The organism is Enterobacter sp. HK169, assembly GCF_001719105.1.
GTDB lineage: Bacteria > Pseudomonadota > Gammaproteobacteria > Enterobacterales > Enterobacteriaceae > Enterobacter > Enterobacter asburiae_B.
The window spans coordinates 3,071,304-3,128,678 of the sequence record NZ_CP017087.1 but is presented as its reverse complement, the minus strand read 5'-3'; the positions used below and the strand labels follow the sequence as shown (position 1 = coordinate 3,128,678).

Genomic DNA, 57,375 nt, shown 5'->3' with positions numbered 1-57,375 from the left:
CTGCTCACGCTTGCCAAAAATACCCTGAACGCGCGCGCCCTGCCCGTGCTGAGTCTTATCTCGCGGCACTCTCTCGGGATTTACGGTTTTCACGCGCTGGTGATCCACTCGCTGCGCACGAGAGGCGTTGAGCTAAAAAGCTGGCCGGTGCTGGATATCGTCTGGATTTTTGCCGCCACGCTGGCGATCAGCCTGCTGCTGTCGATGCTGCTGCAAAAAATAGACGCTCGCCGCTTCGTCAGCTAATGCTTCGCTGCCGGGCGCGATGGTACTGCCGCGGGGAGGAAAACCCCGCCGCCAGTGAAGCCTGCTCCACGCCGCGCCCCTGTAATAGCCACTGCTCCGCCACCGCCAGACGCAGCTGTTCCAGATAATCGCGAACGCTAATCCCTAAATGTGACTGGAAAAGCCGGGTGAGATGACGTGGGCTGACGTGCGCCTGTGCGGCAATGTCAGGCAAGCTCCACGTTTTTTGCGGCTCGGCGGTGAGCGCATCCTGCGCCCGATGAATCGCCGGGTGAAGATGATTGCGATAGCGTAGCCACGGAGAGAGCTGGGGATCGTCACCGGAACGGCGGAACCAGACCACCATTTCACGCGCTACGGTCAGCGCCTTTTCGGGGCCGCACAGGCGGTTAATCATGTGCAGCGCCAGATCGATGCCTGACGTGATCCCCGCGCTGGTCCAGATATTCTCATCCTGCACAAAGATGCGGTTTTCTTTAATCGTCGCCGTGGGGGCCGCGGTGCGTAAACGGCTAATAACGTCATGATGGGTCGTGCACTGTCGGTTGTTCAGCAGGCCCGATTTCGCCGCCAGTAAGGCCCCTGAGCAGACGCACATCACGGTGATTTCCTGGCGCTGGATCTGCGGCTGCAGACGCATCAGCCAGTGCTGGATCTGCTGCGCCTGTGGCGTTGAGAACTGACTGCGGGAGTCGCTCACACCCGGCAGCACCAGCAGACTACCTTCCGGCAGACGCTCCGGCAGCGGCTGAATGCCGCTCATCGTCAGGCCAATCGACGTCTGAACGTCAGGCTGCGGGCCAATGTAATGCAGGCGAAACGCGTCGCCTGCCAGCACAAAGGTTTCTGCCGGGCCGGTCATGTCTAATGACAGCACCCCGGGCAACATCACGAACCAGACGTCGATGCGCATTACAGTGACTCCAGCGTCTCCGCTACCGTTTTAATCTCGGCAAAACGCCCGGAAAGTACCGTCTCGGTACGATGGCGAATTTCCGCTGCGCTAAGGGTTATCCCCTTGTACGTCATGGGAAACGTCAGCGTTGCCTCACTAACAAAGGTCACAGCATAACCTAGATCGGATGCCACCCGGGCGGTGGTTTCACAGCATTGTTCAGTGCGAATGCCGCAGATAATCAGCTGGTTGATATCACGCTCGCGCAGCCAGCGGTCAAGCCCGGTATCCGTAAAGGCATTATGGACGTGTTTCTGGAAAACCACATCCGGCTGATGACGTAAAAAGGCCATCGGTTTGACATAGCCGCTTTCGAGGGTGAAAGGACCGTCTTCATCCACGTGAAAAATATCAACGACCGGAATATTGCGCGCCTGGCAGCCTTCGATCAGCCCCAGCATCGCCTGCTGAAAGGCAGGAATTTCGTCCTCCTGCCAGTAATTGCGGTGATGGAAGGACTGCTGAGTATCGATGTTGATTAATGCAATGCGTGACATGATAAATCTCCTCGCCAGTGGGTGTAACACCATACTGGCAAGGAAATGAAGGCACGCACAGACCAAAAAAGGACATCCTCGTGCCTCTCCCGGACAAGCGGTTTTAAGACATCAGCGGCAGCAGCTGCTGGTAGATTTTGCGGAACACGTCGCGCCTCTCCGCGTACCGCGCATGGCGCGCCGCGTCAGGCAAATGCGCCTGTTCAAGCGTAAGCTGCGGCAACAATTGCGAAAGCGGTTGTTCCGGATGAATGGCTATCTGCGCCAGACGCGCGGCACCGAGCGCGGGCCCGACGTCCCCCCCGGTGCGGAAATCCAGCTGCAACCCGCTGATATCAGACAGCATCTGTCGCCAGTAAGGGCTTCGCGCACCGCCGCCAATCAGGGTGACGCTCGTCGGTTTCAGGCCGCAGTCGTGCACCACGTCCATCCCGTCGGCCAGCGCATAGCCCACGCCTTCCAGAACCGCACGCGCCAGTTCTGCCGGGCCATGTTGATGGGTTAAGCCAAAGAACACCCCTTTCGCTTCCGGGTTGTTGTGCGGCGTACGCTCGCCGGAAAGATACGGTAAAAACCAGACGGTACCCGCAGCGTCATCCGCCTGCTGGGCTGCGGAAATGAGCGCCGGAACGTCGGCCATGCCGGTGAGTTTTGCCGCCCAGTCCAGGCAGGATGCCGCGCTGAGCATCACCGACATCAAATGCCATTTCCCGGGAAGGGCATGACAGAAACTGTGCACTGCGCTTTCTGGATTACTGCGATACCCGTCGCTGACGGCAAAATAGACGCCGGACGTTCCCAGCGACAGCATCGCCTGCCCCGCCTCAACCATGCCGACACCGACAGCGCCCGCCGCGTTATCGCCGCCCCCGGCCACCACCGGTACGGCAGGCATATTCCAGCGTTCAGCAACGGCTGGCAGCAGCGCGCCTGTCACCTCACAGCCTTCGTACAGCGCTGGCATATGTTCCCGGGTCAGATAGCATGCATCCAGCATCGCCTCGCTCCAGTCGCGCTTCGCCACGTCGAGCCACATGGTGCCGGCGGCATCGGACATGTCGCTGGCGAAATCGCCCGTTATGCGAAAACGCAGATAGTCTTTCGGCAGCAGGACTTTCGCCACCTGACGGAAAATCTCCGGTTCGTGGCGCTGCACCCACAGCAATTTGGGCGCAGTAAAGCCGGGCATCATCAGGTTGCCGGTAATCTCCCGGGAATTGGGCACGCGTTCCTCAAGAAGCGCGCACTCTTCCGCACAGCGGCCATCGTTCCAGAGGATCGCTGGACGCAGCACGCGATGCTGGCTGTCGAGCAGCGTAGCGCCGTGCATTTGTCCGGCAATTCCCAGCGCTTTCACGTCACGAAGGCTGTGCTGCTCACCTAAGGCTTTAATTGCGCGATCCGTCGCCTGCCACCACTGCTCCGGATCCTGTTCTGACCACAGCGGATGCGGACGTGAAACCCGCAGCGTTTCCGTCTGCGTTGCTAACACGTCGCCCTGCTCGCTCAACAGGATGGCTTTCACACCCGATGTGCCAAGATCGATCCCGATATACATTACGGTGACTCCTTTAACAGAAATGCCCGGTGGCGCTAACGCTTACCGGGCCTACGTGCATCTTCAGCTCAATCACTTATCAAACAGATAGTGGTTTACGAGATTTTCCAGCAGTTCCTGGTGCCCGCTCTGGTGCTGCGGCGCCAGCTGCTGTTGTTCAGCGTACTTCGCAATTTCCGCCAGCGATAACTGACCTTTCAAGATTTGCTGGCCCAGCTCACTGTTCCAGCCGCTGTAACGCTTCGCTACGCGTTTATCCAGCTCGCCGTCTTCAATCATACGAGCCGCCACTTTCAGCGCCAGCGCCATGGTGTCCATCGCGCCAATGTGGCCGTAGAACAGATCGTATTTGTCGGTGCTCTGACGACGCACCTTGGCGTCAAAGTTCAGGCCGCCGGTGGTGAAACCGCCCGCTTTGACGATCTCGTACATCACCAGGGCATTCTCTTCCACGCTGTTCGGGAACTGATCGGTGTCCCAGCCCAGCTGTGCATCGCCACGGTTCGCATCGACAGAGCCGAAAATGCCCAGCGCAATGGCAGACGCGATCTCGTGATGGAAAGAGTGGCCCGCCAGCGTGGCGTGGTTGGCCTCAATGTTCACTTTGATCTCTTTTTCCAGACCGAACTGCGTCAGGAAGCCATACACCGTCGCCACGTCGTAGTCATACTGATGCTTGGTCGGTTCCTGCGGTTTCGGCTCGATCAGCAGCGTGCCGCGGAAGCCGATTTTGTGCTTATGGTCGACAACCATCTGCATAAAGCGGCCAATCTGCTCGCGCTCCTGACGCAGGTCGGTGTTCAGCAGCGTTTCATAACCTTCACGGCCACCCCACAGGACATAGTTCTCGCCACCCAGCTGATGCGTAGCGTTCATTGCCGTCACCACCTGCGTGGCTGCCCAGCTAAACACTTCCGGATCCGGATTGGTTGCCGCGCCCGCACCGTAGCGTGGGTTGGTGAAGCAGTTTGCCGTGCCCCAGAGCAGCTTCACGCCGCTTTGCTGCTGTTTCGCCGCCAGTACATCCACCATCTGCGCAAAATTGTTCAGATACTCTTTCAGCGACGCCCCTTCCGGCGACACGTCCACGTCATGGAAGCAGTAGTACGGCACGTTTAGCTTGTGGAAGAACTCAAATGCCACATCGGCTTTGCGCTTTGCCAGCTCAATGGCCTCACCCGGCTGCTGCCACGGGCGGTCAAAGGAACCCACGCCGAACATATCGGCGCCGTTCCAGCAGAAGGTATGCCAGTAACAGGCGGCAAAGCGCAGATGATCTTCCATGCGCTTACCCAGCACCAGCTCATCCGGGTTGTAGTGACGAAATGCTAAAGGATTGGTCGTTTTTGGGCCTTCGTAACGAACACGATCGAGTTGGTCGAAATAAGCTTGCATATTGAGCTCCATAATCAGGGTATGCGGCGAGTCGTTGATACAGGAGTAATAGTGAATAGACATTTTGGGTTGCTCAATTACGTTATTTCACACTGCTATTGAGAGAATGCACAACTGTGCGCTGGCTCGCAAAATAATGCGCAGACAAACTATTTTTCGGCGCGTATTCCAGAATCAAATGTAATTAAGACGTTACGTATTTTAAAATCCGATCGCGGTCATAAATTCAGAAATAAACCAAATATCATAATGAGAAGATAAAAATCTGTAATTGCCAGCCCGCCTTTCCGCGTTAAAAATTTGCTGCGTCTCAGTAGTGAATGTTTCTTTTATCTCAGCAACACATACCCCTACAAAAAGGCCTAATAATTATGAAGATAAAGAACCTGACTCTAACGCTCTGCACTACGCTCCTCCTTGCAAGCTTTGCAGGACATGCCAAAGAGGTCAAAATTGGCATGGCGATTGACGACCTGCGCCTGGAACGCTGGCAAAAAGATCGCGATATTTTTGTGAAGAAAGCAGAATCTCTCGGCGCAAGCGTGTTTGTTCAGTCGGCTAACGGCAACGAAGAAACACAAATGTCGCAGATCGAGAATATGATCAACCGTGGCGTCGATGTTCTGGTCATTATCCCCTATAACGGCCAGGTATTAAGTAACGTGGTGAAAGAAGCCAAACAGGAAGGCATAAAAGTCCTGGCCTATGACCGCATGATTAATAATGCGGATATTGATTATTATATTTCGTTCGACAATGAAAAAGTCGGGGAATTACAGGCGCAAAGCCTGATCGACAAAGTGCCTCAGGGCAATTATTTCCTGATGGGCGGCTCTCCGGTAGATAACAACGCCAAACTGTTCCGCGAAGGGCAAATGAAAGTCCTTAAACCGTACATCGACAACGGTAAAATTAAAGTGGTTGGCGATCAGTGGGCCGACGGCTGGCTGCCAGAAAACGCGCTGAAAATTATGGAAAACGCGCTGACGGCCAACAACAACAAAATTGATGCGGTTGTGGCCTCCAACGATGCTACTGCAGGCGGCGCTATCCAGGCCCTGAGCGCACAGGGGCTGGCCGGAAAAGTCGCCATTTCAGGACAGGATGCCGATCTGGCTGGCGTAAAACGCATTATCGCAGGCACCCAAACCATGACGGTCTACAAACCGATTACCCAGCTGGCCAATACGGCGGCGGAAATCGCCGTGGAGCTGGGCAATGGCAAACAACCTAAAGCAGACGCAACGCTGAATAACGGCCTGAAAGACGTTCCGGCTCGCCTGCTCACGCCGATTGAAGTCAACAAAGAGAACATTGACGCCACCGTGGTTAAAGACGGTTTCCACAAGAAGAGCGAACTGTAATCCGGCGCGGCCCCTGCTCTGCGGGGGCGCATCACGTTGTACTGTTCTTCCCTCGGGTTATGTGGAGCGGTTATGCCCTATTTACTTGAAATGAAAAGCATCACCAAACGCTTCGGCACGGTGAAAGCCATCGACAACGTCAGCCTCCGGTTGAACCCCGGCGAAGTGGTTTCACTGTGCGGCGAGAACGGCTCGGGCAAGTCGACGCTGATGAAAGTGCTGTGCGGGATCTACCCACACGGCAGCTACGAAGGCGAAATCGTCTTTGCCGGTGAAGTGATTCAGGCGACACACATCCGCGATACCGAACGCAAAGGCATCGCCATCATCCACCAGGAGCTGGCGCTGGTGAAGCATCTCACCGTGCTGGAGAACATCTTCCTCGGGGCCGAAATTTCCCACCGCGGCGTGCTGGATTACGACACCATGACGCTCCGCTGCGAAAAGCTGCTGGCGCAGGTGAGCCTCAACATTTCACCGGATACCCGCGTGGGGGATCTGGGCCTGGGTCAACAGCAGCTGGTCGAAATAGCGAAGGCGCTAAATAAACAGGTCAGGCTGCTGATCCTTGATGAGCCAACGGCCTCGCTCACCGAACAGGAAACCGCGGTTCTGCTCAACATCATCCGCGATCTGCAAAACCACGGCATCGCCTGTATCTATATTTCGCACAAGCTGAACGAGGTCAAAGCCATTTCGGACACCATCTGCGTGATCCGCGACGGGCAGCACATCGGCACGCGTGAAGCCGCCGGCATGAGTGAAGATGACATCATCACCATGATGGTGGGCCGCGAGCTGACGGCGCTCTACCCGAATGAGCCTCACGCTAAGGGCGATGAAGTGCTGCGCGTGGAAAACCTGACCGCGTGGCACCCCGTTAACCGCCACATCAAGCGCGTCAATAACGTCTCGTTTTCTCTTCACAGCGGTGAAATTCTTGGGATTGCCGGCCTCGTCGGTGCCGGGCGCACCGAAGCCGTACAGTGCCTGTTTGGCGTGTGGCCGGGGCGCTGGGAGGGCACGGTTTATATCGACGGCCAGCCGGTGAAAATCGACAACTGCCAGCAGGCGATTGCCCACGGCATTGCCATGGTGCCGGAAGATCGTAAGAAAGACGGCATCGTACCGGTGATGGCGGTGGGTAAAAACATTACGCTTGCGGCACTCGATCGGTTCTCCGGCGCGCTGAGCAGCCTGGACGCCGCCGCCGAGCAGCAGTGCATCCTCCAGTCGCTTGCCCGGCTGAAGGTCAAAACCTCCTCGCCGGAACTGGCTATTGGCCGTCTGAGCGGGGGAAACCAGCAGAAGGCGATTCTGGCGCGCTGCCTGCTTCTCAATCCACGCATATTAATTCTTGATGAGCCAACGCGCGGGATTGATATCGGTGCCAAATATGAAATCTACAAACTGATTAATCAGCTTGTACAGCAAGGGATTGCCGTCATTGTCATTTCGTCTGAATTACCCGAAGTGCTCGGACTGAGCGACCGCGTGCTGGTCATGCATGAGGGAAAACTGAAAGCCAACCTGATTAACCAGAACCTGACGCAGGAGCAGGTGATGGAAGCCGCTTTAAGGAGCGAACGTCATGTCGAAAAGCAATCCGTCTGATATCAAAGTCGCTGTTCCGACGCCCGGTGCGTTCGCGGGGCTAAAAGCGCTTAACCTGCAGGTTTTCGTGATGATCGCGGCCATTATCGTCATCATGCTGTTCTTTACCTGGATGACCGATGGCTCGTACTTAAGCGCACGTAACGTCTCTAACCTGCTCCGCCAGACCGCCATCACCGGCATTCTGGCCGTGGGCATGGTGTTCGTGATTATCTCCGCGGAGATCGACCTGTCGGTCGGGTCGATGATGGGCCTACTCGGCGGCGTGGCGGCGATTTTTGACGTCTGGCTCGGCTGGCCACTGCCGCTGACCGTGGCGGTCACGCTGGTGCTGGGTCTGGTACTGGGAGCCTGGAACGGCTGGTGGGTTGCCTACCGTAAGGTGCCATCGTTCATTGTCACCCTGGCGGGGATGCTGGCCTTTCGCGGGATCTTAATCGGCATCACCAACGGCACCACCGTCTCCCCGACCAGTGCAGCCATGTCGCAGATTGGCCAGAGTTACCTCTCGGATAGCGTGGGCTTTACCCTCGGTGTGGTGGGGTTGCTGGGGTTTGTCGCGTGGCAGTGGCGTGGACGCATGCGCCGTCAGGCGCTGGGGCTGGCTTCTCCAGCGTCAACGTCGGTGGTGGGGCGTCAGGCGCTCACGGCGGTCATTGTGCTGGGCGCCATCTGGCTTTTAAACGACTATCGCGGTGTCCCGACACCCGTCCTGCTGCTGGCGCTTTTACTGCTGGCAGGTATGTTTATGGCGACGCGCACCGCGTTTGGCCGCCGTATTTATGCCATTGGCGGCAACCTTGAAGCTGCCCGTCTCTCGGGTATCAATGTCGAACGTACCAAGCTGGCGGTTTTCGCCATTAACGGCCTGATGGTCGCTATCGCCGGGTTGATCCTTAGCTCGCGTCTGGGCGCCGGCTCGCCCTCCGCCGGTAACATCGCCGAGCTGGATGCTATCGCCGCCTGCGTCATTGGCGGCACCAGCCTCGCAGGGGGTATCGGGAGCGTGGCGGGCGCGGTCATGGGGGCATTTATCATGGCGTCGTTGGATAACGGGATGAGTATGATGGACGTCCCGACGTTTTGGCAGTATATCGTCAAGGGGGCCATTCTTTTACTCGCAGTCTGGATGGACTCGGCCACCAAGCGACGGGCCTGATAACCGTATTGTGACTTAATTGGGAAGTGAGCCATGTTTGAAAAGCGTCACCGCATTACGTTGTTATTCAATGCCAATAAGGCCTACGACCGTCAGGTGGTGGAAGGTGTTGGTGAATATTTGCAGGCGTCGCAATCCGAATGGGATATTTTTATTGAAGAAGATTTTCGCACCCGTCTGGAGAACATCAAAGACTGGCTGGGCGATGGCGTCATCGCCGACTATGACGATCCCGTCATCGAACAGCTGCTGACCGACGTCGACGTCCCGATTGTGGGCGTCGGCGGCTCCTACCATTCGCCTGAATACTATCCGCCGGTCCATTATATTGCCACCGATAACCATGCCCTGGTCGAGGCCGCCTTTCTCCATTTAAAAGAGAAAGGCGTCCATCGCTTCGCGTTTTATGGGTTACCGGCCACCAGCGGCAAGCGCTGGGCCGTCGAACGCGAACACGCGTTTTGCCAGCTGGTCGCGCAGGAGAAATACCGTGGCGTGGTCTATCAGGGGCTGGAGACCGCGCCGGAAAACTGGCAGCACGCGCAAAACCGCCTGGCGGACTGGCTGCAAACGCTGCCGCCGCAAACCGGTATTATCGCCGTGACGGACGCCCGCGCGCGGCACGTGCTGCAGGTCTGCGAACATTTACACATTCCGGTGCCCGAAAAGCTGTGCGTGATTGGCATTGATAACGAAGAACTGACCCGCTATCTGTCTCGCGTGGCGCTCTCCTCCGTTGCTCAGGGCACGCGTCAGATGGGCTATCAGGCGGCGAAGCTGCTGCATCGTCTGCTCGATAAAGAATCTCTGCCGCTTCAGCGTTTGCTCGTGCCTCCTGTCCGCGTCGTGGAACGTCGCTCAACCGATTATCGCTCCTTAAGCGACCCGGCCGTCATTCAGGCCATGCACTACATTCGCAACCACGCCTGCAAAGGGATAAAGGTCGATCAGGTGCTGGATTCGGTGGGCATTTCGCGTTCGAATCTGGAGAAGCGTTTTAAAGAAGAGGTGGGCGAAACCATTCATGCCGTCATCCATGCTGAAAAGCTGGAGAAAGCACGCAGCCTGCTCATTTCCACGTCGCTGTCGATCAACGAAATATCGCAGATGTGCGGTTACCCGTCTCTGCAATATTTCTATTCCGTGTTTCGCAAGGAGTATGACACCACGCCGAAGGAGTATCGGGATCGCCACAGCGAGGTGTTGATATAGAAAAGAAAACGCCTTCCAGTGGAAGGCGTTTTTTCGAGATTACATATGGGCGGCGATTAAGCGCTGGTTATCCTGGTACATGGCGAACAGATAGTTGTTATAGCTCTGTCCCTTTGTCGAATAACCTTTCAGCTTGTGGATCATCGTACTGGCCGTCACTTCCTGGTCCGCTTTACGCAGCTGAGCGCGTGATTTACGGAACGATGAGTAGGCCGGGTGCGTGTTCAGATTCACCACGTAGGCGCTGACGGAATCTTTCACAGATTCAAACTGCGAATAGCCTTTCACCTTGCCAGGGGCATTATTACAACGACCTTTCACACATTTCATGCCGAAAAGGTTGTTGTTGCTACGCGCAAGCTTAGAAGTACCCCAGCCGCTTTCGGCAGCAGCCATGGTCGCAACCATGCTGCCCGGGATGATATCTACACGCTCAAGGAGAGCATTCCACGGCACACGACGCGTGTTACCGTTCCAGCTCAACTTGTAGCGCTTCGTGATATCTTTCAGACGCGCGCGCTCTGACGGCGACCAGCGGCTATCGTACTGCTTGGAAATCAGCCAGTTACGATCCGCAGTAATCGCGGCATTTTGACTCGTGATGTAAGGCATTACCGTCCGGAGAAACGCTTTTTTCCTTGGTGTTCCGGAAGGGTATTTTCGCAAATCAGGAAGTGAACTACTCTTTGCACTATTGCGAGAATACTCTTGTTTACTGCTAACCTTACTACTTGTCGTCTTTATTACGTGGGCTTTCTTACTCGTTGTATCCGTGTGCGTCTTCGCAAGCACCTCACCCGAAAATGCCGTGGTGAGTAACATGAGTATCGCAGCCCCATATCGTCGAATGGGAGTCGATATCATTAGGTCTCCTGGTCGGATGTAATCATCCCAACACCTTATTTTTTTCACAAATTTGAGAGCGGAATCTCAAATCATATCAAAAATAGACTTCAAGAGCACGTATAGAAATAGTCCAATTCCGAAACTATGTCACCTGAAACTTGCTCATAAAAACATCATCCCACAAAAACTGTGTGCGCTATCGCAGATAACTGCCTAATTTTGCGCGAGATCACTCATCCTCACGCTTCCTCCCGGCAGAAAGCGACAGGGGATGAGTTTTTGCCCCTCGCCTGATGGCACACTGGTCAAAAATGCCGCGACAGGAAAAAGGAATGAAACGTACCGCATTAGCCTTTCTGATGTTACCCGCACTGGCGCATGCCGACTGGTCATCGCCTGGGTTTAGCGCATTTAGCGCCGAAGGCACCGGGGTCTTCACAAGCCAGGCAAAGCTTGCGAAGGGTACGCGTCCTCTGACGCTGAGTTTTGACAAGACGTGCTGGCAGCCTGCGGACGCGATAAAACTCAATGAGATGCTGTCGCTCAAGCCCTGTGACGGCACGCCGCCGCAGTGGCGCCTTTTTCGCGACGGTGACTACCAGATGCGGATTGATACCCGCTCCGGCACGCCCACCCTGCTGCTGACGATTCAGAGTGCCGCAGAACAGCCGGTTGCAAACGTCATCCGCCAGTGTCCGAAGTGGGACGGTAAACCGCTGTCGCTGGACGTCGGCGATACCTTCCCGGAAGGCTCCGTCGTGCGCGACTACTACAGTAAACAGACGGCGACGGTGCAGAATGGAAAAATCACCCTGCAGCCAGCCGCCCACGGTAACGGCCTGCTGCTGCTTGAGCGCGCCGAAACCGACAAGCCTGCGCCGTTTAGCTGGCAAAACGCCACCGTCTATTTTGTGCTGACCGACCGTTATGTGAATGGTGACCCGGGCAACGACAACAGCTACGGTCGTCATAAAGACGGTATGCAGGAGATTGGCACCTTCCACGGCGGGGATCTCAAAGGACTTGCCGGCAAGCTCGATTATTTACAGCAGCTGGGGGTGAACGCGCTCTGGATAAGCTCTCCGCTTGAGCAGATCCACGGCTGGGTAGGCGGTGGCACAAAAGGAGATTTCCCGCATTACGCCTATCACGGCTACTACACCCAGGACTGGACGAAGCTCGACGCCAACATGGGAACCGAAGATGATTTACGCCATCTTGTCGACGAAGCGCACAAGCGCGGGATCCGCGTTCTGTTTGATATCGTCATGAACCACGTTGGCTATGCCACGCTGGCAGACATGCAGGAATTTCAGTTTGGTGCCCTGTACCTTCAGGGTGATGAGCTGAAAAAGACGCTGGGAGAACGCTGGACGGACTGGAAGCCGGGCGCGGGCCAAAGCTGGCACAGCTTTAACGACTACATCAACTTCAGCGACAAAGCCGCATGGGAGAAATGGTGGGGCAAAAAATGGATCCGCACGGACATCGGCGATTACGACAACCCCGGCTTCGACGATTTGACCATGTCGCTGGCATTTCTGCCGGATCTGAAAACGGAATCCACGACGCCTTCCGGATTGCCTAACTTTTACCAACACAAGCCCGACACCCACGCGAAGGCCATCCCCGTATATACCCCGCGCGATTATCTGACCCACTGGCTCAGCCAGTGGGTACGTGACTACGGCATCGACGGTTTCCGGGTGGATACGGCGAAACACGTTGAGCTTGCGGCCTGGCAACAGCTGAAAGACCAGGCAAGCCAGGCGCTGGCCGCCTGGAAAGGGGCGAACCCGGACAAAAAGCTCGACAACGCACCGTTCTGGATGACCGGGGAGTCCTGGGGCCACGGGGTGATGCAAAGCGATTATTACCGCCACGGTTTTGATGCGATGATCAACTTTGACTATCAGGAGCAGGCGGCAAAAGCGGTGGATTGCCTGGCCGATATGGATCTCACCTGGCAGCAGATGGCGGAAAAGCTGCAAAGCTTCAACGTGCTGAGCTATCTCTCATCACACGATACGCGTCTGTTCCGCGAAGGGGGTCAGCGCGCGGCGGAGCTGCTTCTGCTGGCTCCGGGCAGCGTACAAATCTATTACGGTGATGAATCCGAGCGTCCGTTCGGTCCGACGGGTTCTGATCCATTACAGGGCACCCGGTCAGATATGAACTGGCAGGACGTCACGGGCAAGCAGGCCCTAACTGTCGCCCACTGGCAAACGCTGGGCCAGTTCCGCGCCCGCCACCCGGCGATTGGTGAAGGCAAACAAACCACGCTGTCGCTGAACGAGGGGTATGGATTCGTGCGCGAGCATAATGGCGATAAGGTAATGGTGGTATGGGCAGGTAATCAATAATTCACCCCCTCACCCTAACCCTCTCCCCGCAGGGGAGAGGGAACCGCACGGCGCCGTCTTTTCCCCCTCTCCCTTTTGGGAGAGGGTCGGGGTGAGGGGAAACCCACCAGAACTATTCACTACACAAATACACTTCCGCCATATAAAACAACAAATCCGACCACATCACCCGATTTGCACCAGCACGGTGCTAGCGTTATGGTTACCCACTTTCAAAATAAGCTCGACAGATCACCTGCTATGACGTTTTCACTTTTCGGCGACAAATTTACCCGCCATTCAGGCATTACTCGCCTGATGGAGGATCTCAACGACGGGCTGCGCACACCGGGCGCAATCATGCTCGGCGGCGGAAACCCGGCTCAAATCCCGGAGATGAATACCTATTTCCAGACGCTGCTCGCTCAGATGCTGGAAAGCGGCAAAGCAACCGATGCGCTTTGCAATTACGACGGCCCGCAGGGTAAAACCGAACTGCTGGCACTCCTCGCCGAAATGCTGCGTGACGAGCTGGGTTGGGATATCGAACCACAGAATATTGCACTGACAAACGGCAGTCAGAGCGCGTTTTTCTACTTGTTTAACCTGTTCGCAGGGCGTCGCGCCGACGGCACCACCAAAAAAGTGCTGTTCCCGCTGGCACCAGAGTATATCGGCTACGCTGATTCCGGCCTGGAAGAGGATCTGTTCGTCTCCGCGCGCCCGAACATCGAGCTGCTGCCGGAAGGCCAGTTCAAATATCACGTCGATTTTGAACACCTGCATATTGGTGAAGAGACGGGCATGATCTGCGTATCGCGCCCGACTAACCCAACGGGCAACGTGATCACCGACGACGAACTGATGAAGCTGGATGCGCTGGCGAATCAGCACGGCATTCCGCTGGTGATCGATAACGCCTACGGCGTGCCGTTCCCGGGCATTATCTTCAGCGAAGCACGTCCGCTGTGGAACCCGAACATTGTCCTGTGCATGAGCCTCTCTAAGCTGGGTCTGCCGGGCAGCCGCTGCGGCATCATCATCGCCAACGAGAAAATCATCACCGCCATTACCAATATGAACGGCATTATCAGCCTTTCACCGGGCGGCATTGGCCCGGCGATGATGTGTGAAATGATTAAGCGCAACGACCTGCTGCGTCTGTCGAATGACGTGATCAAGCCATTCTATTACCAGCGCGTTCAGGAGACGATTGCGATACTTCGCCGCTATTTGCCGGAAGAACGCTGCCTGATCCACAAACCTGAAGGAGCAATTTTCCTGTGGCTGTGGTTTAAGGATTTGCCTGTCACCACCGAACTGCTCTACCAGCGCCTGAAAAAGCGCGGCGTTCTGATGGTACCGGGCGATTATTTCTTCCCGGGACTGGATAAGCCGTGGCCGCATACGCACCAGTGCATGCGCATGAACTACGTACCCGATCCGGAAAAAATCGAAGCGGGTGTTAAAATTCTCGCCGAAGAAATTGAAAAAGCCTGGCGCGAAGGCAATTGTTAAATATTAAGGCTCTTCGGATGAAGAGCCTTATTTTTATCGTGATCTATATATTTTATAAAGGATATATCCTTCAGCTTTATTTCCCTATTATTTAAAGGGATTATTTAGGATAATTCCTGTTGTTTTAATGGCTCTATAGTAATTCAAAAATAATTAAGGAGACGTTAAATAATAACTTAATCAACTCATTGTTATATAAGATTTAAAACAAACAACGCTGGTAAAAAAATATCCTCGAAGCGAGTCTGTGTGCATTTTTAAAATAGTGCATATACTCACTAATACGCCGCTCGGCGTTCTATTGCGTGGAGTATTTTTATGCTACCTAATAATGCTAGTCGCATCAGCGTAATTGCTGCTGCGGTACTGCTCGCGTTCTCTCTTTCTGCCTGCAGTGGAAGCGGTGGCGGATCTCACTCAACAGCCAAAAATAACCCCGCAACCGGAAGTAATACCGGCTCGGGTGATGGAAGTGGCACAACAGCTAATAATGGTGGTTCAGGCAGTAACGGATCTGGCTCAGGCTCAGGTTCAGGTTCAGGTTCAGGTTCAGGGACAGGCTCGGGCTCAGGCTCAGGAACGGGAACCGGAGGTAACGGCAGCGGAGGGACCGGAACGGGCAGTGGCGGCACAACCACTGCAGGCGTGAATACTGTGCTGGGTGATGCCGGTAAAACGGTGACCAGCGTCGGCTCTACGGTGGACAGCCTGGGAAGCCAGATCCCGACAAATAATCCTGTCACATCAACCGTTTCAACCACCGTCAGCGGTGTTGGCAGCGCCGTTTCTACCGTGGGGACGGGCGTCACCTCCGGCATTGGCGATCCGGGTAACGCGAACGGTGTTGGTACGACGGTTCAGGGCGTGACCACGTCGGTCACCTCCTTGGGCAATACCGTCTCTACGGTAGGCACGGGCCTGGCAAGTTCGACATCGGGAACACCGGTTAGCGGCGTAACAGGCCTGACGGGCAGCGTGGTAAACAGTACCGGGCAGTTAGTCAGTAACACCGGCACAGGTTTAACCAACACGGTCAGTAGCCCTGCGGTAGCTCAGGTAACAACCGATACGACGACTGTGGTGAACAAGACGCTGGGCGGAGTACAAGGCGTGACGCAAAGCGTGGGCACCACAACAGGTCTGGGTACTCCGGTCAACGGCCTGCTGACGCAGGTAGGAAACACCGTGAGCGGCGTAGGCACCAACGTTAGCAGCAGTAATAGCGGGCTTAGCGGCGTAGGTCAGGTCGTTCAAAACGTCGGCCAGACGGTGACAGATACCGGTACGCTAGTGAAACCCGCCACCTCGACGACCGGAGGAGGATCAGGCTCTCTCACAGCTAATGCAAATGTGGCGGCCACGAACAACAGCCTGGGTGCGACGGTCAATACAACCCTCAATACCCTGACGTCGGGCGTTACCGCCAGCACAACAACACGTTAACCACCGGTCTACTGACGCCAAAACAGTAAAACGGTTATTGCCTTTCTGCGCCCCTGCTTCAGGGGCGCTTCGTACAGCGACACTCCCCCTAACCGGGAATGATGAACAGGGATAGCGCGATGAAAAACCATTTCCTTTTTTCGCTGACGGGGCTGGTTGTGTTGAGCATGGCCCGCGCCGATACACTGCCCTCTATTATTAACCCTGATAACCCGGCGCAAGTTTCTCGTAACGTTGCCCCAGAACAGACTGAGACCGTCCCACAGCCGAAAGTCAAAATAGAAAAACCGCAGTCAACACTGACGCCTGAAACGCCCATTACCATTCATCACATTCAGTTTATTGGCGGCACGCGTTATCCCTTGCAGGAATTACTTAAACCCTTCAGGCCTTACGCCGGAAAAACCGTGCCGCTAAAAACGCTTACGGGGCTGGTAAATGATATTACGGCGCGCTACAAGGCCGACGGTTTTCCGCTCTCTTATGCCTGGCTGCCCGATAATAATTTCCAGCAGGGAAATATTAAAATTGTCCTGGTCGAAGGGTACGTGGCGCACAGCGACATAACCAGTAACAACCCCAATATCGCCGCGCGCCTTAAACGCTTGTCAGAAAAAATCATGGCGGAAAAACCGCTGTCTCAGGATACGTTCGATCGATATAGCCAGCTGATGACCCGCACCCCGAACGTTCCGGTCACGGCCAACGCGCAGCTGCCAACCAATATCTATGGCGCGGCGGCGATGCAGATAACCGGTAATGAGGAGCGGAGCTGGAATATCGCCTCCACGATCGACACCCGTAAAGGGCAAGATGTAATGATGCTGAACGGAACGCTCAGCAACCTGACAAGCTATGGCGATCAGCTTGGCGTGGCTACGCTTATACCGTTAGATAGCAACACGCGAAAAAACTATGTGGGTCTGAACTGGCAGCAGTTTTTAAACGATGAAGGGCTGACGATGCAGATCAAAGGCAGCTATTACCGTGAAAATCCGCGGGATTTTTCCCCCCTGCTCACTTTGCCCAATAATATTCAGGTCGATTCGAAGCAAAAAACCACGCAATACAACGGCGGCGTGACGTTTGGCTATCCATTGCTGCTGACGCAAAAATCACAAATTAATCTGACCAGCGGTTTTGATTATACCGACCGCCGGGATGACTATGCCCTGCAGGCCAGACTGCAGGGCAAAACCTACAGTCTGGACTCCGTCAACCAACACGCGCGTTATCCGGCGCTGGAAGTGGGTATCAATGGTGCACATCAATTCACAACCGCCAGCATCAGCGGCAGACTCAACGTACGACAGGGTATTGATGCGATGGGTGCCGATATCGTCTCAGCGCCTAAACCCGATATTAATTTTACGCTCACAAAAAGCTATTTAGACGCAGCCTGGCTGTTTGCCGACAAATGGCGGCTATCAACATCCTGGGAGGGAGACTGGTCAAATAACACGTTGCCAGAGCCCGAACGCGTTAGCTTCGGTGCCCAGCGCTTTGGCCGTGGATATCAGGACAGTGAAGCAAGCGGTGATTACGGCTATGGCGGGCAGGTAGAACTGCGCTATATCAAGATGCGAAAAGAGAGCACCTGGCTTGCCACCATCCAACCCTATATCCTGGCCGATACCGCGCAAACCTGGTTTAACACGTCCGGTTTGCCTCATCAGCGGCTCGGGTCAGTGGCTGCCGGGGTGATGATAGGCGATACGCGCCACTATAGCGTCACGGTTGAGGCGGCACGACCCGTCGGGGATGTTCCGACAGACAGTCGCAACAGGGACTGGCGCTACAGTCTGACGTTTACGTGGAATTTCAATAAAATGCAGTAAGCTTTTCAGCCCGAATCCTGGCAGGGTCAACGCAGCGCAACGCGTGGGTTGGACAGGCCTCCACGCAGGCCGGTCCGCCTTCGCGATGCAGGCATAAATCACATTTCAGCGCCTGCGCCTTATTTCCCTCCAGGCGCACCTGCATCGCCCCAAACGGACATGCCACCACACAGCTTTTGCACCCAATGCAGCGCGTCTGTTCAACGAGCCAGGCTCCCGCCGTACGGCTAATGGCATGGGTTGGACAGACGTTAGCACACGGCGCGTCCTCGCACTGATGGCAACCCACTGCCGTAGTGTATGAACTTCCCTTAACCACCCGAAGGTGGGGCAAAAAGGCATCAGCGGAGACGGCGTCCTGATGCGACACCGCGCAGGCCACTTCGCAGGTGCGGCACCCAATGCATTTTTCCGCATCCGCCATGATAAATCGGTTCATGTGTTACGCCTCGCGCACGTTAAAATCCGGTTCTTTTAAGATAGCCGCTGGCGCTACCGTCGAAGTCAGAATGAATGTAAGCCGGATAAAACATAACGACTTCTGATATCCGTGCTTAATTCCCGCCTTTCGCCAAATCCGGGCGAGAGTGCCCGGTTTGATTTTCTTTAAGAATGATACACATGATGCACACCTTTATTGATGGCGCAGATCGCATTAGCGTATCAGGAATATTAATGAGGAAGCCATGACGGGAAGGGAAAACGGGAGATCGGTACTCTCAAATATGCCCTGCGGCTCTTCGCTTGCACGGGCCTACGTAAAACTGCGATGGCAGTCCATGTAGGCCGGGTAAGGCGAAGCTGCCACCCGGCTTTAGCGCATCAGAAACGCCAGGTCAGACCGGTCATCAGCGCGAAACTGTCGTCGCGGTCGATCATCGGGCTGTTCTTCACGTCGTCAGGCAATACGGTGTAGACCGCGCTGGCGTTAAGATACAGCTTCTGGGTTAACTGATATTTGGCCGCCAGGCCAACGTATGGCGTCCAGCTGTCACCGGCGGTGTATTCATCCAGACCTGAGCGGCGAGACTCGCTGCCGGATACGCCATAGTAGTAGTCGTTATAGCTTTCGTCGCTGTAGAAAATACCGACAGAGGGCGTCAGGGTCAGGCGTTCCATCCTGATTGGACGGAAGTAAGAAACCTCGCCGATCATACCGCCGCTTTCATCCGTGGCATCGCCCGAGACCGCCACTTTCAGCGAACCCCAGCTTTCGTGGCGGTAGTACGCGCCGCCGAGGAAGGCAGAGGCTTTACGCTCATCAAGCTTTTTCATCTGATGGTCGTCGTTGTCATCAGGATCGAAATGCAGCGGCATCCACGATGCGGTCAGGCTGAGTTCATTTTTTGCGTCTTTCCACAGGATCCATCCGCCCGTGGTCTGGCGAACATAAAAGCTCTCGCCTTCGTAGCTAATTAACGGTACTGCGGTAGTATTTTCGTTATAGCCTTTGTAAGGAGACTCATTAAATACAGCCCCCGCTCCTAGTGAAAAGTCACCGGCCATTGCTGAGGATGTTGCAAATAACGTGGCAGCGATGAGTAAATTGTATTTAATAGTCATTACATGTAATCCATTAAAATGCCAAACAAGCGAGGCGCATAATAATGGTTACAAATTTGCCAATGCAACGCTGCGGTTTATATAATATTATATACAAAATCATATAGATGGGTGTGCATGATGAATAAATTACAGCTAAAGCCGCGCGAGTTAAAAATTATATCCGTCATCGCAGCCACCCACAGCATTGGTGATGCCGCCGCCCTGCTGGGCATGGCGCAGGCCAACGTCAGTAAATATCTGTCTGATTTTGAAACGCGGGTTGGACTCAAGGTTTTTGAGCGCACCACGCGCCAGCTGGCCCTGACCCAGTTTGGGGAAGCGTTACTCCCGTACATTGATGCCACGCTGGATAAGAACCGCCAACTCGTTAATTTTATTGCTGATTATAAGCATGAAAAGCGCGGAAAGGTCACGATCTATGCCCCTACAGGTATCGTAACCTATCTCGCGCGCCACGTGATCCATCAGATAGAAGATATCGGTGACATCCGCATCTCCCTGAAAACCTATAACCTGGATCGGAATGAATTTTCAGAAGGCGTTTCTTTTCCGGATGACTGCGACATTTTAATTACCTATGCGCCGCCGAAAGACGAAAGTCTGGTTGCCAGCGTGTTAACAAAATATTCTGTTACGGCATTCGCTACCCTGGAATATTTAAATAAACACCCCTTAACGGGACCTGAAGGTTTAATTAATCACTCCTGTATTCTCATTGATTCCATGCTGATCGATGATGCAAACATCTGGCGTTTCCGCGTGCACGGCAGTGATAGCGTGCATGACTACCGGGTGACCGGTAATTATATTTGCGACAATACGCAGACGGCCCTGGAGCTGGCAAGAAATAATCTTGGGATTGTTTTTGCGCCAAAAGAGAGTCTGAAAAAAGAATTAACGCAAGGGATGCTGGTTCCCTGCTTCCCGCATCAGGAAGAGTGGTGGCTCGATCTGACGGCCATTTTCCGCAAACGCGAATACCAGCCCTGGCGCGTGCAATACGTTCTGGATGGCGTTCTGAACTGCCTGCGCCAGCAAATTGCTCAGGCCGCCCATGGACGGCCTGAGCTGGGCGATTAGAACAGCCCCAGCGGTTTATCGGAGTAGCTGACCAGCAAACATTTCGTCTGCTGATAATGTTCCAGCATCATCTTGTGGGTTTCACGCCCGATGCCCGATTGCTTATAACCGCCAAATGCCGCGTGCGCAGGATAGGCGTGGTAGCAGTTGGTCCAGACGCGCCCGGCCTGAATGCCTCTGCCCATTTTATAGGCCAGGTTACCGTTGCGGCTCCAGACGCCGGCTCCCAGGCCATACGGCGTGTCGTTGGCAATCTCCAGCGCCTCCTCCATCGTTTTGAAGGTGGTTACGGCCAGCACCGGTCCGAAAATTTCCTCCTGGAAGACGCGCATGTTGTTCTGACCGAACAGGATCGTTGGCTCCAGGTAATACCCTTCCTGCAGATCCCCGCCGAGCACCTTACGGCGACCGCCGGTCAGAATATCCGCCCCCTCTTTCTTGCCGATATCGATGTAGTTGAGGATGGTTTCCAGCTGTCCGTGCGAGACCTGCGCCCCCATCTGCGTGACGTTATCGAGCGGGTTACCGCTGCGGATAGACTCGACGCGGCGAATGGCCCGCTCCATAAAGCGCTCATAGATGGACTCCTGCACCAGCGCGCGGCTTGGGCAGGTGCAGACTTCGCCCTGGTTAAACGCAAACAGCGCAAACCCTTCCAGGGCTTTATCGAAGAAAGCATCCTCTTCCTCCATCACGTCCGCGAAGAAGATGTTCGGGGATTTCCCGCCCAGCTCCAGGGTCACGGGAATGATGTTCTGCGTGGCGTACTGCATAATCTGCTGGCCCACTTCCGTCGACCCGGTAAACGCCACTTTAGCGATCCGTTTCGAGGTAGCCAGATATTCCCCTATCTCACCGCCCGCACCGTTGACCACGTTAATCACGCCAGGCGGCAGAAGATCGCCAACGATTTCCATCAGCAGCAGCACCGAGAGCGGGGTCAGACGCGCCGGTTTAAGCACAATGCAGTTCCCGGCCGCCAGCGCGGGCGCCATTTTCCAGCTCGCCATCAGCAGCGGGAAGTTCCATGGAATGATTTGCCCGACGACGCCCAGCGGCTCGTGGAAGTGATACGCCACGGTGTCGCTGTCAACCTCGCTTATTCCGCCCTCCTGAGCGCGAATGCAGGAGGCAAAATAGCGGAAGTGGTCGATGGCAAGCGGCACGTCTGCCGCCATCGTTTCCCGGATAGGCTTGCCGTTATCCCAGGTTTCCGCCGTCGCCAGCAGCTCCAGATTCTGCTCCATCCGGTCGGCGATTTTGAACAAAATAGCCGCGCGGTCCTGAACGGAGGTGTGGCCCCATTTATCTTTCGCTTTGTGCGCCGCATCCAGCGCCAGATCGATATCGCGCTTGCCGGAGCTGGCTATTTCGCACAGCGGCTGGCCGGTTACGGGGGTCAGGTTGGAATAGTATTCGCCGTCGACGGGAGCTACCCAGTCGCCGCCAATAAAGTTGTCATAACGAGGCTTCAGCTTGAGGGGAAAACCATACTCGCCGGGCTGGATACGCGATGAGGGAGGATTGTTTGTCATGACCGTCTCCTTGCTGTTGGTGTACATCAAGGGTAGTTCCGGCTGGCGATTTTCTCGCCAACCGGTAACGGCTTTACGACGGGGGTCACGGAGTTTCAGGAAATAATAACGAATCGCGCAATAAATGATCGTTACCGCGACGGCGGGTAAAGCCGATGCGGTTGAAATACTCCAGGATCTGAATCGCCAGCTTGCGGCCCACGTTCAGCCGGTCGCGGAAATCGGCTGCGCAGGTAGAGCCCCGCTCCTGATCCAGCTCGCGGATCAGGTTCGCAAACGCCACAATGCGATCGTTACGGTAATAACGATCTTTCACGATCGCGACTATCAGCCCCTGCTGCGCCGCATGGCGCAATACCTGACGCATCACCTGCTCGTCGGTATTCGTTTCGCGGGCCAGATCGCGAACCCACCACGGCTCATCGCCAAACAGCGAGGCCACTTTTTGCCATACTGCCTCTTGCTCAGCGGTGAACCCGGCCTTGTGATCCGGCAGATGCAGCCAGCCGTGGTGGCTTTTGATCGCCCCGCTTTCGCGCATGTTTTCAATCAGCAGCAGCACCAGTGCATCGTCTTCCATCGGCAGCGCCATGCGCCGCAGACGCTCACGGCCCGGGCCAGGCTCATCCTGATGCTGTTCATGGTACGTTGCGAGCGTGTTCAGTATCTTACGCTGCCAGTTCGCAGCAACCGGGGCGTTTAGCAGACTGTTTCCAGCCTGAATAAAGCCCGGCTGCTGGGCCAGCAGGCGTAACCCTTCCTCGCTCAGCTGGCGTGCCCATGCAAAATCACGCAGGCTCACCGCACCGCGCTCAAGATGCACCCACAGCGCGGCGTTATCATCGCTGGCCTGCGCCAGCGCTGCCAGCCACTGCAGATATTCAGGCTTACGCTTGCCGCGTCGCGGCGGATTCAGCGCGACCACCCGTGCCCCGGCCAGCGTTTCCCGCGCGGAAATATCACGCAGAACCAGACGATCGTTGTCTGCAAGCCATAGCGGTGAATCGAATACCAGTTCGGCAAGATCGTTTTCCAGCAGCGACACGCGCCCGGTGATATGGCTGGCCGCGTGGTGAATATGCAGCGGCTGCCATTGGGTCAGGGGCACGTTTGTCTGCAGGGAGACAATGACGCGTTCAGACGGCTCAGGCGGGGCATCGGCCAGCAGCCAGTCGCCGCGGTTAAGCTGCTCTTTTTCCGCATCCCCGGCAATGTTCAGCGCGATCCGCTGCCCGGCATGAGCACGCTCCGCGGGCTGGTTTTGCGCATGCAGGCCGCGCACGCGCATCGGTTTGTTAACGCCCGTCAGCCAGAGCGTATCACCTACGTTCACTTCACCGCTCAGCGCCGTCCCGGTCACCACCAGCCCCGCGCCTTTGACGGTAAACGCCCGGTCAATTGCCAGACGGAAGCGGTGATGGCTGGCGTGGTCACGCGACGAAAGCTGCTGTAAGTGGTGGCGAAGTTCATCGATACCGCGCCCTTCTGTCGCCACGGTGACAAAAAGGGGTGCATCGGCAAAACCATACTCCTGCAAGGTCGCCTGTACCGTTTCGCGCACCTCGCTGACGCGAGCGTCATCCACGCGATCGGCTTTGGTCAGCACCACGGTCAGCTGCGGGTTGCCGGTCAGCTGCAGGATCGCCAGGTGCTCACGGGTTTGCGCCATGACGCCATCATCGCAGGCCACCACCAGCAGGGCATGATCGATACCCCCCACGCCCGCCAGCATGTTGGACAGAAACTTTTCATGCCCCGGAACATCAATAAAACCCAGCACGCGACCATCAGGCTGGGGCCAGTAGGCATAGCCCAGATCGATGGTCATGCCGCGCTTTTTCTCTTCCGGCAGGCGGTCGGCGTTTATGCCGGTAATCGCCTGCAGCAACGTGGTTTTTCCGTGGTCGACATGACCGGCGGTGGCAATAATCATTTCAACAACATCTCCAGAAATCGCTCTTCATCTTCAAGGCAGCGCAGATCCAGCCACATTCGGCCATCGTAAATCCGCCCGATAACCGGCGCGGGCAGGCCACGCCAGCGCGACGACAGGGCTTCAAGGTGGCTGCCGCGCCCGTCACGCGGGGTGAACGTGAGCGCTTCACTCGGCAGCCTGTCCACCGGCAGCGAACCGCTGCCAATCTGCGACTGGCAGGGTTCAATGCGAACGTCAAAATCGGGGTAGTGCGGGGCAATGCGCGGCAGCAGTAATTCGGCCTGGGCGCGAATCGAGGCGGCATCACGGGTTAACAGACGCAGCGTGGGCAGGCGGTCGGCCAGTTTCTCCGGATGGAGATAGAGCCGCAGCGTCGCCTCCAGTGCGGCAAGCGTCATTTTATCGGCTCGCAGGGCGCGCTTGAGCGGATGCTGCTGCAGCTTCGCAATCAGATCGCGCTTGCCGACGATAATCCCGGCCTGCGGCCCGCCCAGCAGCTTGTCGCCGGAAAAGCTGACCAGGCTAACGCCCGCCGCAATCATCTCTTGCGGCATCGGCTCTCTCGGTAGCCCGTAAAGGCTCAGATCCACCAGCGAGCCGCTGCCGAGATCGGCAATCACCGGTATATTCAGTTCGCGACCAATCGCCGCCAGCTCGCCCTCTTCAACCGTTTTGGTGAAGCCTTCAATATGGTAATTGCTGGTGTGGACCTTCATCAGCAGGGCGGTATTTTCATTCACCGCCGCGCGATAATCTTTCGCATGGGTACGGTTAGTGGTGCCCACTTCATGTAGCGTGCAGCCCGCCTGGCGCATCACGTCCGGAATACGAAACGCCCCGCCAATCTCCACCAGCTCGCCGCGGGAAACCACCACCTCTTTGCCGCTGGCAGTCGCCGCCAGCATCAGCAGTACCGCTGCGGCGTTGTTATTCACAATGCAGGCATCTTCCGCGCCGGTCAGCTGGCACAGCAGGTCCGCCAGCGCCCGGTCACGATGCCCGCGACCGGCGCCGTCCAGATCGTACTCCAGCGTCACGGGCGCCCGCATGGCCTGCACAACCGCAGCCACCGCCTCTTCCGCCTGCTGCGCGCGTCCCAGGTTGGTATGGAGCACGGTACCGGTCAGGTTAATCACCGGGCGTAACGCGCTTTGCGCTTTCTCATCCAGCCGGTGCTCAACTTCCTGCTCCCACGCCGCGCACCAGTCGGGCAAGGCGTTTTCTGACTGAATAGCGCATCGGGCTTCGTCCTGAAGCAGGCGTAACATCTCCACCGTTGCGGTATGGCCAAAACGCTCAACGGCAGCATGAATGCGGGGCTCGCGAAGGAGACGGTCGGTAGCGGGGATCTGGCTGTACAGCGAATGATGAGTAGTCATGAAAGCGCCTGGCGAGTAAATATCTTCCCCCCTCCCGACGGGAGAGGGAGTTAACATGTGGAGGGATTGTACCGCCTCCGACGCCGAAGTGTTATATACCCTAAATAATTCAAGTTGCATGAAGGCGGCGACGCAGTGAATCCCCAGGAGCGTACATGAGTACGTGACTGGGGTGAACGAGGAAAGCCAACGCACATGCAGCTTGAAGTATGACGGGTATAACCCGCGTCAAGCCTTTGGCGGTTCTGTCCGGGCAAAGCTCTCGCGGCTAAAAAGCGTGTCTGCCAGTTTCACCAGCAGCGGACGGTCGACGCACCAGCCAGGGGAAACCCGGCGGAAGTTGAGATAGCCGATGGCGCAGGCGATAGCGATAGTTGCCAGGTTCAGGCTGTCGGTTTGAATCTTTCCCTCCCGGATAAGCTGTTCGCACCTGTCCAGGCTGCGGCTGATTTTTTCCCGCTGGCGTAACAGTTCCGTTTCCGACTGCTGGGCGACGGGCCTGGTCTGCTCACGCACGGAGGTTAACGCCGCATCCATAATGCCATCGGCCAGGGCTTCAATTTGCTTCAGCGCCAGCGCCGCTTTTGGGTCAGCCGGCAGCATTGCCGGGGCAACGCCCAGCAGCTCGATATACTCTGCAATAATCGGGGAATCGAACCAGTATTCGCCCTCGTCCGTCACCAGCGCCGGGACTTTCCCCAGCGGGTTGTACTGCGCGACGCCGTTTTCAGCGTTGTAGGGCTGTTCATTGATGAATTCAAATTCAATCCCTTTCTCCAGCAGGAGAATCGAGATTTTTCGCACGAAGGGACTGGTGTAGCTACCGATGAGTTTCATTGCCTGATCCTTGATGCCGGAAAAAAGTCAGTATGGATCAAGCGATGAAAAAAGGGCAGGTATGCGTGTCGCATTCCTGCCCTGGAAGGATTAGTGATCGAGATAGAGGTAGTGCATCCAGCTGGTCATACGCAGCAATACTTTACGCATCACCGAGACGTGGGCGAAATGGTCCGAGTAGACCGCCACCTGGGCATAGATACCGTCTGGCAGCGCATCGACTTCCGCATTCGGATCCAGCTCAATCGTACCCAACACGCCGTCCGTTCCCGGCACCACCGTCAGCGACTGCAGCGCGCCCTGCGCCTGATAGGAGCCTCCCGGCACCACCGGCAGAATACTGGTGAGTTTACCGGTAAACACCTGGCCCGGCAGCGCGTTAAACACCACCTCCGCTTCATCGCCCGGCTTCAGACGCAACAACGAGTTCTGACGGAACTGGGCCACGATCTGACGCTTCTGTTCAGGAATAAAGACCATCACCGGACGCAGCGGCAGCGCGGCGGCGTACGTCCCCGGACGGATCAGCACCTGGGTGATGTAGCCATCGCTTGGCGCACGGACCACGGTCTGATCCAGGTTGTATTTCGCTTCAGCAAGCTGCGCGCGTAAGGAGGCAATCTGCGACTGCTCGCCGTTCACCATGCTGTCCAGCTGGCTTTGAATCTGCGTCTGTTCGGCAACGGAGCCTTTCACCATCGCATCCTGTGCGAGATAATTTTGCCGCGCGTTGTCGATATCGCTTTCAGAAAACGGATTCACCTTTGCCTGGCTGCCTTTCAGGTAGCGCTGATAATCTTTAAACAGACGATCGCGTTCAGCCGACACGCGGGTGGTATTGGCGACCGCTTCCGAAAGCTGCGCTTTCAGATTGTCGATATTGTGCGTTGCGGTCACCAGGTCGGCCTGGAGTCTGTCGACGCGCGCCTGGTAGCGGCCCGGATCCAGTTTAAATAACACTTCGCCTTTTTTAATTAGCTGGTTATTTTTATCGGTCACTTCACTGACCACCCCGGTAACCTGCGGCGTAATTGGAATAGAAATAACCGCCTTTTGCGCCGTAAAGGTGTACGGATGGTTATAGTTCATTAACAGAATAAGTCCGGCAACAATAAACACCCCGCCTAATGTCGCGGTGGCAAGCGTCCACTGGTTTACCGGAATACGGAATATTTTAAAAATCACCCAGGCAAATGCCACATAGGTCAAAATAATTAACAGATCCATGATTAGCGCTCCAGCGTGTTTTTATCAGCGGCGGGCTGTACCGCGGCCATCTTTTGTTCTAATTCGGCCACGCGTTTGGCCAGCGCATCCATGCCCGGAACCTCATCAGGCTTGGTGATGTGGTTTTGCATCCCCCAGCCGCGATCTTCACGGTACAGCGTGGCCCATATCCACAGGAACGGCCAGATGGCATGGAGCGTAAACAGGCTAATCCAGCCTGCCGTGTGAATCGCATCGGCATGCGGATGGTTTCGCTTTTTGGCCATATTATAAGGAATGTCATGGATGGCGATGATTCCATAAAAGAGAACCAGAAATACAAAAATCAATACGCCCAGCGCAAAATAGTTGAGAAACATATTCTCCTCACTTAAACAACGTCAACTCATTGGAATTAATAAAACAGTACGCAACCTAATTAATTTATTTTGAAATACAGAAGGTATACTGGTTATTTCAGAGCCGGGGAGTATCGTTTTTTATAATATCTCCGTGCAAGTTTATAAGCGTGTCAAAATATATCCTGAATAATAATATACTTAACCTTACAATATGAGCGTAATCCACGTTTTAACTTTTCGCCATACCACACATCAAAAGTGGTTTTTTAGCTTAACGTGTCGCGCTATGCCATCCTGACGCCGAATCGCTAAGCAGAGTTTGCCGCCGATCGCAGCCGGAGAAATCTGCATAAAAATATTTTGTGAAATCAGTCACAATCCAGAAACAAACACACAAAACCAAATCGTGACAACCGTCACAGAAAAGGGTGGTTTTTGCCGTATTTCTCGCCATCGTATTTTTTTTGCCCACCTTTTTTGTGACCAGGATCACCTCATTGACATCCACACCCCCTACCTTTACGTGACATGCATCACACAAATTTTCGCTGTCTGGACAGTTGAACGATTCAGTGCCAGATTTCACAGCATCAGAACAGGGCCCGGCTACCTCTGCCGCCTCATTAACAATAAACCTCGGGCCGCAAGCCTAAGCGTAAACAGAAGAAGGGGTGTTTTATGTCATCCGATTTCAAGATCAAAGTTCAAAGCTTTGGTCGTTTCCTCAGCAACATGGTGATGCCAAATATCGGCGCGTTTATCGCGTGGGGTATCATCACTGCATTGTTCATTCCGACAGGGTGGTTGCCTAACGAAACGCTGGCGAAACTTGTTGGCCCAATGATTACCTATCTCCTGCCGCTGCTCATCGGTTTCACCGGTGGTCGTCTGGTGGGCGGTGACCGTGGTGGCGTAGTGGGTGCCATCACGACCATGGGTGTTATCGTCGGTGCGGATATGCCGATGTTCCTCGGTGCAATGATTGCCGGTCCTCTGGGCGGCTGGGCGATTAAGAAATTCGACGTCTGGGTTGATGGTAAGATCAAATCCGGCTTCGAAATGCTGGTGAACAACTTCTCTGCGGGCATCATCGGGATGATCCTCGCGATTCTGGCGTTCCTCGGCATTGGCCCAGCGGTTGAAGTGCTGTCTAAAATTCTGGCGGCAGGCGTTAACTTTATGGTGGCGCACGACATGCTGCCGCTGGCGTCTATCTTCGTTGAACCGGCGAAAATCCTGTTCCTGAACAACGCCATCAACCACGGCATTTTCTCGCCGCTGGGTATTCAGCAGTCTCACGATCTCGGCAAGTCCATCTTCTTCCTGATTGAAGCGAACCCGGGTCCGGGCATGGGCGTTCTGCTGGCGTACATGTTCTTTGGTCGCGGCAGCGCTAAGCAGTCTGCTGGCGGTGCGGCAATCATTCACTTCCTGGGCGGTATCCACGAAATTTACTTCCCGTACGTGCTGATGAACCCACGCCTGATCCTGGCCGTTATCCTTGGCGGTATGACCGGCGTGTTCACCCTGAGCGTGCTGGGCGGCGGTCTGGTGTCTCCAGCTTCTCCGGGGTCTATCCTGGCGGTGCTGGCGATGACGCCAAAAGGAGCGTATTTCGCTAACATCGCGGCCATCTGTGCGGCCATGGCCGTCTCCTTCGTGGTCTCTTCTATCCTGCTGAAAACCAGCAAAGTGAAAGAAGACGACGATATTGAAGCGGCGACCCGTCGTATGCACGACATGAAAGCCGAATCCAAAGGCGCAACCCCGCTGGCGGCTGGCGATGTGTCTAACGACCTGAGCCACGTGCGTAAAATCATCGTTGCCTGTGATGCCGGTATGGGTTCCAGCGCAATGGGTGCAGGCGTGCTGCGTAAGAAAGTGCAGGATGCGGGTCTGACCAACATCTCCGTCACCAACAGCGCCATTAACAGCCTGCCGCCGGACGTTGACCTGGTCATCACGCACCGCGACCTGACCGAACGCGCCATGCGCCAGGTGCCGCAGGCACAGCACATCTCGCTGACCAACTTCCTCGACAGCGGCCTGTACACCAGCCTGACCGAACGTCTGGTTGCGGCGCAGCGTCACGAAGACAACGAAGTGAAAGTGCGCTCAAGCCTGCAGGACAGCTTTGACGAAAGCAACGCCCACCTGTTCAAACTGGGTGCGGAAAACATCTTCCTCGGTCGCACAGCGGCAACCAAAGAAGAAGCGATTCGCTTTGCCGGCGAGCAGCTGGTGAAAGGCGGCTACGTTCAGCCTGAATATGTCGACGCAATGCTGGAACGCGAAAAACTGACGCCAACCTACCTGGGCGAATCCATCGCGGTGCCGCACGGTACGGTTGAAGCGAAAGATCGCGTCCTGAAAACCGGCGTCGTATTCTGTCAGTATCCGCAGGGCGTGCGCTTCGGTGAAGAAGAAGACGACATCGCCCGTCTGGTGATTGGTATCGCCGCTCGCAACAACGAGCACATTCAGGTGATTACCAGCCTGACCAACGCGCTGGACGATGAGTCTGTCATTGCGCGTCTGGCGAGCACCACCAGCGTGGAAGAAGTCCTGACACTTCTTAACAAATAAGTCCTCTTCCCTCTCCCCTCTGGGGAGAGGGCTAGGGTGAGGGGAAAAGTTCCTCACCCCAGCCCTCTCGGGTAAAAACATTGATGAAGGTTAACACTATGAAAGCATTACATTTTGGCGCAGGTAATATCGGTCGTGGTTTTATCGGTAAACTGCTGGCAGACGCGGGCATTACGCTGACATTCGCCGATGTGAATCAGGTGGTCCTGGATGCCCTGAATGCGCGTCATAGCTATCAGGTCCATGTAGTCGGTGAAAACGAGCAGGTTGAGACGGTGTCCGGCGTCAACGCGGTCAGCAGCATCGGGGAAGACGTTATCGACCTGATCGCCAGCGTCGATCTGGTCACCACGGCCGTGGGTCCGGTCGTCCTTGAGCGCATCGCCCCTGCGGTTGCGAAAGGCCTGGCAAAACGTAAAGCGCAGGGCATCGACGCTCCGCTGAACATCATCGCCTGTGAAAACATGGTGCGCGGCACCACGCAACTGAAAGGCCACGTGCTCAACGCTGTAGCAGATGAAGACAAAGCCTGGGTTGAAGCGCACGTCGGGTTTGTGGATTCCGCCGTGGATCGCATCGTTCCGCCGTCTGAATCCGCCACCAACGACCCGCTGGAAGTGACCGTGGAAACCTTCAGCGAGTGGATCGTTGATAAAACCCAGTTTAAAGGCGCCCTGCCGACCATTCCGGGAATGGAATTAACCGATAACCTGATGGCATTTGTCGAACGCAAACTCTTCACGCTGAACACCGGGCATGCTATAACCGCGTACCTCGGAAAATTGGCCGGTCATCAGACCATTCGTGACGCGATCCTCGATGAGAAGATCCGCGCGGTGGTGAAAGGGGCAATGGAAGAGAGCGGCGCGGTGCTGATCAAACGCTACGGTTTTGATGCTGATAAACACGCAGCATACATCCAGAAAATCCTCGGTCGCTTTGAAAATCCGTATTTGAAAGATGACGTTGAGCGCGTGGGCCGTCAGCCTCTGCGCAAACTGAGCGCGGGCGACCGTCTGATTAAGCCGCTGCTGGGCACGCTGGAATACGGCCTGCCGCACGCCAACCTGGTGAAAGGGATTGCCGCCGCGATGCACTACCGCAGCGAGCAGGACCCACAGGCGCAGGAACTGGCTCAGCTGATTGATGACAAAGGCGCGCAGGCTGCGCTGGCGCAGATTTCCGGTCTGGACGCCAACAGCGACGTGGTTGTGGAGGCGGTTAACGCATACAACGCAACCAAATGATGCACAGTGAGGCGCAGGTTAACCTGCGCCCAGATAATAGATTGTCAGATATGCAGGCAATAATGGAACAAACCCAGGCCTTTGAAAATCGTGTGCTTGAGCGTCTGAATGCTGGCAAAACCGTACGAAGCTTCCTGATCGCCGCCGTCGAGCTGTTAACCGAGGCGGTGAATATCCTGGTGCTTCAGGTGTTTCGCAAAGACGACTACGCGGTAAAGTATGCTGTAGAACCGTTACTGGACGGAGACGGACCGCTGGGCGATTTATCCGTGCGTCTGAAGCTGATTTATGGTCTTGGCGTGCTCAACCGACAAGAGTATGAAGATGCGGAGCTGTTAATGGCGCTGCGCGAAGAGCTCAATCATGACGGTAACGAGTACACCTTTACCGATGATGAGATCCTGGGGCCCTTCGGCGAACTGCACTGCGTCAGCGCGCTCCCCCCTGCTCCGCATTTTGACAACAGCGACCCTGAGCTCTACGCGATGCAAAAGCTGCGTTATCAACAGGTTGTCCGTTCCACGATGGTGCTCTCCCTGACTGAGCTGATTTCCCGGATCAGCTTAAAAAAAGCGTTTCAGAAGTAAGCCTGCTCACATTGGTGTATCCTTCCCTGTAAATTCCCCGTTTTCAGAGTTATTTGTCATGAAAGAAGTCGAAAAGAACGAAATTAAACGCCTGAGCGACCGCCTGGATCTGATCCGCCACCAGATGGCTGGCCTGTCACTGGTCGAATCCGCCGAGAAGTACGCCGAGCTGGAAAAAGAAGCCGCCACGCTGGAAACAGAAATCGAGCGCCTGCGCGAAGTGAAGGGCCAGAAGCTGAGCAAAGAAGCGCAGAAGCTGATGAACATGCCGCACCGCCGCGCGATCACCAAAAAAGAACAGGCCGACATGGGCAAGCTGAAGAAAAGCGTCCGTGGTCTGGTGGTGGTACACCCTATGACCGAGCTTGGTCGCGAAATGGGCCTGAAAGAGATGACGGGCTTTTGTAAGACCGCGTTCTGATACTTCCCTCTCTCCCTGTGGGAGAGGGCCGGGGTGAGGGCATCAGGCCCCACCCTGCTTCAAATTGGCCCAACCAATCCCCCTTTTCTTTCTTCCCCGGTTCACAATTCCATTATTTCCGCTCACAAACTCATTGCCTGACCATAACATTTGGTTAACCATTCATTGTCATTAACCCTACAACACAACATTGGCAGGACCACTTTTACACAACCTGTGACGCAGAGTTGAGCGGAGACTCACCCGCAGCGCAGGCTGTCTGGTCCCCAGGAGACCTGCATGAGCCTCTGGCAACAAAACTACGACCCGGCCGGAAATATCTGGCTGTCGAGCCTGATCGCATCGCTTCCGATCCTGTTCTTCTTCTTTGCGCTGATTAAGCTCAAGCTGAAGGGCTACCTCGCCGCGACGTATACCGTTGCCATCGCTCTGATGGTGGCGCTGTTCTTCTACAAAATGCCGGTCGATCGCGCGCTGGCCTCCGTCGTCTACGGTTTCTTCTACGGCCTGTGGCCAATTGCGTGGATCATCATCGCGGCGGTGTTTGTCTATAAAATCTCGGTGAAAACCGGGCAGTTCGACATAATCCGCTCGTCGATTCTTTCCATCACGCCGGACCAGCGCCTGCAGATGCTGATTGTCGGCTTCTCCTTCGGGGCGTTTCTGGAAGGTGCGGCAGGCTTTGGCGCACCGGTGGCGATCACCGCCGCGCTGCTGGTCGGTCTGGGCTTTAACCCGCTCTATGCCGCCGGTCTGTGCCTGATTGTGAACACCGCGCCGGTTGCGTTTGGCGCGATGGGTATTCCGATACTGGTGGCCGGACAGGTCACCGGGCTGGACAGCTTCGAGATCGGCCAGATGGTCGGCCGCCAGCTGCCCTTCCTGACCATTATCGTCCTGTTCTGGATCATGGCGATTATGGACGGCTGGCGCGGCGTGAAGGAGACCTGGCCTGCGGTGATGGTGGCGGGCGGTTCGTTCGCTATCGCCCAGTACCTCAGCTCCAACTTCCTCGGCCCGGAACTGCCGGACATCATCTCTTCGCTGGTGTCGCTGGTCTGTCTGACGCTGTTCCTGAAACGCTGGCAGCCGGTACGTATTTTCCGCTTCGCCGACATGGGCGCCTCGCAGGTCGATCAAACCCTGGCGCGCACGGGCTATACGGCAGGACAGGTGATCCGCGCCTGGTCACCGTTCCTGTTCCTGACCGCCACGGTCACCCTGTGGAGCATCCCGCCGTTTAAAGCCCTGTTCGCGCCGGGCGGGGCGCTGTACGACATGGTGATTAATATTTCCGTACCGTTCCTCGACAAAATGGTCGCCCGTATGCCGCCGGTGGTGCACGCCGCCACGCCGTATGCCGCAGTCTATAAATTCGACTGGTTCTCCGCTACCGGTACCGCCATCCTGTTTGCCGCTATCCTTTCCGTGGTGTGGCTGCGCATGAAGCCTGCGGCTGCGGTGCAGACCTTTGCGGCGACCATTAAAGAGCTGATGCTGCCGATTTACTCCATCGGCATGGTGCTGGCGTTCGCGTTTATCTCGAACTACTCCGGCCTGTCATCAACGCTGGCACTGGCGCTGGCCCATACCAGCCACGCCTTCACCTTCTTCTCGCCGTTCCTCGGCTGGCTGGGGGTGTTCCTGACCGGTTCCGATACCTCGTCTAACGCCCTGTTTGCCGCGCTGCAGGCAACGGCAGCCCAACAGATTGGCGTATCGGACGTCCTGCTGGTGGCCGCGAATACCACCGGCGGCGTGACCGGGAAAATGATCTCGCCACAATCCATCGCCATTGCCTGTGCCGCGGTGGGACTGGTTGGTAAAGAGTCGGATCTGTTCCGCTTTACCGTGAAACACAGCCTGATATTCACCTGCATGGTGGGGGTGATCACCACCCTGCAGGCCTATGTCTTAACCTGGATGATCCCATGATAGTGATGCCCAGACGCCTGTCCGACGAGATTGCCTCTCGCGTGCGGGCGCTGATTGAAGAACAACAGCTGGAAGCGGGCATGAAGCTGCCCGCCGAACGCCAGCTCGCCGCCCAGCTTGGCGTGTCGCGCAATTCACTGCGCGAGGCGCTGGCGACGCTGGTCAGCGAAGGGGTGCTGCTGAGCCGTCGCGGCGGCGGCACCTTTGTGCGCTGGCAGCATGACGACTGGTCCGAGCAAAACATCGTTCAGCCGCTGAAGACGCTGATGGAGAACGACCCGGACTACAGCTTCGACATTCTTGAAGCGCGTCACGCCATCGAAACCAGTACCGCCTGGCACGCGGCCATGCGGGCAACCGACGCCGACAAAGAGAAACTCATCGCCTGCTTTGAGGCCACGCAAAGCAGCGATCCGGATATCGCCTCCCAGGCGGACGTGCGTTTTCACCTGGCGATTGCCGAGGCGTCGCACAACGTGGTGCTGCTCCAGACCATGCGCGGATTCTTCGACCTGCTGCAATCCTCCGTTAAACAGAGCCGCCAGCGCATGTATCTGGTTCCGCCGGTGTTTGCCCAGTTGACCGAACAGCACGAGGCGGTGCTTAACGCCATTCTGGCCGGTGATGCCGAGGCCGCGCGCAAAGCGATGATGGCGCATCTCGGTTTCGTGCACACCACCATTAAACGATTCGATGAAGACCAGGCCCGACAGGCGCGTATTACCCGTCTGCCTGGCGACAGTGATATTTCCAGGGAGAATAAAGCATGATTATTTCAGCAGCCAGTGACTATCGCGCCGCGGCGCAGCGCATTTTGCCCCCGTTCCTGTTCCACTATATCGACGGCGGGGCGTATGCCGAATACACCCTGCGCCGCAACGTGGAAGACCTGTCGGAAGTGGCCCTGCGCCAGCGCGTGCTGAAGAATATGTCTGACCTGAGCCTTGAGACGAAGCTGTTCAACGAAACGCTCTCCATGCCGGTGGCGCTCGCGCCTGTAGGCTTATGCGGGATGTATGCCCGCCGTGGCGAAGTGCAGGCCGCCGCTGCGGCAGATGCCAAAGGCATTCCGTTTACCCTCTCCACCGTGTCCGTCTGCCCGATTGAAGAGGTCGCCCCGACCATCAAGCGCCCGATGTGGTTCCAGCTGTACGTCCTGCGGGATCGCGGGTTTATGCGTAACGCGCTCGAGCGCGCCAAAGCGGCGGGCTGCTCGACGCTGGTCTTTACCGTCGATATGCCGACCCCCGGCGCGCGCTATCGTGATGCCCACTCCGGCATGAGCGGCCCGAATGCCGCCCTGCGCCGCTACTGGCAGGCCGTGACCCACCCGCAGTGGGCGTGGGATGTCGGCCTGAACGGTCGTCCGCACGATCTCGGGAATATCTCGGCTTATCTCGGTAAACCGACCGGGCTGGAGGATTACATCGGCTGGCTGGCGAACAACTTCGATCCGTCGATCTCGTGGAAAGACCTGGAGTGGATCCGCGAGTTCTGGGACGGCCCGATGGTGATCAAAGGGATCCTCGATCCGGAAGATGCCCGCGACGCGGTACGCTTTGGCGCAGACGGAATTGTGGTCTCTAACCACGGCGGACGCCAGCTCGACGGGGTGCTCTCTTCCGCACGCGCCCTGCCGGCCATTGCCGATGCGGTGAAAGGCGATATTGCCATCCTGGCCGACAGCGGCATCCGCAACGGGCTGGACGTGGTGCGTATGATTGCGCTGGGCGCCGACAGCGTACTGCTGGGGCGTGCATATCTGTATGCGCTGGCGACGGCGGGCCAGGCAGGCGTAGCGAATCTGCTCAACCTGATCGAAAAAGAGATGAAGGTGGCAATGACGCTGACCGGTGCAAGAACGATTAGCGAAATCAGCAAAGATTCCCTGGTGCAGGAGTTAAGCAAATTACCGGCGGCGCTGGCTCCCCTTGCTCAGGGAAACGCGGCCTGACCTTCTCCGGTTACCCCCCCTTTCTCATGCGCCCGATTTCCCCCTCGGGCGCTTTTTTACGCCAAAAATAACATCTAGATAACATATTAGATAAGAAAATTTGACATCCACCCGCCGTCCGCAATTGTATAGACAAGCAAATACAAGAACACAAAAACAACATCAGATCGGAGTGGAGCGTATGGCGTATTCAGGTAAGGTGGATATTCAGCAGGTGATCGATGAGAGTCCTTTTTCAGGGTTTCACTGGCTGCTCATTGTGCTGGGCTTTCTGGTTCTGGCGATCGATGGTTTTGATACGGCAGCGATGGGTTACATCGCGCCTACGCTGTCGGCAGAATGGGGGATACACAAACAGGATCTGGGGCCGGTGCTGAGCGCCGCGCTGCTGGGGCTGTCGCTGGGCGCGCTGATTGCCGGTCCGGTATCTGACCGGATGGGGCGCAAGCGGGTGCTGGTCTTTTCGTGCCTGTTCTTCGGCCTTGCGAGCCTGGGGACGGCCTGGGCGCAAAGTCTGAATACCCTGACGCTGTGGCGCTTTCTGACGGGCCTGGGCCTCGGTGCCGCAATGCCTAACGCCATCACGCTGATCTCCGAGTTTGCCCCCCAGCGCTGTCGCGCCATGGCGATTAATACCATGTACTGCGGCTTCCCTCTGGGTGCGGCGGGCGGCGGCGCGATCTCTTCCTGGCTTATCCCCCACCACGGCTGGCGAAGCGTGCTGCTGACCGGGGCGATTGCTCCGCTGATTTTAACGCTGCTGCTGGCGCTGTTTTTACCGGAGTCCGTGAAGTTTCTGGTGCAACGCGGGAAGGACATCATGCAGGTCCGCCGCATCGCCAGCCGGTTCGCCCGCAGCACGCTGGATAGCGTCACGGGCTTTTTCCTGGCAGAGGAGAAAGTCGCGTCTAAAAAAGGGAGCGTGTCGCAACTGTTTTCCATGCCCTGGCTGCCAGGCACCCTGATGCTGTGGGTGACCTATTTTATGGGCCTGGTCATTTACTACGTCCTGCTGAGCTGGATGCCAACGCTGATGCAGGGGATGGGCTATGCGCTGGCGGAATCCGCCTGGCTCACCTCGCTGTTCACCTTCGGCGGCACCGCAGGCATTCTGCTCGCGGGCTGGATGATGGACCGCTGGGAAGCGCACAGGGTGGTAGCGTGCGGTTTCGTGCTGACAATGGGCCTTATTCTTTTGCTTGGCATTGAGCATAACCATATCGCCCTGTTTGGCGGGCTGATCTTCCTGATGGGGATCGCGATGAACGGCGCGCAGTCGGGTATGCAAACCCTGGCCGCCACCTTTTACCCTACCGAGTGCCGCGCGACGGGCATCGCATGGATGCAGGGGATCGGCCGCTTTGGCGGCGTGGCGGGAACCATGACCAGCGCCCAGCTTCTCTCTATGCAGTGGCAGGCAGACAGTATTTTAATGATCCTCAGCGTGCCCGCCCTGGTGGCCGCTGCGGCAACCGTCTACAAAATGCTGTACAGCCGCTCGCAGGAACCCGGCGTCGCGTAGTTCCTCTCTTTTCTGCTATTCTGCCCCCGCAATTAAGGGGGCAGCATGCTTAACATCGTTTTATTCGAACCAGAAATTCCGCCGAATACCGGCAATATTATCCGCCTGTGTGCGAACACCGGTTTTCGTCTGCATATCATTGAGCCGATGGGCTTTACGTGGGACGACAAACGTCTGCGTCGCGCAGGGCTGGATTATCATGAATTTACCGCCGTCGTTCGCCATCACGATTACGCCGCGTTTCTGGAAGCCGAAAAGCCGCAGCGCATGTTCGCCCTGACCACCAAAGGCACGCCAGCGCACAGCGCCGTGAGCTATCAGGCAGGTGACTATCTGATGTTTGGCCCGGAAACCCGCGGCCTGCCGGCCACGATCCTGGATGCCCTGCCCGCTGAGCAGAAAATCCGTATTCCGATGATGCCGGACAGCCGCAGCATGAACCTGTCGAACGCGGTGTCGGTGGTGGTGTATGAAGCCTGGCGCCAGCTGGGTTACCCGGGCGCCATTCTCAGAAGTTAAATGCCGTCACCATACTCGAAGGTATGGTGAATACCGTTGAAGTGCTGATCCATGTCCATGGACGGCTTGTCGCTGTCTGGTTTACCGACGATGCGCGCCGGTACGCCAGCGGCAGTAGTATGCGGTGGCACGGGCTGGAGCACCACGGAGCCTGCGCCGATCTTCGCGCCGCGCCCGACTTCAATATTGCCGAGGATTTTGGCACCCGCGCCAATCATCACCCCTTCACGAATTTTCGGATGGCGATCGCCGCTGGTTTTACCGGTACCGCCCAGGGTAACCGACTGCAGGATCGAGACGTCATCTTCAATCACCGCCGTTTCCCCGACGACAATCCCGGTGGCGTGGTCGAGCATGATCCCGCGGCCAATCTTTGCCGCCGGGTGAATATCGACCTGGAACGTCACGGAAACCTGGTTTTGCAGGAAGATCGCCAGCGCGCGGCGGCCTTCATTCCACAGCCAGTGGCCGATGCGATAGGCCTGTAGGGCGTGGAAGCCTTTCAGGTACAGCAGCGGCGTAGAATATTTATCGACCGCCGGGTCACGCGTGCGCACGGCCTGGATATCGCAGGCGGCAGAGGCGATCATTTCCGGGTCTGCGGCATAAGCCTCTTCCACCACTTCACGGATGGCGATAGCGGGCATGATCGAGGAAGCCAGCTTGTTAGCGAGCATATAGCTCAGCGCGCTGCCAAGATTTTCGTGCTTGAGTAGCGTCGCGTGGTAGAAACTGGCCAGCATTGGCTCGCAGTCGGCCAGCGCCCGGGCTTCGGCTTTAATATTGTTCCAGACGATATCCAGTTCTTCACACGGCATTGCTTACTCCAGACGATAGTTAATGACCAGCCAGTTCTGCGCTGGCTGGGTCATTCAGGTGACAACGGTTCCGACTAGTTACTGCTGCGCTCGTCCTTGCGCGCACGACCTAATAAGGTCAATGCTGCCTCGCGCGCATTTTTTCCGCAATACAATACCTGATAAATTTCCTCGGTTATTGGCATTTCGACACCGAAACGGTGCGCCAACTCGCGGACTTCTTTGGTATTGCGGTAGCCTTCAACCACCTGACCAATCTTCTCCTGCGCGCCTTTTACATCGCTGCCCTGTCCGAGCATCATGCCAAAGCGGCGGTTACGAGACTGGTTGTCGGTGCAGGTCAGCACCAGGTCACCCAGGCCAGCCATCCCCATAAAGGTGGCCGGATCGGCACCCAGCGCTTCGCCCAGGCGGGACATTTCGGTCAGCCCTCGGGTGATTAGCGCCGTACGCGCATTGGCACCAAAACCAATGCCGTCTGACATCCCGGCGCCAATCGCAATCACGTTCTTCACCGCACCGCCCAGCTGCACGCCGATAAAATCGGGGTTGCTGTAGACGCGGAAGCTCTTGCCACAGTGCAGCAGCTGTTGAAGATCGTCGGAGAAGGCCTGATCGGTGGAGGCCAGCGAAATCGCCGTCGGCAGGCCAGCGGCCAGCTCTTTGGCAAAGGTCGGGCCGGAGATGACCGCCAGCGGGATCTCATCACCCAGCGCTTCGCGGGCAACGTCCTGCAGCAGGCGTCCGGTTTCGGCTTCCAGTCCTTTTGTCGCCCAGACAATGCGCGCATCCGGGCGCATCAGCGGCTTAATCTGACGGAGCACGTCGCCAAATACATGGCTCGGGACCACAATCAGAATGTTACGGCTGGCCGCCAGCGCGGTCGCAAGGTCGCTTTCAAGGTGCAGGGAGTCAGGGAACGGAACGTCCGGAAGAAACGCCACGTTACAACGGTCGCGTTGCAGCGTTGCGATATGTTTTGGGTCGTGGCCCCAGAGAACCACTTCGTGACCATTTCTTGCCAGCGTGATGGCAAGAGCGGTGCCGTATGAGCCGGCACCGATCACAGTCATTGACGCATTAACAGTGCTCATCAGGCATCCTGATGTTGTTCAGCACCTTCGCCAGCTTGCTGCTGCAGATAGTTCATGAACAGCGCATCAAAGTTAACTGGCGCAAGGTTCAGTTGCGGGAATGTACCGCGAGAAACCAGGCTGGTGATGCATTCACGCGCATACGGGAACAGAATGTTCGGGCAGTACGCACCCAGGCAATGCGCCATCTGGTTGCCTTCGATACCGCCGATAGAGAAGATGCCGCCCTGCTGTACTTCACACAGGAATGCAGTTTCTTCACCCAGAGATGCGGTAACGGTCACACGCAGCACGACTTCATACACGTCATCTGCCAGTTGGGTAGATGCGGTATCCAGATCAAGTTTAACCTCTGGCTGCCAATCTTTCTGGAAAACATGTGGCGCATTTGGCGCTTCGAAAGAGACGTCCTTGGTGTAGATACGCTGGATCTGGAAAGTCATTTCGGTGTTGTTTTGTTCTGACATGGAAATACCCTTTTTAATTGTCCTAAAGTCTCTTAGCTCAGCAGCGGATCGAGTCCACCACGGGCGTCGAGCGCATACAAGTCATCACAGCCGCCAATGTGCTGCGCATCAATAAAAATCTGCGGAACCGTCGTACGACCACTACGTTTGATCATCTCTTCACGTTTAATCGCGTCACCGTCAATCGGCAGTTCCTGGAACGTGACGCCTTTGCTGTTCAGCAGCGCTTTCGCACGATGACAGAACGGGCACGTCGCTTTGGTATAGATCTCAATATTGGCCATGACTGAACTCCTTATTTACCGCGAACCAAAGGAAGATTTTCCCCGCTCCAGCCGGAAATACCTTCTTTCAGCACCGTTACGTTTTCGAAGCCTGCTTTATGAAGCGCGCTGGCAGATTCCTGTGCCTGCATGCCGGTCGCATCGACAACGATAATCGGCTGGGCTTTGTGTTTCTCAAGCTCACCGACGTTGTTCGCTTTGATTTCAGCTGGCAACAGGTTGATTGCGCCCGCAATGTGACCTTTACGGAAATCGTCACGCTGACGCAGATCGACCACGACGGCATCTTCTTTGTTAATCAGACGCGTCGCTTCACCACGGGTGATAACCTTAATTTTAGACGTCAGGCTCTTAAATGTGGTGAACAGCACAGCAGCCAGCAGGCCAATCCACGCGATGCTCAGAACCGGATGGCGGCTAACGAATTGCATAATTTCTTGCATGGAGGGTAACTACTCCCGACTAAGTGATAAAAAAAACCAGGACAGGAGTATACCTGTGCGTTCTGGCAAATACAGCCAGCGACCCTAACCTAATCCATTTTCTGCGGCATGCCACCTAAAAAAATGCCTCAAAATGGTCTGGTCAGCACCTTGCCCCTGCGCTTTCTTTGATCTTCTGCGGCTATTTGATCGATTCAGCTGTAGTAAAATTACGCAAATTTTGACTCTTGAGTATGAGGTTGTCGCAATGTCGGTTTCTAAAAAACCTATGGTACTGGTAATTCTGGATGGCTATGGCTACCGTGAAGACAGTCAGGATAACGCTATTTTCAACGCCAAAACCCCGGTCATGGATGCGCTGTGGGCAAAACGTCCACATACGCTGATTGACGCGTCTGGCCTGGAAGTAGGTCTGCCGGACCGCCAGATGGGCAACTCCGAAGTCGGTCACGTAAACCTGGGCGCCGGGCGTATTGTGTATCAGGATCTGACGCGTCTGGACGTTGAAATCAAAGAACGCACCTTCTTCTCCAACCCAACGCTGTCTGGCGCAGTCGATAAAGCCGTTGCCGCTGGCAAGGCCGTACACATCATGGGCCTGCTCTCTGCGGGCGGCGTTCACAGCCACGAAGATCACATCATGGCGATGGTTGAACTGGCCGCTGAGCGCGGTGCGGAAAAAATCTATCTGCACGCCTTCCTGGACGGTCGCGATACGCCACCACGCAGCGCAAAGGGCTCTCTGCAAGCCTTCGAAGAGAAATTCGCCGCGCTGGGTAAAGGCCGCGTTGCCTCCATCATTGGCCGTTACTACGCCATGGACCGCGACAACCGCTGGGATCGCGTTGAACAGGCCTATGACCTGATGACTCTGGCCAAAGGTGAGTTCCAGTTCGCGACCGCCGTTGAAGCGCTGGAAGCGGCCTACGCACGTGATGAAAACGACGAATTCGTGAAAGCGTCCGTGATTCGCGCTGAAGGCCAGGCTGACGCCGCCATGGAAGATGGCGACGCGCTGATCTTCATGAACTTCCGCGCTGACCGCGCGCGCGAAATCACCCGTGCGTTCGTCAACAGCGACTTCGACGGTTTTGCCCGCAAGAAAGTGGTCAACCTCGATTTCATCCAGCTGACTGAATACGCGGCAGACATCAAAGCGCCCTGCGCGTATCCACCCGCCTCGCTGGCCAATACCTTCGGGGAGTGGATGGCGAAGAACGACAAAACGCAGCTGCGTATTTCCGAAACTGAAAAATACGCGCACGTGACCTTCTTCTTTAACGGCGGCGTTGAAGAGCCGTTCAAAGGCGAAGACCGCATTCTGATTAACTCGCCGAAAGTCGCCACCTACGATCTGCAGCCAGAAATGAGCTCTGCCGAGCTGACTGAAAAACTGGTTGCGGCCATCGAGAGTGGCAAATACGACACCATCATCTGTAACTACCCGAACGGCGACATGGTGGGGCATACCGGGGTGATGGAAGCGGCAGTGAAAGCGGTTGAAGCGCTGGATCGCTGCGTTGAGCAGGTAGCAAAAGCGGTTGAATCCGTTGGCGGCCATCTGCTCATCACCGCTGACCACGGTAACGCTGAACAGATGCGCGACCCGGCGACCGGCCAGGCGCACACGGCCCATACCAACCTGCCTGTTCCGCTGATTTATGTGGGTGATAAATCAGTGAAAGCAGTGGAAGGCGGCAAGCTTTCTGACATCGCGCCAACCATGTTGACGCTGATGGGGATGCCGATCCCTGAAGAGATGACTGGTAAGCCGCTGTTCATCGTGGAATAATCGCTCCCCATGAGGGGAAAGGCGATTTTTTCAATCACATGGGTCGTGAAGCCGCTTAGGTTATCAGTCAGACCTCTGTTTTACGCCAGCGCACTCAGCGCTGGCGTATTGCTGTGCGCCGCATCCGCCCACGCGGATGACCGCGACCAGCTGAAATCCATTCAGGCCGATATCGCCGCCAAGGAGCGTGCGGTACGCCAGCAGCAGCAGCAGCGCTCCGCCCTGCTCGCCCAGCTTAAGCAGCAGGAAGAGGCGATCTCCGTCGCCACGCGTAAACTCCGTGAAACGCAAAACACCCTCGCCCAGTTGAATAAACAGATCGACGAGATGAACGCGTCTATTGCCAGGCTGGAGCGCCAGCGTGATGCCCAGGAGCGCAATCTTGCCGCACAGCTTGATGCCGCATTCCGCCAGGGCGAGCATACCGGGCTCCAGCTGATCCTCAGCGGCGAAGAGAGCCAGCGCGGTCAGCGCCTGCAGGCCTACTTTGGCTATCTCAACCAGGCGCGTCAGGAGACGATCGCGCAGCTGAAGCAGACGCGCGAAGAGGTCTCCACGCAAAAAGCCGAGCTGGAAGAGAAGCAGAGCCAGCAGCAGACGCTGCTCTACGATCAGCAGGCCCAGCAGGCGAAGCTTGAGCAGGCTCGCAACGAGCGTAAGAAAACCCTTTCCGGCCTTGAATCCTCCATTCAGGAAGGTCAGAGCCAGCTGAGCGAAATGCGCGCCAACGAATCAAAACTGCGTAACAGCATCGCCCGTGCCGAAGCGGCGGCGAAAGCGCGCGCCGAAAAAGAGGCTCGCGAGGCGCAGGCCGTTCGCGACAAGCAGCAGGAAGCGTCCCGCAAAGGGACAACCTACAAGCCAAGCGAGAGCGAACGTTCTCTGATGTCGCGTACCGGCGGTTTGGGCTCTCCTCGCGGTCAGGCTTTCTGGCCCGTTCGCGGTTCAATTCTGCATCGCTATGGCGAACAGCTGCAGGGTGAGCTACGTTGGAAAGGGATCGTTATCGGTGCGTCTGAAGGTAGCGAAGTGAAAGCCATTGCCGATGGCCGCGTGATTCTGGCCGACTGGCTGCAGGGTTACGGACTGGTGGTGGTGGTCGAACACGGTAAAGGTGATATGAGCCTTTACGGCTACAACCAGAGCGCGCTGGTCAGCGTCGGCACGCAGGTGCGCGCCGGCCAACCCATCGCCCTTGTGGGCAGCAGTGGCGGTCAGGGCCGCCCGTCACTCTATTTCGAAATTCGTCGCCAGGGTCAGGCGGTCAATCCACAGCCGTGGTTGGGAAGATAAGTTTTGCTCCAATTTCGTCGAATGGTTTTCTCCGTCGTCAGCGCGCTGGCGCTGGCTGCACCGGTATATGCAGGTAAACTCGCTATCGTGATTGATGACTTCGGTTATCGTCCGCACTATGAAAATCAGGTGCTGGCGATGCCGTCGGCCATCTCTGTCGCCGTCCTTCCGAATGCCCCCCACGCGCGCGAGATGGCGACCAAAGCCCACAGCAGCGGTCATCAGGTGCTGATCCACCTGCCAATGGCACCGCTCAGCAAGCAGCCGCTGGAAAAAGATACCCTGCGCCCGGATATGAGCAGCGAGGAGATCGAGCGCATCATCCGCGACGCCTACAACAAAGTGCCGTATGCCGTAGGGCTGAACAACCATATGGGCAGCGCGATGACGTCAAGCCTGTACGGGATGCTCAAAGTGATGCAGGCGCTGGAACGCTACAACCTCTACTTCCTCGATAGCATGACCATCGGCAACAGCCAGGCGATGCGTGCCTCTCAGGGAACGGGCGTCAAGGTGATTAAGCGTAAGGTGTTCCTGGATGATACCCAGAACGAAGCTGATATCCGCATGCAGTTTAATCGCGCGGTACAGTTGGCCCGCCGCAATGGCTCAGCCATTGCCATCGGTCACCCGCACCCGTCTACCGTTCGCGTCCTGCAGCAAATGCTGCCGACCTTGCCTGCCGATATCACGCTGGTACGTCCGAGCGATCTGCTGAACGAGCCGCAGGTGGATACCTCTACACCGAATTCTGCGCAGCCCGTCCCGACCGCGCCGCGTAATCCGTTCCGCGGCGTGAAGCGCTGTGTACCGAAGCAACCGCCTGAACCGGTCTATGCGACCCGCTTCTTCTCCGTCATCGGAGACAGCATCAGTAACAGTACGCTGGTGAAATACGTCCAGCAGCAGTGGCAGGGATGGGGTAAGAAAGCCTGACCCTTATTTCGCAATCTGAGAGTCCGTCTGCTCGTTAGTAACGGACTCTTTTTTCTCCTGATGCTGATACCAGGATTTGAAATACTTCAAAAAGCTATAGGCTGTGGCATACAGTCCTGTCGCCACCCCCACTTTGCCCTGACGCCAGGCGCCGCTAAACAGATACCATTTGAAAAAAGCGCCGATGGCGCTGATCACGCCGCGCCCGATAGAGGGCCGTATTTTTTGATGTTGAACCAGGCGGGTTGTATAACAATTTAATTTGTTAAAAAGCTCATGCAGTGTGGGAAACGTATCATGTTTTACATAACCCGGAATACGTTCACAACGGAGAAAACCTTCGACCTGATCGTCTACCGGCCTGTTATTAAACCGGGACTGGTTACGGTTAAAAAGACGCACAGGATAATCAGGGGATGAAACTGGATAAATCGTCCGGACTTCTTCACCCAGAACAAACCAGTGGCGACATATTCGCCATGCCATTCCGGGGTCTGGCTCATCGCCTGCTTTTAACGTTAAAACGGCATTAACCGTTTCCTGGTCAAGAATTTCGTCGCTGTCGATGCACAGGACCCAGTCATTGCTGGCTAAGGATATAGCATGGTTCATCTGCTCGCCATGCCAGCTAAATTTTTTATAGACAGGTAGCAGTCCAAAACTTTCACAAATATATCGTGTTTTGTCCGTACTGCCAGAATCGACCACGACAATTTCATCCGCTATTTTCAAAAGAGGCGGGATAACATCGTGCAATAATCTTTCAGAATTAAACGTTAATAAGCAGACCGTTATTTTAAACATTTTCCCACTCTCAATAGCAGCCTAAATTAATATTATTAATACTATATAAATGAGTAGAGACGATTAAAGTCCTGAATCACACTTTTCAAATAAGCACGCTTGAAATTTTGTCTAATTCTCAAGAGCAATAAAATAGAAAAATCTATTTTATTTCAACAGATTCTTTATAATGCAGTCAGATGAAGGGTAGCACACGGATTCAGACATGCCGCACAAAAGTAAAATTCTCCTCCTGGATACGGGTAAAGAATGGGGGGGAGGCACCAACAGTATGCTTGAGCTCCTGAAGCGAATTAATCGCGATAAATTCGATATTACCTGTTGTTTTTACAGTGATTATAGTCGTGCTGAAGGTGAGACAATTGGCCAGGTGCTCAACGGCATCGGCATCCCGCTCATCGTGATCCCTCAACGTCCGCAGCCGGTCTGGGCCAAATTGTTGAAGGAAGCGGGACGTAGCCTGCTGTTTTTCTCACGCAGCGCCCGCAAGGCATTGACGCGTCACGTGGATATCATGTGGCGCATCAGGCCTAACGTCAGCAAAATCGAAACACTTTTCACGCAGGGCGGTTTCGATACGCTCTATATGAATAACCAGCCGGGCTCAAACGAGGAAGGCTATCTGGCGGCGGCGAACCTGCAGGCGCGGTTGATCCAGCACTGCCGCATTGAGCCCGTTTTGACCCCGCCGCTGGTAAAGCTGGTTAATGCCCATGCCACAAAAATCATCGCGGTCTCGCACGGCGTTGAACGCGTGTTGCTTCAGCATGGCGTCCGGCCCGAACTGTGTACGACGGTCAATAATGCCATCGACATCCACCAGCCTTTACCTGACCGATGCGCGATGCGCCAGCGCCTGAACATTGATGACGACACGTTTGTGTTCGGCAGTATCGGGTCGTTAATCCCTCGCAAAGCCAACCACCACACGCTGGAGGCGCTGGCACAGTTCAGCCAGAAGCATCCCCAGGCGAAATGGAAAATGGTGCTGGTCGGAGAAGGTGCCGAACGCCGCGCTTTAACAGAACAGGCCCGAGCGCTGGGAATTGAATCCCGCGTCATCTTCACCGGTTTTCAGAATACCCCCTTTGATTACCTCGCTACGTTTGACGCCTTTATTCTCGCCTCAAAAAGTGAAGGGCTGCCGCGCGTGGTGCTGGAAGCGATGCTTCTCAATATCCCTGTGATTGGCTCTCAGGTGACCGGCACGGCAGAGTTGATTGATCATGATTCGACAGGGCTGCTCTTCCCCTGGAGCGATGTTTCACAGCTTGCACAGCATCTGGACAATATCTGGGCAGATGAGGACCTGCGGGCTCGACTGGCTGCGGCTGCATACCAGAACGTCTGTCATACCTATGCCATCGAAAACTATGTCAGCGGTGTCGAAGCCGTGCTTGGCGCGCACTAACCAAACGAGATAACTATGTTTAAATTTCTTAATGCTCGCTATCGTCATATCACCGGGCGACACAACATTCCTTACAGCTCTCTGCCCGTGACGGGCGCGCTTGCTGCGGTGGATTCTATTGTGATTCCGTGTACCGGCGCAGATTTCGTCGAAGAAGCATTACTCTCTGCCACCTTCGCGGAACGTTATGCCACCGGGGTAAGCGAAATCGTCATCGTCAGCGACCAGCCTGAATCCGCCTTTGGGGTACTGCCGCCTAAAACCCGCGTAGTGACGCTAAATCTTCCCGTTCGTGAGGAAAGCTACCGCTATAAGCAGATCTACCTCAGCCGTCTGGTGAAGCTTAACGCCCCGCTGCAGGCTCGCGGTGAAGGGGTATTGATGATCGATTCCGATCTCAACCTGCTCAAGATGCCCGAGATCAACATGGCCGATATGCACATTTACTCCAGCTTCCGTCAGGGCAAAATGATTGCCAAGCTGGACGGTGCGCCAGAGGAAAAAGTGCCGGCGTATTACAAGGAGACGGTGCGCCCGTATCTGGTCGATCACGTTAACGGCGCGTTTCTTGCGGCAACCAAAAAAACCTGGCGCCGTATCTGTCCGCTATGGCTGACGCTGTTCCAGGATACCTGGGAGCTGATGGATGATACGCAGCCGCCGACCGATCAGCTGCCGCTCGCCGCGCTGCTGGACATGCTGGATTTAAAAACGGTTAACCTGGGTGACTGGATGAACTGGCCGGTCTCGAAGAAAATCGGCGGTCAGGAAGCCGTTGTACCGAAAGAGGTGATTGGCGCGCACGGCGGCTTCCCTCTCTCTGAATGGCAGAAGTACCTTGAATCGCCGGATAACAAACTGCTGTTCAAAGGTCAGGACTACACCCGCAAGGTGCGTTACCTGACGGACGAAGAGAAAAAGAAGCAATAAAATAAGGGGCCTGAGGCCCCTTTTTGATTACTTATCCCAGCTCAGGATCACTTTTCCTGACTGGCCGGAACGCATCGCGTCGAAGCCCTGCTGGAACTCATCGATGGAGAAACGGTGAGTAATAATTGGGGACAGATCCAGACCGGACTGGATCAGCGCCGCCATCTTGTACCAGGTCTCGAACATCTCGCGGCCATAGATGCCCTTGATGAACAGCCCCTTGAAGATGACTTTGTTCCAGTCGATAGACATGTCTGACGGCGGAATACCCAGCATCGCGATACGGCCACCGTGGTTCATGGTGTCGAGCATGGTGCGGAACGCCGGTGGCGCACCGGACATCTCCAGACCCACGTCAAAGCCTTCGGTCATGCCCAGCTCTTCCATCACGTCGGTCAGGCTCTCTTTCGAGACATCTACCGCACGGGTGACGCCCATTTTGCGCGCCAGCGACAGACGGTATTCGTTCACGTCGGTGATCACAACGTTGCGCGCACCTACGTGCTTCGCCACGGCAGCCGCCATAATGCCGATTGGGCCCGCGCCGGAGACCAGCACGTCTTCACCGACCAGGTCGAAGGAGAGCGCCGTGTGCACCGCGTTGCCGAACGGGTCGAAGATGGAGGCCAGATCGTCAGAGATATTGTCCGGGATTTTGAACGCGTTAAACGCCGGTATCACCAGGTATTCCGCGAAGCAGCCCGGGCGGTTTACGCCCACGCCAATGGTATTACGGCACAGGTGCGTACGCCCGCCGCGACAGTTACGGCAGTGGCCGCAGGTAATATGGCCTTCACCGGAGACGCGGTCGCCAATTTGGAAGCCTTTCACTTCCTGGCCGATACCCACCACTTCGCCGAAATATTCGTGACCGACAACCATCGGTACCGGAATGGTTTTCTGCGACCACTGGTCCCAGTTGTAGATGTGAACGTCAGTACCGCAGATGGCGGTTTTACGAATTTTGATCAGCAGATCGTTATGACCGACTTCCGGCTCCGGCACGTCGGTCATCCAAATCCCTTCTTCCGCTTTCAGTTTGGATAACGCTTTCATCACACGTCCTCAGGCAATTACGCCCAGCTGTTTGCCGATGCGGGTAAAGGCTTCCACCGCACGTTCAATTTGTTCAGGCGTATGCGCCGCAGACATCTGGGTGCGGATACGCGCCTGACCTTTTGGCACCACCGGGAAGAAGAACCCGGTGACGTAAATCCCTTCTTTCTGCAGTTCGCGGGCAAATTGCTGCGCGACGACCGCATCGCCCAGCATCACCGGAATGATCGCGTGGTCAGCACCGGCCAGGGTAAACCCTGCGGCGCTCATTTTTTCACGGAACAGGCGGGCGTTGGACCACAGGCGGTCGCGCAGCTCAGCGCCCGACTCCACCATCTCCAGTACCTTGATGGAGGCGGCAACAATGGCCGGCGCCAGGGAGTTGGAGAACAGGTACGGGCGAGAGCGCTGGCGCAGCCACTCGACCACCTCTTTACGCGCGGCGGTATAGCCGCCGGACGCGCCGCCGAGCGCTTTGCCCAGCGTACCGGTGATGATATCCACGCGGCCCATCACGTCACAGTATTCGTGGGAACCGCGGCCATTTTCGCCGACAAAACCGACCGCGTGAGAGTCATCTACCATCACCAGCGCGTCGTATTTATCCGCCAGGTCGCACACGCCCTTCAGGTTGGCGATCACGCCGTCCATGGAGAACACGCCGTCGGTGGCGATCAGCACGTGGCGAGCGCCCGCTTCACGCGCCTCTTTCAGGCGCGCTTCCAGCTCGACCATGTCGTTGTTGGCGTAGCGGAAACGCTTCGCTTTACACAGGCGTACGCCGTCGATGATGGAGGCGTGGTTCAGGGCGTCGGAGATAATCGCATCTTCTGCGCCAAGCAGGGTCTCAAACAGACCGCCGTTGGCGTCGAAGCAGGAGGAGTACAGAATCGCGTCTTCCATTCCGAGGAAGCTCGCCAGCTTTTGCTCAAGCTGCTTGTGGCTGTCCTGCGTACCGCAGATAAAGCGTACGGAGGCCATGCCGAAACCGTGGGTGTCCATGCCGTTTTTTGCAGCGGCAATCAGCTCAGGGTGATTCGCAAGACCTAAGTAGTTGTTCGCACAAAAGTTGATCACATGGCTGCCGTCGGCAACGGTGATGTCCGCCTGCTGGGCAGACGTGATAATACGCTCTTCCTTGAACAACCCTTCCGCACGTGCGGTGTCGAGGTCGCTGTTTAACTGTTTGTAAAAATCACCACGCATTGCAATTCTCCAGACTCGGCAAATTTCGGGACATATTACCCAAACCTATAGTTCATGACGAGATGACACGTCATCTCTTGTCGTTTTTGCAGCATAAATCACGCGTACCCCTGCGCTGTGAAGGTGAATGGCTGAAGGGCAGCCATACTAATGATATGATAGAGACATTAGCGTCCGGGATTGTCCCCGGGCTCCACACTTCAAAGGTTACAGTTATGATCATCGTTACCGGCGGCGCGGGCTTTATCGGCAGCAATATTGTTAAGGCTCTCAATGACAAAGGCATCACCGACATCCTGGTGGTTGACAACCTGAAAGACGGCACCAAGTTCGTCAACCTGGTGGATCTGAACATCGCTGACTACATGGATAAAGAAGACTTCCTTATCCAGATTATGGCAGGCGAAGAGTTCGGCGAGATCGAAGCCATCTTCCACGAAGGTGCGTGTTCTTCCACCACCGAGTGGGACGGCAAGTACATGATGGACAATAACTATCAGTACTCCAAAGAGATCCTGCACTACTGCCTGGAGCGTGAAATTCCGTTCCTGTATGCCTCCTCCGCGGCAACCTACGGCGGCCGCACCTCGGACTTTATCGAATCCCGCGAGTATGAACAGCCGCTGAACGTCTACGGTTACTCCAAATTCCTGTTCGACGAGTACGTACGTCAGGTGCTGCCAGAAGCGAACTCGCAGATCGTCGGCTTCCGTTACTTCAACGTCTACGGACCGCGCGAAGGTCACAAAGGCAGCATGGCGAGCGTGGCGTTCCACCTGAACACCCAACTGAATAACGGTGAAAGCCCGAAACTGTTCGAAGGCAGCGACGGCTTTAAGCGCGACTTCGTTTACGTGGGCGACGTAGCCGCAGTGAACCTGTGGTTCTGGGAAAACGGCGTATCCGGCATCTTCAACCTGGGTACAGGCCGCGCGGAGTCCTTCCAGGCGGTGGCTGACGCAACGCTGGCGTATCACAAAAAAGGCAGCATCGAGTACATTCCGTTCCCTGACAAGCTGAAAGGCCGTTATCAGGCGTTCACCCAGGCTGACCTGACCAACCTGCGCGCCGCAGGCTACGACAAGCCGTTCAAGACCGTTGCCGAAGGCGTAACGGAATATATGGCCTGGCTGAACCGCGACGCATAAGTATGAAGATTCTGGTGATCGGCCCGTCATGGGTGGGCGACATGATGATGTCGCAAAGTCTCTATCGCACGCTCAAGGCGCGTTATCCCCAGGCGATAATCGACGTGATGGCACCCGCGTGGTGCCGTCCGCTGTTGTCGCGTATGCCGGAAGTGAACGAGGCGATCCCGATGCCGCTTGGCCACGGGGCGCTGGAAATTGGCGAACGCCGCAAGCTCGGCCATAGCCTGCGCGATAAGCGCTACGATCGGGCGTATGTCCTGCCAAACTCCTTTAAATCCGCCCTTGTGCCTTTCTTTGCAGGTATCCCACATCGCACCGGCTGGCGCGGTGAAATGCGCTACGGCCTGCTGAACGATGCGCGGGTGCTGGATAAAGAGGCCTGGCCGCTGATGGTGGAGCGCTATGTGGCGCTGGCCTACGACAAAGGCGTGATGCGCAGTGCGAAAGACCTGCCGCAGCCGCTGCTGTGGCCACAGCTTCAGGTTAACGACGGTGAAAAATCCCAGACCTGTAACGCGTTTGGTCTATCGTCTGAACGCCCGATCATTGGCTTCTGCCCCGGCGCCGAGTTCGGCCCGGCAAAACGCTGGCCGCACTACCACTATGCGGAGCTGGCGAAACAGCTGATTGACGAAGGCTACCAGATTGTCCTGTTCGGTTCGGCAAAGGACCACGAGGCAGGCAACGAAATTCTCGCGACGCTCAGTAATGAACAGCAGGCCTGGTGCCGCAACCTGGCGGGAGAAACGCAGCTTGAACAGGCTGTTATCCTGATTGCCGCCTGTGAGGCCGTGGTCAGCAACGATTCGGGCCTGATGCACGTCGCCGCCGCGCTCAACCGCCCGCTGGTGGCGCTGTATGGCCCAAGTAGCCCGGACTTCACGCCCCCGCTTTCTCATAAAGCGCGCGTCATCCGCCTGATCACCGGCTATCACAAAGTACGCAAGGGCGATGCCGCAGAAGGTTACCATCAGAGCCTGATCGACATTACGCCAGAGCGCGTTCTCGAAGAGCTTAACGAACTGCTGTTGAGCGAAGAAGGATAACGAATGCGGGTACTGATCGTTAAAACTTCTTCGATGGGCGATGTTCTGCATACGCTCCCGTCACTGACGGACGCCATGCGGGCCATTCCCGGCATTCGTTTTGACTGGGTGGTGGAAGAAGGCTTCGCGCAGATCCCCACATGGCATGAAGCGGTTGACCGCGTAATTCCGGTGGCGATCCGTCGCTGGCGCAAAGCGTGGTTCTCCGCGCCGATTAAAGCCGAACGCAAAGCCTTCCGTGAGGCGGTGCGGGCACAGCATTACGACGCCATCATCGACGCCCAGGGGCTGGTGAAAAGCGCCGCGCTGGTGACGCGTCTGGCACATGGCGTAAAGCACGGCATGGACTGGCATACCGCCCGCGAACCGCTGGCGAGCCTGTTCTATAACCGTCGCCACCACATCGCAAAGCAACAGCACGCCGTCGAACGTACCCGCGAGCTGTTTGCAAAAAGCCTGGGCTATGCGAAATCGGAAACTCAGGGCGACTACGCCATTGCGCAGCACTTTTTGCGCAATACAGATCCCTGTGCTCAGCCTTATCTTGTCTTCCTGCATGCCACAACGCGCGACGATAAACACTGGCCGGAAACGCACTGGCGAAGCCTGATTGAACTAATGCAACCTACCGGCATCCATATTAAACTGCCCTGGGGCGCTGAACATGAGCGGCAGCGTGCAGAGCGTCTGGCAGCAGGTTTTTCACACGTCGAGGTATTGCCGAAACTCACGCTGGCGCAGGTTGCCGCGCAGCTGGCGGGAGCGAATGCTGTTGTTTCCGTTGATACAGGTTTAAGCCATTTAACCGCGGCGCTGGATCGTCCGAATATTACGATTTTTGGTCCGACCGATCCCGGATTGATCGGGGGTTACGGTAAAAACCAGCATCAGATGGTCAGCCCGACCCAGCAAACGAAGGATATCAGCGCAGATGCTATTTTTTCATTTTTACAGGGCAGCCGTTGGCTTTCCAACAGGGATATCTAACGCATGAGTTACGTATTTCTGCTGATTTTACTCTTTCCGGTGAAGCTTATCCGGAAGCTGTTCCGCAAAGAGACAGGTAAAAACCTGGTCATTCAGACAGCAAAAATCGGCGATTTTGTTAATGCAACGCCCCTTCTGGCATACCTGCAAAAAAGCGACGTGCTCATCAGTCGTAGCGTGGGTGCGCTGGCGAAGCATGATGAGACGATCGATGAGATTTTTTTTATCGAGCAGCATAAGCGTAACCTGTGGCGAAAGCTGGTCTTTGCCTGCCGGATCATGAACCGCTATGACAATGTCTATCTCCTGCAACCCAATAGCGTGAACCTCTTTTTCGCCTCCGTGTGTAACGCTAAAAACAAACAGTTTTTAAGCACTTACACGCGCAGATGGTACCACGGTATTTTCTATGCAACGGCAGACGGTACTGTTGAACACGGTAAGAAGACTCTTTCAGTCACGAACTATCTCAAACTGGCCGATCGCACCTTAACCTGGCAAGACTCGCCAAAGCACGCCACAAAGCCACTTTTCAAACCTGCGACCTATCCGGCAATCCTCGATAAACCCGGCGTGATCCGCATTGGTATCAGCGTAGCCGCCGGGAATAAAGCGAAAACCGTTCCGCCGGTCATCTGGAAGCAAATTGCCGATCGTCTCGCCGACCTGCCCTGCGAATTTTATGTGTTTGGCGCCCCGAATGAACAATCGTGGATGGATGATATCACCCGCGCTTACGGTGAACTGCCCAACTTTATTAATCTGATTGGCAAAATCTCGCTTGAAGAGCTGCCGTGGGCCATTTCTAAAATGGATTGCTATATCGCGTCTGACTCGGGGAATGTCTACATTGCCGATGCAGTCGGCGTGCCGGTAGTTATGTTATTTGGGCCTTGCTGTCATTATGAACAACGCCCACTCGGTAACGTTCTGTTGATTGGTAATGATGAAAATATTAACTCTTATGTTTTTGAAACACGTTATTATTTCAGCCAGCCGAAGGAAAAACTGTTTGCTATAAGCGATGTTGATATGAATAACATAGTGAGTTTATTGACGAATATAAATAAAAAAGCATTATTAGGGGCATAGAATGGGCTCTCTAACCAAACAATTGTACCGATACACACATAAGCGCAATATGCGCCATAACGAAAATTTGTGGCCCTTTATTAAATTATCTCGCAATGAAACCGGAGAGATTTGTGATTTAAAATATAAAGGCCAAAGTATCAACCTCACTACGCTTACTTCGCTTCAGGATCGGTTTGAGGGTGAGGTTCTGATAACGGCAACCGGTCCTTCAATCAAAAATATTAATTTTGAAAAACTGTCATCCACGATAGTTACTGCTGGTGTCAACGGCGCATGGCATCTCAATAACAAGCTGCATTTTAGTCTCTATTTTGTGGTCGACATGACGTTCATCGACCGTCAGACTGCTATTTTAAAGCAGGTCATTGGCTGTAAAAATGTCATTTTGTTTACGACCGTAATGGGGATCGTTAAGCTCATAAACCGTTTTTCATATGAAAATATCCACTGCGAAATATGCATCATCGAAGATATTTGTTACGAAACCTATAAACCCTCTATAAAAATGGTTAATTTGCACCAGGCATTAGCGGGTAGGCCAGAAATCGTCTTTTCCGATACACACCCCAATATTGCCTTCAGCCGTGATGCGAGGTGCGGTGTGGTAGATGCTGGTACCGTAATGTATTGGGCACTCCAGGTAATTTATTTTTTGAGATTTAATAAGATTTACATCGCTGGTCTGGATATGAATAATTTCAACCAACCGCGATTTTATGAAAACGGTAACACCATGTTGCCTTCATTCCTTGGAGACAAAGTACATAATATTGTGATCCCCGCGTTCACACTGGCAAGTACTGTTTTGAAAAAAGATAACATCACTGTTATTAATTTATCACCTCAAAGCGCTATACCTGACTTTGTTTTTCCCAGAAAGGATTTTACTGATGTTTTCAATTAATTACCAACGTATTCCGTTCTATCCTTTTACGCTTTTTGTATTTTTAAGCATAATTTTTTGCGGAGTTTCTCGCGTAAACAACTTATTCCATCTTGCGCTTGGGCTATTTATCATTGCCACAATTGCTAGCAATGAATTCAGAGTGCATTTTATCAATGACCGTACCTTTCTACACGCCCTAGGCATAACGGGTGCCTTTTTAATATACTTTTCACTTTCGAATCTTTGGGCTGAATCGTCTCAGGTAAGCTCTGCCTTAACACATTCATTATATTTATTTATTTTCATATGTCTTTATCGTCAGTGTGAATTGCAGGGAAAGAAAAAATTTGTCATTGGCGCAGCTTATGCAGGTATTGTCGCACTCGCTATACTCACCCTGATTTATGTTGATAAAGCGAACATTTTTTATAACAGACTTTCGAATGCTTTCCCTTATGCCCCTGATAACGTCATTGACCTCGGAGGATATATGGCACTAGGGGTTTTATTAAGCGCTATATTGGTGCGGGAAACGCGTAACGTCTGGTTTTATCTTCCAGTCCCGTTGCTGCTGGCCTGCTTAATATTGACTCAAAGTCGCGGACCGTTCCTTTCCCTGGTGGTAGCCTCTACAGTAGCGTTTCTTTGTAAACCAAAGTGGAATGTTAAGCTACTGGTAGGCTCGGTTATTATATTATTATTAATCGGTCTCGCTTTCTATTTTAGCGGCTCATTCGATATATTTATCAATCGAGCAGAAGAGTCTTCTCGTGCAAGCACCGTGCGCTTTGGTATCTGGCAACACGCCGTTGAAGTGGCAAAACAGAAAGCGATTTTCGGATGGGGTTTCAACAAGGAGCTTCAGTTCATTAATGGCTATGGCCAGGCCATTTCCACAACGCACAGCCTCTATTTAGCTACCTTCCTTAAGGGTGGGATCGTGGGGCTTCTGCTACTCGTCGGTATGATTTTATATGCCGCCAGACAGTCTCTTCGTCACCTAGCGGCCGATCATAA

52 protein-coding genes (2 of these 52 running past the window's edge) are annotated in these 57,375 nt (G+C 55.5%); 31 read left to right on the top strand and 21 right to left on the bottom strand.

Annotated elements, in window-relative coordinates:
- A protein-coding gene (locus EnteroDNA1_RS14820) for an acyltransferase (protein ID WP_069303498.1) crosses the window boundary here: on the top strand, positions 1-246 show its 3' end. It extends 750 nt beyond the left edge of the window; 246 of the gene's 996 nt are visible here — the last part of the coding sequence; its start codon lies off the left edge, out of view; the stop codon is at positions 244-246.
- Here EnteroDNA1_RS14820 and EnteroDNA1_RS14815 read toward each other — a convergent pair.
- The 4 genes from EnteroDNA1_RS14815 to xylA all read right to left on the bottom strand — a co-directional run bounded on the left by EnteroDNA1_RS14815 (position 239) and on the right by xylA (position 4,651).
- Positions 239-1,159, bottom strand: a complete 921-nt coding sequence (locus EnteroDNA1_RS14815; protein ID WP_069303497.1) for a GlxA family transcriptional regulator — start codon at positions 1,157-1,159, stop codon at positions 239-241. The genes EnteroDNA1_RS14820 and EnteroDNA1_RS14815 overlap by 8 nt on opposite strands.
- Positions 1,159-1,698, bottom strand: a complete 540-nt coding sequence (locus EnteroDNA1_RS14810) for an isochorismatase family protein (protein WP_069303496.1) — start codon at positions 1,696-1,698, stop codon at positions 1,159-1,161. Before EnteroDNA1_RS14810 ends, EnteroDNA1_RS14815 begins: the two co-directional genes overlap by 1 nt.
- 103 nt (positions 1,699-1,801) lie before the next feature.
- A complete protein-coding gene (gene xylB / locus EnteroDNA1_RS14805; RefSeq protein WP_069303495.1) occupies positions 1,802-3,256 on the bottom strand; it encodes a xylulokinase in 1,455 nt (484 codons plus the stop codon).
- Between the two features lie 72 nt (positions 3,257-3,328).
- Positions 3,329-4,651, bottom strand: coding sequence for a xylose isomerase (gene xylA, locus EnteroDNA1_RS14800; protein WP_134211163.1), 1,323 nt, complete (start codon positions 4,649-4,651; stop codon positions 3,329-3,331).
- Positions 4,652-5,022: 371 nt separating this feature from the next.
- Between xylA and xylF the strand changes: the two genes are divergently transcribed.
- The 4 genes from xylF to xylR all read left to right on the top strand — a co-directional run bounded on the left by xylF (position 5,023) and on the right by xylR (position 10,000).
- On the top strand, positions 5,023-6,015 hold the full coding sequence (gene xylF, locus EnteroDNA1_RS14795; RefSeq protein WP_032650791.1) for a D-xylose ABC transporter substrate-binding protein: 993 nt from the start codon (positions 5,023-5,025) through the stop codon (positions 6,013-6,015).
- A 72-nt stretch (positions 6,016-6,087) separates the two neighbouring features.
- Entirely contained in the window at positions 6,088-7,629 is a 1,542-nt protein-coding gene (locus EnteroDNA1_RS14790) for a xylose ABC transporter ATP-binding protein (RefSeq protein WP_069303494.1), read from the top strand.
- Complete coding sequence (gene xylH, locus EnteroDNA1_RS14785; RefSeq protein ID WP_039261156.1) at positions 7,607-8,788, top strand: xylose ABC transporter permease XylH; 1,182 nt, start codon at positions 7,607-7,609, stop codon at positions 8,786-8,788. Before EnteroDNA1_RS14790 ends, xylH begins: the two co-directional genes overlap by 23 nt.
- Positions 8,789-8,821: 33 nt before the next feature.
- Entirely contained in the window at positions 8,822-10,000 is a 1,179-nt protein-coding gene (gene xylR / locus EnteroDNA1_RS14780) for a D-xylose utilization transcriptional activator XylR (protein WP_069303493.1), read from the top strand.
- A gap of 39 nt (positions 10,001-10,039) precedes the next feature.
- On the opposite strand, the gene EnteroDNA1_RS14775 is transcribed toward xylR, so the two are convergent.
- Positions 10,040-10,864, bottom strand: coding sequence for a protein bax (locus EnteroDNA1_RS14775; protein ID WP_032661838.1), 825 nt, complete (start codon positions 10,862-10,864; stop codon positions 10,040-10,042).
- A 314-nt stretch (positions 10,865-11,178) separates the two neighbouring features.
- Here EnteroDNA1_RS14775 and EnteroDNA1_RS14770 point away from each other — a divergent pair, with 314 nt between their 5' ends.
- The 5 genes from EnteroDNA1_RS14770 (at position 11,179) to EnteroDNA1_RS14750 (ending at position 17,987) form a co-directional block, all read left to right on the top strand.
- On the top strand, positions 11,179-13,209 hold the full coding sequence (locus tag EnteroDNA1_RS14770; RefSeq protein ID WP_069303492.1) for an alpha-amylase: 2,031 nt from the start codon (positions 11,179-11,181) through the stop codon (positions 13,207-13,209).
- A 240-nt stretch (positions 13,210-13,449) separates the two neighbouring features.
- Complete coding sequence (avtA, locus tag EnteroDNA1_RS14765) at positions 13,450-14,706, top strand: valine--pyruvate transaminase (RefSeq protein ID WP_033147014.1); 1,257 nt, start codon at positions 13,450-13,452, stop codon at positions 14,704-14,706.
- A gap of 466 nt (positions 14,707-15,172) precedes the next feature.
- The gene (locus tag EnteroDNA1_RS14760) at positions 15,173-15,355 is read left to right on the top strand and encodes a hypothetical protein (RefSeq protein WP_069303491.1); all 183 of its coding nucleotides are present in this window, start codon (positions 15,173-15,175) and stop codon (positions 15,353-15,355) included.
- Positions 15,352-16,149, top strand: a complete 798-nt coding sequence (locus tag EnteroDNA1_RS14755) for a collagen-like triple helix repeat-containing protein (RefSeq protein WP_223862643.1) — start codon at positions 15,352-15,354, stop codon at positions 16,147-16,149. Before EnteroDNA1_RS14760 ends, EnteroDNA1_RS14755 begins: the two co-directional genes overlap by 4 nt.
- 119 nt (positions 16,150-16,268) lie before the next feature.
- Positions 16,269-17,987 (top strand): ShlB/FhaC/HecB family hemolysin secretion/activation protein, encoded by a 1,719-nt coding sequence (locus EnteroDNA1_RS14750; RefSeq protein ID WP_069303490.1) that lies wholly within the window; start codon positions 16,269-16,271, stop codon positions 17,985-17,987.
- On the opposite strand, the gene EnteroDNA1_RS21995 is transcribed toward EnteroDNA1_RS14750, so the two are convergent.
- A complete protein-coding gene (locus tag EnteroDNA1_RS21995; RefSeq protein WP_071891589.1) occupies positions 17,971-18,426 on the bottom strand; it encodes a 4Fe-4S dicluster domain-containing protein in 456 nt (151 codons plus the stop codon). The two genes, EnteroDNA1_RS14750 and EnteroDNA1_RS21995, sit on opposite strands and share 17 nt — an antisense overlap.
- Positions 18,427-18,809: 383 nt before the next feature.
- The gene (locus tag EnteroDNA1_RS14745) at positions 18,810-19,550 is read right to left on the bottom strand and encodes a MipA/OmpV family protein (protein ID WP_048980292.1); all 741 of its coding nucleotides are present in this window, start codon (positions 19,548-19,550) and stop codon (positions 18,810-18,812) included.
- 117 nt (positions 19,551-19,667) lie between these two features.
- Between EnteroDNA1_RS14745 and EnteroDNA1_RS14740 the strand changes: the two genes are divergently transcribed.
- A complete protein-coding gene (locus tag EnteroDNA1_RS14740; protein WP_065423115.1) occupies positions 19,668-20,633 on the top strand; it encodes a LysR family transcriptional regulator in 966 nt (321 codons plus the stop codon).
- On the opposite strand, the gene aldB is transcribed toward EnteroDNA1_RS14740, so the two are convergent.
- The 6 genes from aldB to EnteroDNA1_RS14710 form a co-directional block, all read right to left on the bottom strand.
- The gene (aldB, locus tag EnteroDNA1_RS14735; protein WP_023309928.1) at positions 20,630-22,168 is read right to left on the bottom strand and encodes an aldehyde dehydrogenase AldB; all 1,539 of its coding nucleotides are present in this window, start codon (positions 22,166-22,168) and stop codon (positions 20,630-20,632) included. The two genes, EnteroDNA1_RS14740 and aldB, sit on opposite strands and share 4 nt — an antisense overlap.
- Positions 22,169-22,253: 85 nt before the next feature.
- Positions 22,254-24,101, bottom strand: coding sequence for a selenocysteine-specific translation elongation factor (gene selB / locus EnteroDNA1_RS14730; RefSeq protein WP_069303489.1), 1,848 nt, complete (start codon positions 24,099-24,101; stop codon positions 22,254-22,256).
- On the bottom strand, positions 24,098-25,483 hold the full coding sequence (gene selA / locus EnteroDNA1_RS14725) for an L-seryl-tRNA(Sec) selenium transferase (RefSeq protein WP_069303488.1): 1,386 nt from the start codon (positions 25,481-25,483) through the stop codon (positions 24,098-24,100). Before selA ends, selB begins: the two co-directional genes overlap by 4 nt.
- Before the next feature lie 228 nt (positions 25,484-25,711).
- Positions 25,712-26,320 (bottom strand): glutathione S-transferase, encoded by a 609-nt coding sequence (locus tag EnteroDNA1_RS14720; RefSeq protein WP_069303487.1) that lies wholly within the window; start codon positions 26,318-26,320, stop codon positions 25,712-25,714.
- A gap of 90 nt (positions 26,321-26,410) precedes the next feature.
- Positions 26,411-27,547 carry an HlyD family secretion protein gene (locus tag EnteroDNA1_RS14715; protein ID WP_033147023.1) on the bottom strand — a complete coding sequence of 379 codons (1,137 nt, stop codon included), beginning with the start codon at positions 27,545-27,547 and terminating at the stop codon, positions 26,411-26,413.
- A 2-nt stretch (positions 27,548-27,549) separates the two neighbouring features.
- A complete protein-coding gene (locus tag EnteroDNA1_RS14710) occupies positions 27,550-27,906 on the bottom strand; it encodes a DUF3302 domain-containing protein (RefSeq protein ID WP_069303486.1) in 357 nt (118 codons plus the stop codon).
- Positions 27,907-28,566: 660 nt separating this feature from the next.
- Here EnteroDNA1_RS14710 and EnteroDNA1_RS14705 point away from each other — a divergent pair.
- The 9 genes from EnteroDNA1_RS14705 to trmL all read left to right on the top strand — a co-directional run bounded on the left by EnteroDNA1_RS14705 (position 28,567) and on the right by trmL (position 38,659).
- Positions 28,567-30,474: a PTS mannitol transporter subunit IICBA gene (locus EnteroDNA1_RS14705; protein ID WP_069303485.1), complete on the top strand. Its 1,908-nt coding sequence runs from the start codon at positions 28,567-28,569 to the stop codon at positions 30,472-30,474.
- A 98-nt stretch (positions 30,475-30,572) separates the two neighbouring features.
- Positions 30,573-31,721, top strand: a complete 1,149-nt coding sequence (gene mtlD / locus EnteroDNA1_RS14700) for a mannitol-1-phosphate 5-dehydrogenase (protein WP_032665121.1) — start codon at positions 30,573-30,575, stop codon at positions 31,719-31,721.
- Positions 31,718-32,308 carry a mannitol operon repressor MtlR gene (gene mtlR, locus EnteroDNA1_RS14695; RefSeq protein WP_045887681.1) on the top strand — a complete coding sequence of 197 codons (591 nt, stop codon included), beginning with the start codon at positions 31,718-31,720 and terminating at the stop codon, positions 32,306-32,308. The genes mtlD and mtlR overlap by 4 nt, the downstream gene beginning before the upstream one ends.
- Positions 32,309-32,366: 58 nt before the next feature.
- Positions 32,367-32,729, top strand: coding sequence for a YibL family ribosome-associated protein (locus tag EnteroDNA1_RS14690; RefSeq protein WP_039261135.1), 363 nt, complete (start codon positions 32,367-32,369; stop codon positions 32,727-32,729).
- Between the two features lie 279 nt (positions 32,730-33,008).
- The gene (gene lldP, locus EnteroDNA1_RS14685) at positions 33,009-34,664 is read left to right on the top strand and encodes an L-lactate permease (RefSeq protein ID WP_032650757.1); all 1,656 of its coding nucleotides are present in this window, start codon (positions 33,009-33,011) and stop codon (positions 34,662-34,664) included.
- Positions 34,661-35,434, top strand: a complete 774-nt coding sequence (gene lldR, locus EnteroDNA1_RS14680) for a transcriptional regulator LldR (protein ID WP_063145474.1) — start codon at positions 34,661-34,663, stop codon at positions 35,432-35,434. Before lldP ends, lldR begins: the two co-directional genes overlap by 4 nt.
- On the top strand, positions 35,431-36,618 hold the full coding sequence (gene lldD / locus EnteroDNA1_RS14675) for a quinone-dependent L-lactate dehydrogenase (RefSeq protein ID WP_029740822.1): 1,188 nt from the start codon (positions 35,431-35,433) through the stop codon (positions 36,616-36,618). The genes lldR and lldD overlap by 4 nt, the downstream gene beginning before the upstream one ends.
- 181 nt (positions 36,619-36,799) lie before the next feature.
- Positions 36,800-38,140, top strand: coding sequence for an MFS transporter (locus EnteroDNA1_RS14670; protein ID WP_069303484.1), 1,341 nt, complete (start codon positions 36,800-36,802; stop codon positions 38,138-38,140).
- A 45-nt stretch (positions 38,141-38,185) separates the two neighbouring features.
- The gene (gene trmL / locus EnteroDNA1_RS14665; protein ID WP_033147028.1) at positions 38,186-38,659 is read left to right on the top strand and encodes a tRNA (uridine(34)/cytosine(34)/5-carboxymethylaminomethyluridine(34)-2'-O)-methyltransferase TrmL; all 474 of its coding nucleotides are present in this window, start codon (positions 38,186-38,188) and stop codon (positions 38,657-38,659) included.
- Here the strand turns inward: trmL and cysE are convergent.
- From cysE to EnteroDNA1_RS14640, 5 genes are all read right to left on the bottom strand, one after another.
- Positions 38,656-39,477 (bottom strand): serine O-acetyltransferase, encoded by an 822-nt coding sequence (gene cysE / locus EnteroDNA1_RS14660; RefSeq protein WP_008502718.1) that lies wholly within the window; start codon positions 39,475-39,477, stop codon positions 38,656-38,658. The genes trmL and cysE overlap by 4 nt on opposite strands.
- A gap of 74 nt (positions 39,478-39,551) precedes the next feature.
- The gene (gene gpsA, locus EnteroDNA1_RS14655) at positions 39,552-40,571 is read right to left on the bottom strand and encodes an NAD(P)H-dependent glycerol-3-phosphate dehydrogenase (RefSeq protein ID WP_023309915.1); all 1,020 of its coding nucleotides are present in this window, start codon (positions 40,569-40,571) and stop codon (positions 39,552-39,554) included.
- The gene (secB, locus tag EnteroDNA1_RS14650) at positions 40,571-41,038 is read right to left on the bottom strand and encodes a protein-export chaperone SecB (protein ID WP_003860835.1); all 468 of its coding nucleotides are present in this window, start codon (positions 41,036-41,038) and stop codon (positions 40,571-40,573) included. The genes gpsA and secB overlap by 1 nt, the downstream gene beginning before the upstream one ends.
- Positions 41,039-41,070: 32 nt before the next feature.
- On the bottom strand, positions 41,071-41,322 hold the full coding sequence (grxC, locus tag EnteroDNA1_RS14645; protein ID WP_023309914.1) for a glutaredoxin 3: 252 nt from the start codon (positions 41,320-41,322) through the stop codon (positions 41,071-41,073).
- A gap of 11 nt (positions 41,323-41,333) precedes the next feature.
- Complete coding sequence (locus EnteroDNA1_RS14640) at positions 41,334-41,765, bottom strand: rhodanese-like domain-containing protein (RefSeq protein ID WP_023309913.1); 432 nt, start codon at positions 41,763-41,765, stop codon at positions 41,334-41,336.
- A 247-nt stretch (positions 41,766-42,012) separates the two neighbouring features.
- Here EnteroDNA1_RS14640 and gpmM point away from each other — a divergent pair, with 247 nt between their 5' ends.
- From gpmM to EnteroDNA1_RS14625, 3 genes are read left to right on the top strand one after another with little or no spacing between them, the layout of a single operon-like run.
- Positions 42,013-43,557: a 2,3-bisphosphoglycerate-independent phosphoglycerate mutase gene (gene gpmM / locus EnteroDNA1_RS14635; protein ID WP_069303483.1), complete on the top strand. Its 1,545-nt coding sequence runs from the start codon at positions 42,013-42,015 to the stop codon at positions 43,555-43,557.
- Between the two features lie 33 nt (positions 43,558-43,590).
- Positions 43,591-44,850 (top strand): murein hydrolase activator EnvC, encoded by a 1,260-nt coding sequence (envC, locus tag EnteroDNA1_RS14630; protein ID WP_231926994.1) that lies wholly within the window; start codon positions 43,591-43,593, stop codon positions 44,848-44,850.
- 3 nt (positions 44,851-44,853) lie between these two features.
- Positions 44,854-45,786, top strand: coding sequence for a divergent polysaccharide deacetylase family protein (locus tag EnteroDNA1_RS14625; protein ID WP_069303481.1), 933 nt, complete (start codon positions 44,854-44,856; stop codon positions 45,784-45,786).
- A gap of 3 nt (positions 45,787-45,789) precedes the next feature.
- Here EnteroDNA1_RS14625 and EnteroDNA1_RS14620 read toward each other — a convergent pair whose 3' ends face one another.
- Positions 45,790-46,590, bottom strand: coding sequence for a glycosyltransferase family 2 protein (locus tag EnteroDNA1_RS14620; protein ID WP_069303480.1), 801 nt, complete (start codon positions 46,588-46,590; stop codon positions 45,790-45,792).
- A gap of 205 nt (positions 46,591-46,795) precedes the next feature.
- Between EnteroDNA1_RS14620 and EnteroDNA1_RS14615 the strand changes: the two genes are divergently transcribed.
- Complete coding sequence (locus EnteroDNA1_RS14615) at positions 46,796-48,001, top strand: glycosyltransferase (protein WP_069303479.1); 1,206 nt, start codon at positions 46,796-46,798, stop codon at positions 47,999-48,001.
- Between the two features lie 15 nt (positions 48,002-48,016).
- Positions 48,017-48,931, top strand: a complete 915-nt coding sequence (locus EnteroDNA1_RS14610; protein WP_069303478.1) for a hypothetical protein — start codon at positions 48,017-48,019, stop codon at positions 48,929-48,931.
- Positions 48,932-48,958: 27 nt separating this feature from the next.
- On the opposite strand, the gene tdh is transcribed toward EnteroDNA1_RS14610, so the two are convergent.
- Complete coding sequence (tdh, locus tag EnteroDNA1_RS14605; protein ID WP_069303477.1) at positions 48,959-49,987, bottom strand: L-threonine 3-dehydrogenase; 1,029 nt, start codon at positions 49,985-49,987, stop codon at positions 48,959-48,961.
- A 9-nt stretch (positions 49,988-49,996) separates the two neighbouring features.
- A complete protein-coding gene (kbl, locus tag EnteroDNA1_RS14600; RefSeq protein WP_024906617.1) occupies positions 49,997-51,193 on the bottom strand; it encodes a glycine C-acetyltransferase in 1,197 nt (398 codons plus the stop codon).
- 215 nt (positions 51,194-51,408) lie between these two features.
- On the opposite strand from kbl, the gene rfaD reads away from it, so the two are divergent.
- The 6 genes in view from rfaD to EnteroDNA1_RS14570 are tightly spaced (at most 49 nt apart) and all read left to right on the top strand, a layout consistent with a single transcriptional unit that may run on beyond the window.
- Entirely contained in the window at positions 51,409-52,341 is a 933-nt protein-coding gene (gene rfaD / locus EnteroDNA1_RS14595; protein ID WP_008502707.1) for an ADP-glyceromanno-heptose 6-epimerase, read from the top strand.
- A 2-nt stretch (positions 52,342-52,343) separates the two neighbouring features.
- Positions 52,344-53,390, top strand: a complete 1,047-nt coding sequence (gene rfaF / locus EnteroDNA1_RS14590; protein WP_069303476.1) for an ADP-heptose--LPS heptosyltransferase RfaF — start codon at positions 52,344-52,346, stop codon at positions 53,388-53,390.
- Positions 53,391-53,393: 3 nt separating this feature from the next.
- Positions 53,394-54,377: a lipopolysaccharide heptosyltransferase RfaC gene (rfaC, locus tag EnteroDNA1_RS14585; protein ID WP_069303475.1), complete on the top strand. Its 984-nt coding sequence runs from the start codon at positions 53,394-53,396 to the stop codon at positions 54,375-54,377.
- A 3-nt stretch (positions 54,378-54,380) separates the two neighbouring features.
- Positions 54,381-55,469 (top strand): glycosyltransferase family 9 protein, encoded by a 1,089-nt coding sequence (locus EnteroDNA1_RS14580; protein ID WP_069303474.1) that lies wholly within the window; start codon positions 54,381-54,383, stop codon positions 55,467-55,469.
- 49 nt (positions 55,470-55,518) lie between these two features.
- A complete protein-coding gene (locus EnteroDNA1_RS14575) occupies positions 55,519-56,376 on the top strand; it encodes a sugar glycosyltransferase (protein ID WP_231113514.1) in 858 nt (285 codons plus the stop codon).
- On the top strand, positions 56,363-57,375 hold the 5' portion of the coding sequence (locus EnteroDNA1_RS14570) for an O-antigen ligase family protein (RefSeq protein ID WP_064673812.1). Its footprint extends 151 nt past the window's final position; 1,013 of the gene's 1,164 nt are visible here — the first part of the coding sequence; its start codon is at positions 56,363-56,365; its stop codon lies beyond the right edge, outside the window. The genes EnteroDNA1_RS14575 and EnteroDNA1_RS14570 overlap by 14 nt, the downstream gene beginning before the upstream one ends.

What these genes read in the sequence shown, in the direction of transcription:
- EnteroDNA1_RS14815 (WP_069303497.1), bottom strand. Translation starts at nt 1,159, where the DNA reads ATGCGCATCGACGTCTGGTTCGTGATGTTGCCCGGGGTGCTGTCATTA.
- EnteroDNA1_RS14810 (WP_069303496.1), bottom strand. Translation starts at nt 1,698, where the DNA reads ATGTCACGCATTGCATTAATCAACATCGATACTCAGCAGTCCTTCCAT.
- xylB (WP_069303495.1), bottom strand. Translation starts at nt 3,256, where the DNA reads ATGTATATCGGGATCGATCTTGGCACATCGGGTGTGAAAGCCATCCTG.
- xylA (WP_134211163.1), bottom strand. Translation starts at nt 4,651, where the DNA reads ATGCAAGCTTATTTCGACCAACTCGATCGTGTTCGTTACGAAGGCCCA.
- xylF (WP_032650791.1), top strand. Translation starts at nt 5,023, where the DNA reads ATGAAGATAAAGAACCTGACTCTAACGCTCTGCACTACGCTCCTCCTT.
- EnteroDNA1_RS14790 (WP_069303494.1), top strand. Translation starts at nt 6,088, where the DNA reads ATGCCCTATTTACTTGAAATGAAAAGCATCACCAAACGCTTCGGCACG.
- xylH (WP_039261156.1), top strand. Translation starts at nt 7,607, where the DNA reads ATGTCGAAAAGCAATCCGTCTGATATCAAAGTCGCTGTTCCGACGCCC.
- xylR (WP_069303493.1), top strand. Translation starts at nt 8,822, where the DNA reads ATGTTTGAAAAGCGTCACCGCATTACGTTGTTATTCAATGCCAATAAG.
- EnteroDNA1_RS14775 (WP_032661838.1), bottom strand. Translation starts at nt 10,864, where the DNA reads ATGATATCGACTCCCATTCGACGATATGGGGCTGCGATACTCATGTTA.
- EnteroDNA1_RS14770 (WP_069303492.1), top strand. Translation starts at nt 11,179, where the DNA reads ATGAAACGTACCGCATTAGCCTTTCTGATGTTACCCGCACTGGCGCAT.
- avtA (WP_033147014.1), top strand. Translation starts at nt 13,450, where the DNA reads ATGACGTTTTCACTTTTCGGCGACAAATTTACCCGCCATTCAGGCATT.
- EnteroDNA1_RS14760 (WP_069303491.1), top strand. Translation starts at nt 15,173, where the DNA reads ATGGAAGTGGCACAACAGCTAATAATGGTGGTTCAGGCAGTAACGGAT.
- EnteroDNA1_RS14750 (WP_069303490.1), top strand. Translation starts at nt 16,269, where the DNA reads ATGAAAAACCATTTCCTTTTTTCGCTGACGGGGCTGGTTGTGTTGAGC.
- EnteroDNA1_RS21995 (WP_071891589.1), bottom strand. Translation starts at nt 18,426, where the DNA reads ATGAACCGATTTATCATGGCGGATGCGGAAAAATGCATTGGGTGCCGC.
- EnteroDNA1_RS14745 (WP_048980292.1), bottom strand. Translation starts at nt 19,550, where the DNA reads ATGACTATTAAATACAATTTACTCATCGCTGCCACGTTATTTGCAACA.
- EnteroDNA1_RS14740 (WP_065423115.1), top strand. Translation starts at nt 19,668, where the DNA reads ATGATGAATAAATTACAGCTAAAGCCGCGCGAGTTAAAAATTATATCC.
- aldB (WP_023309928.1), bottom strand. Translation starts at nt 22,168, where the DNA reads ATGACAAACAATCCTCCCTCATCGCGTATCCAGCCCGGCGAGTATGGT.
- selB (WP_069303489.1), bottom strand. Translation starts at nt 24,101, where the DNA reads ATGATTATTGCCACCGCCGGTCATGTCGACCACGGAAAAACCACGTTG.
- selA (WP_069303488.1), bottom strand. Translation starts at nt 25,483, where the DNA reads ATGACTACTCATCATTCGCTGTACAGCCAGATCCCCGCTACCGACCGT.
- EnteroDNA1_RS14720 (WP_069303487.1), bottom strand. Translation starts at nt 26,320, where the DNA reads ATGAAACTCATCGGTAGCTACACCAGTCCCTTCGTGCGAAAAATCTCG.
- EnteroDNA1_RS14715 (WP_033147023.1), bottom strand. Translation starts at nt 27,547, where the DNA reads ATGGATCTGTTAATTATTTTGACCTATGTGGCATTTGCCTGGGTGATT.
- EnteroDNA1_RS14710 (WP_069303486.1), bottom strand. Translation starts at nt 27,906, where the DNA reads ATGTTTCTCAACTATTTTGCGCTGGGCGTATTGATTTTTGTATTTCTG.
- EnteroDNA1_RS14705 (WP_069303485.1), top strand. Translation starts at nt 28,567, where the DNA reads ATGTCATCCGATTTCAAGATCAAAGTTCAAAGCTTTGGTCGTTTCCTC.
- mtlD (WP_032665121.1), top strand. Translation starts at nt 30,573, where the DNA reads ATGAAAGCATTACATTTTGGCGCAGGTAATATCGGTCGTGGTTTTATC.
- mtlR (WP_045887681.1), top strand. Translation starts at nt 31,718, where the DNA reads ATGATGCACAGTGAGGCGCAGGTTAACCTGCGCCCAGATAATAGATTG.
- EnteroDNA1_RS14690 (WP_039261135.1), top strand. Translation starts at nt 32,367, where the DNA reads ATGAAAGAAGTCGAAAAGAACGAAATTAAACGCCTGAGCGACCGCCTG.
- lldP (WP_032650757.1), top strand. Translation starts at nt 33,009, where the DNA reads ATGAGCCTCTGGCAACAAAACTACGACCCGGCCGGAAATATCTGGCTG.
- lldR (WP_063145474.1), top strand. Translation starts at nt 34,661, where the DNA reads ATGATAGTGATGCCCAGACGCCTGTCCGACGAGATTGCCTCTCGCGTG.
- lldD (WP_029740822.1), top strand. Translation starts at nt 35,431, where the DNA reads ATGATTATTTCAGCAGCCAGTGACTATCGCGCCGCGGCGCAGCGCATT.
- EnteroDNA1_RS14670 (WP_069303484.1), top strand. Translation starts at nt 36,800, where the DNA reads ATGGCGTATTCAGGTAAGGTGGATATTCAGCAGGTGATCGATGAGAGT.
- trmL (WP_033147028.1), top strand. Translation starts at nt 38,186, where the DNA reads ATGCTTAACATCGTTTTATTCGAACCAGAAATTCCGCCGAATACCGGC.
- cysE (WP_008502718.1), bottom strand. Translation starts at nt 39,477, where the DNA reads ATGCCGTGTGAAGAACTGGATATCGTCTGGAACAATATTAAAGCCGAA.
- gpsA (WP_023309915.1), bottom strand. Translation starts at nt 40,571, where the DNA reads ATGAGCACTGTTAATGCGTCAATGACTGTGATCGGTGCCGGCTCATAC.
- secB (WP_003860835.1), bottom strand. Translation starts at nt 41,038, where the DNA reads ATGTCAGAACAAAACAACACCGAAATGACTTTCCAGATCCAGCGTATC.
- grxC (WP_023309914.1), bottom strand. Translation starts at nt 41,322, where the DNA reads ATGGCCAATATTGAGATCTATACCAAAGCGACGTGCCCGTTCTGTCAT.
- EnteroDNA1_RS14640 (WP_023309913.1), bottom strand. Translation starts at nt 41,765, where the DNA reads ATGCAAGAAATTATGCAATTCGTTAGCCGCCATCCGGTTCTGAGCATC.
- gpmM (WP_069303483.1), top strand. Translation starts at nt 42,013, where the DNA reads ATGTCGGTTTCTAAAAAACCTATGGTACTGGTAATTCTGGATGGCTAT.
- EnteroDNA1_RS14620 (WP_069303480.1), bottom strand. Translation starts at nt 46,590, where the DNA reads ATGTTTAAAATAACGGTCTGCTTATTAACGTTTAATTCTGAAAGATTA.
- EnteroDNA1_RS14615 (WP_069303479.1), top strand. Translation starts at nt 46,796, where the DNA reads ATGCCGCACAAAAGTAAAATTCTCCTCCTGGATACGGGTAAAGAATGG.
- EnteroDNA1_RS14610 (WP_069303478.1), top strand. Translation starts at nt 48,017, where the DNA reads ATGTTTAAATTTCTTAATGCTCGCTATCGTCATATCACCGGGCGACAC.
- tdh (WP_069303477.1), bottom strand. Translation starts at nt 49,987, where the DNA reads ATGAAAGCGTTATCCAAACTGAAAGCGGAAGAAGGGATTTGGATGACC.
- kbl (WP_024906617.1), bottom strand. Translation starts at nt 51,193, where the DNA reads ATGCGTGGTGATTTTTACAAACAGTTAAACAGCGACCTCGACACCGCA.
- rfaD (WP_008502707.1), top strand. Translation starts at nt 51,409, where the DNA reads ATGATCATCGTTACCGGCGGCGCGGGCTTTATCGGCAGCAATATTGTT.
- rfaF (WP_069303476.1), top strand. Translation starts at nt 52,344, where the DNA reads ATGAAGATTCTGGTGATCGGCCCGTCATGGGTGGGCGACATGATGATG.
- rfaC (WP_069303475.1), top strand. Translation starts at nt 53,394, where the DNA reads ATGCGGGTACTGATCGTTAAAACTTCTTCGATGGGCGATGTTCTGCAT.
- EnteroDNA1_RS14580 (WP_069303474.1), top strand. Translation starts at nt 54,381, where the DNA reads ATGAGTTACGTATTTCTGCTGATTTTACTCTTTCCGGTGAAGCTTATC.
- EnteroDNA1_RS14575 (WP_231113514.1), top strand. Translation starts at nt 55,519, where the DNA reads ATGCGCCATAACGAAAATTTGTGGCCCTTTATTAAATTATCTCGCAAT.